Here is a 57,332-nt window from a genome sequence, read left to right as displayed (position 1 = left end):
AGCATTGCGTTGTTTGACGTGACCAAAGACAACACGACCCAATCGTTGAACCAATTCGCTGGCGACCCCCGTGTCGAACAAGTGGGTGAAATCAGATCGCAAGGCGTCGAAGTGTCCGCCAACTACGCCTTTAAAAACGGCGTCTCTGTATTGGCCAATTATACTTATAACGATGCCAAAATCACCCAAAATGCTACCAATCAGGGCAATCGCGTCGCGCGCATTCCAAAACACAGCGCCTCACTTTGGTTAAATTACGACGTGCAGGCCCCACGCTTTGATGGTCTTAGCTTGGGCGTTGGCGCACGGTTTACGGGAGATCGGTTCTCAGACTCCGCAAACACAGCGACTCGTAAAATCTCTGATCTCACTGTGTTCGATGCATCCGTGGCCTACGAATGGGATGATTGGAGCGCGACACTGTCCGCGCGAAATCTGACAGACCGTCAAGATGTCACGTTTTGCACTTCTGGCGCAGAGGCCGCGACCCAAGCCGGTCTGCCATTGGCCGAAGCGGGAGGCTGTACTTATGGCACGGGTCGTACAATCCAACTCAGCTTAACACGTCGTTTTTAAACATCATGCGTTGCGGGCAGTTGGAACACCTGCAACCCTCAAAAAGAGGTTCTCTCATGTCGCGCTTCGCTCTTACCGTAAGTCTTTTTGTGATGAGTGTGACCACAACATGGGCTGATGGTTTTCCTCAACACTTTACCCACCGTTACGGCACGACCATCGTTGTGGACGAACCCCAAAAGGTCGTCTCGATCAGTTACATCGGCCACGATTTCCTTCTGGCACTTGGGGTCAAACCTTATGCTTTACGCAAGTGGTATGGAACGGATGCCTTTGGGGTTTGGCCTTGGGGGCATGAAGCCTTGGGTGATGCGACGCCCATCGTGCTGCAAGGCCAGCTCGATTTTGAACAGATTGCGGCTCTGCGGCCCGACCTGATTGTTGGCCAGTGGTCCGGCATTTCCGAGCAAGATTACAAAATCTTGTCCCGGATTGCGCCAACTATCGCGCCACAGGTAGGATTTGGTGATTACGGAATGCGTTGGCAAGACATGCTCGCCACATTGGGACGCGCCACCGATACAACCGCCAAAGCGCAAGCGATTATCAACAGAATAGAGACGCGGTTTACCACGCTCAAAGCCCAACACCCCGAGTGGCAGAATGCCAGCGCGGTTATGGTCTTTCCCGGTCAAACAGGCGCATATACCGCGCGGGATATCCGCGGCAGGTTCCTTGAGGATCTCGGTTTCAAAGTACCCGCTGCGATAAACGAACACCCCATGGCCGATAATTTCTACGTGCCTATCCCGGATGAGGATCTGTCGGCGATTGATACTGATGCATTGATCTGGCTTGACGCAGGGGGCTCTATTCCGACCCTGCAGAAAATGCCTTTGCGCCCCCATACGAGAGCTTTCAAAGAGGGTCGCGAGGTCTACGCGTCACCCATGTTGAGTGCAGCGCTGTCGCATTCAAGCCCGCTCAGCCTAGACTATGCGTTGGACGCCTTGGTTCCCCTGCTTGAGGCGGCAACCGATGGCAATCCGCGCACCGTCGTTCCCAGCATGCAAAAGGCTGGCATTGCGCCTGCCTTCGGCGGCTAGGAAGGGGCTTAGCACATGACAGCCACACCGGATATCTTGCAAACCAAAACCGCGATACATGCATCTGCCAGTGATCATCGCAAACTGGGCTTGGCTCTGTCTCTTATGGCTTTGTGTCTGCTGGCACCGGTCGCGTTGAGCTTTGGGGTGCGATCTGTGGACTGGACACAAATCTGGTCCGCCCTTACGGATTATGACCCCACAAACCCCGATCATGTGGTGGTACAGGTTATCCGCCTGCCTCGGTTCCTTTCGGCTGTTTTGGCTGGGGCGGCTTTAGCGAGCGCGGGCGCGCTGATGCAAGGCATGACACGCAATCCCTTGGCTGATCCCGGATTGCTGGGTGTCAACGCGGGCGCGTCTATTGGGGTTGTCATCTGCATCTGGATACTTGGCCTGTCCGATCCTGCACAATTCATCTGGGTCGCCCTCGGTGGCGGTTTGGCTGCTTCGGTTCTGGTTTTTGCGTTGGGGAACGCCGGGCGCGGCACACCAGCGCAACTGATCTTAGCCGGAGCAGCCGTGAGCGCTTTGGGCCTTGCGCTGACACGGGGCGTGCTCTTGATCAGTCAGCAAACATTAGATGTTTATCGGTTCTGGGTCTTAGGTGGTTTCAACGGGATTAGGCTGGATACCCTCGCGGCATTGTTGCCCTTCTTTGCCGTCGGCGGCATCGCCACACTGTTCGCGGCAACCACCATAAATGCGCTAAGCCTTGGGAATGACACCGCGCGCAATCTTGGCGTGCGCGTTGGCTTGGCTCAAATCCTGATTGGACTCACTGTTGTAGTACTATGCGGGGCAACGGTGTCTTTGGCTGGGCCAATTACCTTCGTGGGATTGGTCGTTCCCCATCTGGCCCGCAAAGTCGCCGGTAGCGATATGCGCTGGCAAGTCTTGCTCAGCGCAACCTTCGGGGCGGTGCTGATGATTTGCGCAGACCTTACCGGCCGTCTCAGCCTGTTTGGCGGCAATATGCAGGCAGGGGTTATGGCGGCCTTTCTGGGCGGACCTGTCCTGATTTGGATTGTCCGAAAGCATGGGGGCGGCACGCTGTGAACCGCGTCATTCGGATAGGTCCAGTCTCTGTGCAGGTCAGTCGCCGTGCGGGTCTGATGACATTCTTGATTGGGCTGGGCATGATTTTCGCCTGCGTCATCGCCTTGCGCGCCGGCAGTTTCCCGATGAATACCCAAGACGTTCTTGCAGCGCTGACCGGCGACAGCGACCCGATGCACACGCTTGTGGTCTATGATTTGCGTCTGCCCCGTATCTTGGCGGCGCTGGGTGCCGGGGCTGCCTTTGGGATTGCGGGTGCCATGTTCCAAACCATGCTCCGCAATCCGCTGGCCTCCCCCGATATCATCGGCTTCAATGCAGGCGCCAGTTGTGGTGCCCTTTTCGCCATGGTGACGTGTGGTGGTTTTGTCTTACTGGGTGCCATGATTGGCGGTGCCTTGGCTGCGATGCTGGTTCTTGTCCTGTCATGGCAAAATGGTTTGCATCCCTATCGTTTGATCCTGATCGGGATTGGGGTCAGCCTCACACTTTCGGCTTTTGCCGACCTGTTGATCACACGTATGGACGCGTTGACCGCGGCAGATATGGCAAAATGGTTGATTGGGACCCTGAATGCGCGCAGCTGGGCTGATGTCATCCGCGTCACTGTTGGGCTTGGCCTTTTGTTGCCTTTGATCATTTGGTTGAACTTTGTTCTTACACGATTGTCCCTTTCGGATGAGACCGCTACCGGCCTTGGCTTGGCGGTTTCCCTCTTACGATTGACGATCACGGCAGCGGGTGTCGCACTTGTTGCGCTTGCCATTAGCGTCGCAGGCCCACTGCCCTTTGTTGCCTTTGTCAGCGGACCGATTGCGCGTCGTTTGGTGGGTCGTGGCAAACCCGCCCTTCTGGCCGCTGGCGGAATTGGGGCGTTGGTCACGTTGCTTGCTGACACGGCCTCACGACTTATCCCGTTTGTTTCGCTGCCCACGGGCGTGTTTACGGCCATCATTGGTGCACCTGTTCTGATGTGGTTGCTGCTGGTGCAAGCCCGCAAAGGAAATATCATATGACACACCGACTGAGCGCCGAACATCTTGGCGTAACTTACGACAAAGCACCTGTTCTAAGCGGGCTGTCCTTAGAGGTGCCAAATCATAAGGTTACGGTGATCGTTGGACCCAACGCGTGCGGGAAGTCGACCCTTTTGCGCAGCCTTGCGCGGCTTCAATCGCCCACCTCAGGTCACGTCAACTTGGATGGCAAAGCCATTCATCGCCAAAACAGCAGGTCTGTGGCCAAACGGCTGGCGATCCTGCCCCAAGCCCCTGTTGTTCCTGAAGGGTTGCAGGTGCAAGATCTTGTCACACGCGGGCGCACGCCGCATCAAAGCGCCATCCGCCAATGGTCACAAGGTGATGCCGAGGCCGTCGAAAACGCCTTAAGTGTGACCAACCTTAGTCGTCATGCACAGCGCCCACTATCGGCATTGTCAGGTGGCCAACGACAAAGGGCATGGATCGCCATGACCTTGGCCCAAGACACTGACATCTTGCTGCTGGACGAACCCACCACGTATCTTGACCTGCCCCATCAGATCGAACTGTTGAAGATGGTCAAATCCTTGAACCAGGATACGGGGCGCACCATCGTCATGGTCCTACATGATATCAACTTGGCCGCACGGTTTGCCGACCACATCGTCGCCCTCAAAGCTGGTGTGATCGTGGCACAAGGCAGCGCCGCGGATGTGATCACCCCTTCTGGCATGCGTCAAATTTTCGATCTTGAATGCACGGTCATCGACGATCCACTTCACCACACACCTCATGTTATCCCCTCTTGAAAGGGTCTGCTTATGTCTGTCCATCCTAGCTTTCCGCTAAGCGCTGAAACCACGTTACCTAATCTCAATTTCACCGCCACACGTATGGTGATGCTGCATGAAGCCGAAGAACATGGGCTGAAAGTTCTGGCAGACACCGACACATGCGTCACTGTTGAAACCGATTTCGGGGTTTTCCATTTCGAGGCAACAGATCAAGGCATCCGTGCCCAAGTCGCGGCCGCCAAACCAGATTGGCTTTATATGCTGAAAGAAAGTCTGGTCGAGCACATAGAGCACAGCGTCCCAGAGGTCGCCAAGAACATTCGCTGGTCAGATACCGAAACGGTCGGTGCGCGACCACCAAATTTCCATTTTGTGGCGGTTTACTCAGTTGAGAAAATCGGCACGTCGTTCTTGCGGCTACGCCTGAAAGCCAAGGACTTCACGAGCTTTGCAGATGATGCCATCCACTTCCGCTTTGTGCTTCCCCCGGAAGGCCTACTAAATATCGAATGGCCCCATGTCGCACCCAACGGGGCCACCATTTGGCCCAAGGGTGACAAAGCGGTGCACAAGCCGGTCTACACCAGCCGTTGGGTTGATCGCGAAGCCGGGTTTATGGATGTTGATATCTTCATCCACCAAGGCGGGCGTGTCTCGGATTGGGCCGCAACGGTTGCACCCGGCACACAGATTGGCGTGATCGGTCCAGGTGGCGGCGGCGTGGTGGACACTTCTGATATCCACTTCTTTGGTGACGAAACGGCCTTTCCCGCCATCGCACGATTGCTGGAAAGCATGCCGAGCGGTACCAAAGGCACCGCAACCCTTCTGGCCGCAAACGGTGCCGCTTGCGGATACGACATCGTAGCACCTGATGGCATCGCCCTGAACTGGTTAACCTCAGAGCAAAGTGACCTGTTCCAATCTCAGGCTTTGAACGCCTTGAAAGGCAAGCCTAACGCCTATTTCTGGTACGCGGCTGACACAGCAAAAGTGCAAACCATCCGCGCGGCTGCAAAGACAGCACAACGACCAACCAACAGTTCATACATCGCCGCTTATTGGAGCGAATAGCGATGTTGTCGTCGTTAAAAAAGACGCGGGTCATTGCTCAGGTAAATGTCTTTTATGCAAAAAGGTGAGCGAGCCATAATACTGGTTTTGGATTATTCATGAAGCTCACGACGTACCACATCGCAAATGAAACGCACTGATTGCCGAGGCATTCGATAAAGTTAACGTTCAGAATTCCACTGCGAATGGCAAATTTCGTCCACAAGCTGTGAGTTCGACCATCTCACCGTTTTGGGGGTACGGCGGATGACGACAATACACGCTGCGACACGGCATCACGATCAGTGATCTAACGGCAAGTATGGGCCGTCCCTTACGAACGGCCCAAAGGTTTAGATTTCAATAGCTTCCGAAATTGCCAAGGCGTCTTCAAGCTCAACGCCAAGATATCGCACTGTGCTGTCCATCTTGGTGTGACCGAGCAACAAATGAACAGCACGCAGATTGCCGGTCTTCTTGTAAATCTGTGCGACCTTCGTCCGTCGCATTGAATGCGTACCATACAATCCGCGACGCCGTCATTCAGCACTGGGCTGGAAAAGCCCTGTCGCCTTCGAACGAAAGGTGGCTTAAACGAGCACTTGGGGCGGCACGAAACCGCGACAGGTCCAGTTCATATCCGTCTCTCCTTGGTTCTAAAATTACCAAGCAAAGCATCTACAAATCTAGGGCACCTCAGACATCGGCGAGCGAGATAACATAATCAGACGTTAGATCTCCCGCTATTACGACTTCTAAGAACTCTACCTGATCATTCGTTATTTGCATTCGTTGACCATACCATGATTTGGAATTAAATTTTGAATAGCCTCTTCCACGTCAGCTATAGCAAGCTGCCAACCGGAGTATGTGTCTCCGCCTGTGGGCCACTGCCCTTCAAGATCTAACCCAACGTTAAATGAAACCAATACCGGGGATTTGTCAGGAAGAGACCCACTAAAGTCGCAAGAAAATCTATTAGGGTCTTCGCTGTAGGCCGGAAGTCCCGCTGAACACCTAACGGATATTGGATTGCCAAACATGCCGAAGTTTAGTGACTTGTATTAGTCACCTTTTCCAGTATCGCTAAGGTGTGTAATTTTAAGTACCGACCCTTCCTTGAGGTCAGAAGGAGTCCCCAAGGAGTGGAAGTGCCGGTACGGCCATTCACGTCTTTTAGGATAAATAGAAATTTCAAAAACTTCAAATTGACTTTCTCGGCCCAACAAAAAGTCCAAAACGGATATAGGTGGGCCAGATCCCACCCCTAAAGAATACCTGATTTTCGAAACAGTCAAGGGTGGCTGTCCCGGCTGCCAAAAGCGTGGGGGTGATGTTGAAGATGGTTTGTCTTCACCCTCGCCAATTTTTAGTTGCCGGCCACTGCTAGATAACCCTGCTTGGTAAGGTAACTCATACAATACATCATCTAAACATACTGGTATTATATTGGTCGCGCTTGAAGCGGCTGCATTAGGCAGCGCATAAACAGTACAAACAATTGCGGACCGCAGACCTCGACCTAATGCTTCTTTCAATGTAGCTGCCGCCATCAGGTAATTTCGTGCTACAAATATCGGTAAGAAAAAATCCCATCAAGGTGGAACCATTCGAAAGCCTCCGCAAAACAAGGGTTTTACGGAAAGCCCCCCGCCTCGGCTCGACGCTCCCTTAGATCAGGCCCTGAGTATCCTAAAACAGTTTCTTGAAACCAAACATCCGAAAACGTCCATCACCGTGAGTTTTCGGAATACGGGAACCGTTTGTGATTTGGATAAAAACAGAAGTTGGATGTCCTGATTACGCGTTGCAAAGCGCCGTGGCCCCTTTAAGGTATAGCTCTAACTAACAAGTTAACTTAATCTATCACTCCGCAGCCAATCCTTTGGTTCACAAGATCGACAAAGAAAATGAAACGCCATCACCGACAATAAGATTTACGCCGAATTCGTCTGCTAGCGGAGGTCTCGAATTTTTTGTAGCGCCTTCGTGAGTATCTTGGGCAATCACGCGCATATCCCTCACTCACGGCAATCTGGGCAATATACACGCCGTTAAAGTAGCAAGTGCCAACTCACCTGTCGTACGTTTTTGCTCCGGTCAACTCGCATTGAACTGGCTTGTGCAACACCAAGCCTTGCATAAAACGCTTTCCAGCTTTGCCGCCACGTTCATCAAGCTCTGGGCCGTCTAAACCAATCAGTCGAACGGGCAAACCGGACACTTCAATCGTGTCAACATCACGGACATGCGTCACCTTACCTTTGATGATCTCTCCTGCCGTTGCACTTGAACCAACCACACCCACTAGGGCCAATATTCGGAACGCAACGAGGCCACCTTGGCCGTGGACGCAGGCAGGACCGGCGCACCGTCGAGATGATCCAATTCCCAAGCCGCATCCTCAAGAGCCTTTCTGATCGGCTGACCGTTGCTCTCTATATCCAAAACTGGCCGAAGAACCGCGGTTCGCTTGCCGGCCAGAGCGCTTCCAGCACTGCATCAGCACCATTCATTTCTTCATCAGAGCCTGTCACTTATCCATAATCCAAAAACCTTCTCATAATTCACACTACAACGACATTTGCATTGCACGACGCTTGATCGAAAGCCAGATATACAATGCAGGTCCCCTGTATAACGGCTCTCAAGCGTTATGACCCAGGCAAGAACAGCGAAATGATGGGGAACCCAATCAGCAACATCAGGACAATTAAATCACTGATCAAAAAGCGCCACAGGCCACTGAATATCTGCCCAATTGGCACTTTGCCGTCGATTGCCGCAGCAAGGACAAACACGTTCAAACCCACAGGCGGGGTGATTAACCCAATCTCCAGCAACTTTACGATGACAACCCCAAACCAGATTAAATCAAAGCCATAGCTTTCAACCATCGGGATCATCAACGGCAGAGTCAGAACAACAATGCCCACAGGATCAAGGAACATACCCAGCATCAGATAAATCACGCAGACCATGAACATAAATCCCCACGGCCCAATATTGGCCTCGCCCAAGGCGCTGACCATAGAATTGGACAGGCCGGTCAATGCGACGACAGTGATGAACACCTTCGCACAGGCTGCGATGAAAAAGATAACACAGCTGGTGCTGGCTATATCTCGGATCATTGGGATGATGTCGCTCAGTTTGATCAACTTACGCGCCATGCCAATCAGTGTTGCGGTGAACAGAGAAATTGCAGCGGCTTCAGTGGCTGTAAAAATTCCGCCATAAATACCGCCGACGACCACTGTGAACAAAAGCATGGCTGGCCATGCCCTAAACAACGCTGCAGTTTTTTGGGTGTTTGTGAACCTTTCATCCGAAGCCGGTGCAATAGAAGGGTTCCGTTTGACCCAAATATAGACGACGGTCGTGTAACCCAGCATCGACAAAAGGCCGGGGAAAATACCGGCAAGGAACAAATCACCAACAGACGTTTCGGTAAAGATCGCATAAACGATGAACAAAATCGATGGTGGGATCAATGCACCCAGTGTACCGCCTGCAGCGACACAGGCTGTGGCCAACCGCGGATCGTAATTCAGCTTGAGCATTTCAGGCGTGCAAATCCGCCCCATGGTAGACGCACAGGCGATGGAAGATCCAGAGATGGCAGAAAACCCACCACAGCCCGCAATGGACGCAATCGCTACCCCCCCGGGTAGGCGCGATAGGCAAACGCGCGCTGCCTCGTAGATCTCGGTCGTGATGTTGGCACGAAAGGCAACCTGCCCAAGTGCGATGAACAGTGGGATCATCGACAAATTATACGAGTGGATCAGATCAAATCCGTTTGAAAACACAATCGACAGAGTACGGCCAATGGCACGTTCCGGCATAAAGGTACCTGTGCGCATCGCAAAGACCATAAAGAGCGCAATAACCGCGACGCTCCCGATGGCAAAGCCAATCGGCACTCGGATCGCAAGCAAGAGAATGACCGCGACGCACGCGATAAGTCCAATTGTAGCCATGTCCATAGGGGCGCTCCGTTCAGATCAGAGTGTTGCGGGCGCAGGTTGCCCGGTAATTGCAGCTTTGAGGTCGATCCATAGGATTTGCAGCAATCGAAGAGATGTCAGGAAAAACGCAAAGGCACAGGCGCTGCGGCTGATCCATTTTGGGATTAACAAATCGCCGCCATGATGTGCCCCGCTTTGCCAAGTCGACGTGACTTGCAGCCATGACGCGTAAAAGAACGTCATCATGATTACCAAGCCGCAAAGTGCTGCAAGCACCGCAATCCAACGATTCAGCGCATCAGAGAAAAAGTTTGCAACCACCTCGATCGCAACATGCGACCGGCGGGAGGTCGCCGCACTCAGCGGAAACAGAATTGCTGGGACCATAAGCTCGCGCACAAGGATAAGATTGTCTGGAATACCGACGCCCAAGACTTCGCGGCTAAAGATCGACCCAACGATCAGCAGACACAGCGCAACAACGGCGATGGCCCCCAATGTATCAAGGATAAATTCAAGACGTTTAAACATGTCGGAACTCCGAAATATGGTCTGATGGCCAAGGGGTTGGCCATCAGAATTCCACCTGCAGACAGGCGAAGCTCGCCGTCTTAGGCCGGCTCAAGTTCTTTGTATTTTTCGATCAGTGCGAGCAACTCGTCCAGAACGGCTTGGCCATCCAGCCCCGTCGCTTTTGCATCGGCAAGCCACTTTTCGGTAACAGTTGCGCCTGTTTTACGGATAACTTCTGTATCTTCTGCAGAGAATTCAGAAAAAGATATGGCATCATCGCCCGTGGACATAACCTCCATCGCGCGCTTGTCAGCTGCGCCCAATGTACGACCGTAATAATCAGGCATTTCAGCGCCAATGTCGCGGATCGCTTGCTGGTGTTCTGGCGCGAGGCTTTCAAAGCTGTCTTTGTTCATAAAGGTGATCACAACCGTCACAGCCGCAAAGTTCACGGGTGTCATCGTATCAACCAGCTCGTTCAGCTTGGTTGCCACGGCAAAGTAGGAATAGGTGACCGAACAATCGACCAAACCTGTCTCAGTTGCTTGGTACGTCTCATAGATCGGCATACTGACCATGTTCGCGCCAAGTTCGTTGAACAGCGCACTAAAACCGCCGGTGTTCGCCATTTTTTTGCCTGGGACGTCCTCGATTGAGGAAATGCCTTCGCCTTTACAGGCAACCAGACCCGGTGGCAGTGCATAGTGGTTTACATAGACAACATTCTTCTCATCCATACGCGCTTTGATGGTTTCGTTTGTGGTGAACAGTTCGTTCATCGCCTTCATCATGACCCACGGACTTGCGTCGGGCAAAACCAAGGACCCCAACGCCAGCTCGGGCATGACTGATTGCGCGTAAGGGCCGACCACAACGCCCATGTCCGCGACGCCGATCCCAATGGATTCCAACGCGGCCGTCGTCTTGAAAAGCGCGGCCCCCCAGTTGTTTTCCACAGTAACAGCCCCGCCGGTCCGTTCGGCAATCTGCTCTGTCAGGTAGTTAACGGCTGCAGCACGTACACCACGGTTCGGTCCTGAATCGTTGTTGATCAAAACCATGTCCGCATGCGCCGTTGTGGCCATCAGAACTGCACACAAAGCCATGCTTGTGCTTTTAAAAAAACTTTTCATTTTCGTTCCTCCCTAGGTTATGCGCCGCTTGTGCGGCGTTATGCGCCGCTTGTGCGGCATCGTATATCAACAAAGGTAGCGAGATAACTATTATCAAGCAATCTTTTTTGTGACAGTTCGGCCGATCCTTTCTCATCCGTAGCAGCGCTTTCTTTCAGTAACTTTTCAACTGACCACTAAGGCGTTCGCGAGCCGCGATAAATTCACGCTCCAAACGGTCTACCACTTCGGCTGTCGGGACAACCTTTTCAATCGCGCCAAGCCCCTGCCCCGCGCCCCAGACTTCCTTCCAACTTTTTGGTTTCTCACGATCTTCTGCAAAGTTCATTTTAGAGGGATCTGAAATTTCCAGTTCAGCAGGGTTCATGCCTGCCTTTGCAATCGACGGTTTGAGATAGTTACCATGCACCCCTGTAAACAGATTGGTATAGATGATGTCTTCGGCACCATGATCCGCAACCATCTGTTTATAATCCGGCACTGCGGCACATTCCTCAGTGGCGATAAAGAGCGTACCGGCATATCCACCGTCCGCCCCCATCGCCATCGCAGCAAGGATAGAATCCCCGCGCGCAATCGCCCCTGACAGGAAAAGTGGACCGTCAAACCACGCACGGATTTCTTGGATCAACGCCAAAGGCGATTGCGCACCAGCATGCCCTCCCGCACCCGCCGCCACCGCGACGAGCCCGTCGGCGCCTTTTTCAATCGCCTTTTTCGCAAAGCGATTGTTGATCACATCATGCAACACCACACCCCCACATGAATGTGCCGCCTCATTCACCTCGACCCGCGCACCAAGGGATGTGACCCAGATCGGAACTTTGTGTTTAACGCAAATCTCAATGTCGCGGTCCAACCGTGCGTTGGATTTGTGAACGATCTGGTTGATCGCATACGGGGCCGCCGGGCGGTCAGGGTTTTCCTGATTATGCCTGTCCAGTTCCTCGTTAATGTAGGTCAGCCACGCATCCAAACTTTCACCGTCCTTTTCACGCGCATTTAACGCAGGAAAGCACCCGACGATTCCGGCCTTACACTGGGCCAGCACCAATTCTGGACGCGAAATGATGAACAACGGGCTTCCGATCAACGGCAATCGCCATCCTTGAAGGGCTTTGGGGAGGGTCATTTTGCGTTTTCCTTTGTTTGTGTTTCGGAGATCGCGCCTTGGACAATCAGATGTTGAATATCGTCTGCACTGAACCCAAGCTCTTCGAGCAGTGTTACAGTTTCAGCACCGGGATCGGATGGCGGTTGCATCGGGCCGTTGCCTGCCAGGGCAAAACGTGGGGCCGGGCTTGGCTGTTCTGGACCTTGTGGCTGAAAAGCATTACGCGCCGCCATATGGGGGTGCGTGCGGGCCTCATTTGGCCGTAAAACAGGCGCGTAACAGGCATCCGTGCCGCTCAAAAGATCGTTCCAATACGCCTGTGGGTGCGCCGCAAACGTCTGTTCCAATAGGGTGCGCGTCGCGGCGTGGGTACTGGGGTCATCTCGCCTGCCCACCTGATCGGCAGGGATGTCGAGTATTTCAAGCAGCTTGGCCCAGAATTGGGGTTCTAACGCGCCGATACTGATCCATTCACCGTCAGCACATTGATAAACATCGTACCACGGCACACCACCATCCAGCTTGTTGGCCTGACGGCGATCCTCCCAAAGGCCCATGGCGCGGCGTGAATGAATGAAGGTCATCAAACTGTTGGTGCCGTCACAAATCGCGGCATCAACGGTATCGCCCTTACCAGTCGTCTGCGCATTCAGGATGCCCGCGACAATTCCAAAGGCCAAGTACATGCCGCCCCCGCCATAGTCCCCCAACAGGTTCATGGGAAACGTCGGTTTGCTGTCCGCTTCGCCCGTAGCCCATAAGGCGCCAGACAGGGCGATATAGTTCAAATCATGGCCCGCCGCCTGCGCCCATGGCCCGTCTTGCCCCCACCCCGTCATCCGCCCATACACCAATTTGGGGTTACGCCCGTTGCACACATCTGGCCCCAGGCCCAACCGCTCCATCACGCCGGGGCGGAACCCTTCGATCAACGCGTCGGCGGATGCTATCAAAGACAACGCGATGTCGATTGCCTTGGGGTCTTTTAGATTCAGCGCAAGAGACCGCCGATTGCGCAGTGTAAAGTCATTGGGGTGTGCAGGCACATCCGAAATGCGATCCACACGGATCACCTCCGCGCCCATATCAGCCAACATCATTGCCGCAAATGGACCCGGTCCAATGCCTGCAAATTCGATGATGCGTAGGCCGCTTAAGGGCCCGTGTCTTTGGGGTGGTGCCTGAGTGTTCTGTGTCAAAATTCCAACTGGAAACTGACGCGTCTAGCCTGATACGATCTGCTTTTTCAGATTATTCCGCATTTTCGCCAGTACTTTGAGCGTCGTTGCCAGATCCTCTTCTGTTACGCCTGTGTTCGCAATTTCATCAACGTCAGCAATGATCCCGGTCATCACCTTAACAAGGTCACGGCCACGGCTGGTGGCAAAAACACAATTGGACCGTCGGTCTTCCACATTGGCGCGCCGCTCTACGAAACTGTGCGCCTCCAATCTGTCGATCAGCTTTGAAACCGTGACGGTCGCCACTTCCATACGGTTGGCCAGTTGCGATTGCGTCAGCCCGTCCTCGTACCAAAGATGCACAAGTATCCATCCTTGGCTCATGGTGACATCATGCGGTTTCAGCAAAGCATCAAAGATGATGCCCCGAAAGCGCGCAATCTCTTGAAAGATTGGTTGTTGGATTTGTGCCAGTTTCGGATGTTTATTCACAACAGACCCTTTCGCGTGTGGTCACAGGCGCACCCCCAAAGGGGCACACCCGCTGACATAGCGGCTTGGGATATCGTTGGGAAAGGGTCAAATTGGATCCCAGGTGAAAACATCACCGGAACGGTCCAGATCGTAAAAGTCCGCCTTGAGTGCGGGAAGCGCGTGTTCCGTGACTGATTCAGGTGTCCAACCATCGTCCCGATGTACGGACCGGATCGGGCGCGGCTGGCTCATCAAAAAGATCTCATTCTTGCGGATGCAGAAGATTTGGCCCGTGACATCGCAATCTGGTGCGGCCAGCGATACGCAAAGCGGTGCAATTTTTGCGGGGGTCATTGCTTTGATCCGCTCAACACGCGCGGCCTCGGCTTCGGTGTTGGCCGGGATCGTTCCGATCAGGCGGGACCACGCAAAGGGCGCAATGCAATTGGACCGCACATTGAACCGCGACATATCTAAGGCCAGGGATTTGGACAAACCAACAATCCCCATCTTCGCGGCAGAATAGTTGGCCTGCCCAAAATTGCCAATCAACCCGGATGTCGAGGTGAAATTAACAAAGCATCCTGACCCCTGCTCACGGAACTGGCCTGCGACAGCTTTGGCCATGTTAAAGCTACCGTTCAGATGCACATCCAAAACTGATTGCCAAGCATGATGGCTCATCTTGTGGAAAATCGTATCGCGCAGAATGCCCGCGTTGTTCACGACAACATCGACCGCACCAAAGCTGTCCATAGCTTGCGCATACATCGCCTCGGCGTCTTGTGCTTTCGCCACATTGCCAAAGTTTGCAACGGCTTCACCCCCGCCTGCGACAATCTCGGCCACCACGTCTTCTGCAGGCGCAGCATCTGTGCCATCACCATCCGCCGCCCCACCAAGGTCATTCACAACAACCCGACCGCCATAGGCCGCCATCATCAATGCGATGTCACGGCCAATACCCCGGCCTGCACCCGTCACGATTACAACTTTACCGTCCAACATGAGATTATCCTCTGAGATCTTTGAGTTGACATTTAATTACCTTGATTATTATTTGCAAGCTAATATTAATGCTAAAAGACAATCACGCGATATCACCCCGGAGGACGACCCATGTTTCAGCGTACGGTTTTCAACGAAGACCATGAAATGTTTCGCGATCAGGTGCGCCGGTTTGTTGCGACTGAAATCGTACCCAACCACGCACAATGGGAAAAAGAAGGGCGCGTCAGCCGAGACGCTTGGCTGAAAGCGGGCGAAAGCGGTCTTTTGTGTGCAGCGATACCCGAAGAATACGGCGGTGTGGGTGCGGATTTTCTATTTTCGATGGTCGTAATGGAAGAATTGGCCCGCGTCGGGGCGATGGGGCCTGGTTTCAGCCTCCACTCTGATATTGTGGCGCCTTATCTGCTGCACTACGGGGCCGAGAGCGTGAAATCAGAATGGTTGCCTCGCATGGCGCGCGGAGAGGTGATCGGAGCCATTGCCATGACGGAACCCGGCGCAGGGTCTGATGTGCAAGGGATCAAAACCACCGCCGTGCGCGACGGTGATGATTATGTGATCAACGGGCAAAAGGTGTTCATCACCAACGGCGGCAACTGTGATCTACTGGTGCTTGCGTGCAAAACCGATCCGACCCTTGGCGCCAAGGGCATCTCCTTGATTGTTGTGCCTGCCGACACACCCGGCTTTCGCAAAGGCAATCAGCTGCTCGAAAAGATCGGCTGGAAAGCGCAAGACACCGCAGAGCTGTTTTTTGATGACTGCCGTGTCCCCGCGGCGAACCTTCTGGGTGAAGAAGGGCGCGGATTTTACTATCTGATGGAGCAACTCCCCCAAGAACGGCTTTTGCAATGTGTACGCTCCGTCGCCAATCTGGAAGGCGCGCTCGAATGGACGATTGAACATGTCACAGGGCGCAAAGCCTTTGGCAAAACCATCGCAGATTTTCAAAATACCCGCTTCAAACTGGCTGAGATCAAAGCAGAAGCTACGATGCTGCGTGTCTTTGTCGATAAATGCCTAGAAATGCACATGGCTGGAGATTTGGACGCAGTTGATGCCGCGATGGGCAAAATGCTGACGTCGGAAATGCTCTGCAATCGACTGGATGACCTTCTGCAACTTCATGGTGGCTATGGATATATGTGGGAATACGCGATTGCGCGCGCATGGGCCGATGCACGTGTGGGACGCATTGCAGGGGGCACTGGTGAAATCATGCGTGAAATTATCGGGCGTTCCGTATTAGGGGGGCAAAAATGATCCGTTTACCTGATCTTGCACGCAAATATGCGTTCCAAACGCCAGAAAAAACAGCCACGTATTTTGAAACACGGGGCCACGATTGGCAGACCTATACACAGCGCATGCACGGTCTTGCCAAAGGGTTGAAAGATCTGGGTGTCAAACCGGGCGACCGAGTTGGATATCTCGGCATGAATTCCCATTGGATCGTCGAATCTTACTTAGCGCCCTGCATGATCGGGGCGATTTGCGTGCCCCTGAACTACCGCCTGTCAGAGGACGAGCTTGTAGAAACAATTGAGGACTGCACACCAGAAATTCTGATTGTAGATCGGCACTTTCAAACGGTCGCTGCAGCCTTGATCGACCGATGTGCGTCGCTCAAAACACTGATCTTTGCGGACTGGGATAGCCCCAGTGCAGATATGCCAAACGATACATTGCCTTACGAAGATCTAATCGCAAACGCAGGCACCGTGGCCTTTGATGCGTTCGACGACATCTCTTCTGCCTCTGATGATACCATGATTTTGTTCTATACGTCGGGAACGACGGGTGTTCCCAAGGGCGTCATGTTGAGCCATTCCAACATTTTGGCCAACACGATGGGCACAGGCCCGTTGTACAAATACGCAGCAGATGATGTGCTGTTGCTGTCAGGACCGATGTTCCATCTTGGTACTGGCAGCCGGGTGTTCACCTCAGTGGGATATGGCACCACCAAAATCATCCAACCCAAATTTGATGTCGAAGACACGATGCGTCTGATCCAAGAACAGCGGGTCACCACGATGACGATGGTGCCAACCATGTTGCGGATGATTTTGGACCACCCTGATTTCAGCAAGTTTGATTTTTCATCCTTGCGTTGTCTCACCTATGGTGCGGCCCCCATGCCCATCGGTGTGATCCAGCAATGTCTGGACCAAATCCCCGGTGTCAGCTTTTGCCAAGGGTATGGCATGACGGAAGCGGCTCCCAACCTGTGTGTGCTGCGCCCCGAAGATCATGTGCCGATTGATGGCGTCATCCCCAAACTCGGGTCCGTTGGACGCCCCATTTCCACCACGGATTTACGTGTCGTCGATGAAAACGGTGTGCCCGTCGCACAGGGCGAAACCGGCGAGGTAATCGTGCGCGGTCCGCAGATTATGAACGGGTATTGGAACAAACCAAAGGAAACCGCCGACGTCTTGCGCGGCGGGTTCTACCACACAGGCGATGCAGGATATGAGGATGCGGATGGGTTTCTTTATCTCGCGGGCCGCACGAAAGAGATGATCATCACAGGTGGTGAAAACGTCTATCCGATAGAGACCGAAAATTGTTTGTCCAAACATCCTGCGGTCGCGTCATCGGCGGTTTTAGGGCTTCCCCATGAAAAATGGGGCGAAATGGTATTTGCTGCGGTTTCGCTCAAAGCGGGCGCAACAGCCACAGAACAAGACTTGATCGATCACTGCCGGAGCAAAATCGCGGGATACAAAACTCCCAAAAAGATCACGATTTGGGACGGCCCTTTGCCACTGAACCCTGCCAACAAGATCGACAAACGCGGGATCAAAGCACAGATGCAGGAGACCGATGATGAGTGACGCTGTAAAAGTGACGCGCGACGGCGATGTAGCTTTGATCGAATTGAACGAACCGGCAAGCCGTAACGCATTTTCCCAAGACATCCGCGATGGGCTACGCGACGCCGCCGCAGCGCTAACAGGTGATGCAACCTTGCGCGCTGTTGTGCTGACCGGAACGGGCGGCGTGTTTAGTGCCGGCGGTGATCTAAAGGCCATGTTGCGCCGCCACAAATCCGGCGAGGAATATAGCCATGACACCGCCAAAGCGCGGATGGAAGCCCTGCACGATTGGTTCAAGCAGTTCTGCGCGCTGCCCGTTCCTGTGATCGCAGCGGTGGATGGTCCTGCTTATGGTGCTGGCTTTGGGCTGGCCATGTGCGCCGATATTGTGATCGCCTCCGAGCGGGCCGAATTTGGAGCGTCCTTTGCCAAGGTGGGGGCTGTGCCAGATTGCAATCTGATGTGGTCCCTACCCCGTATCATTGGTCTGCAAAAAGCACGCGAGCTGTTTTATACTGCGCGCGTTGTCGGGGCCACCGAAGCGCAAGCGCTTGGCATTTGCATGGAAGTGCTACCCCCAGAGGCCGTTTTACCCCGCGCCTTAGAGATCGCGGGCATGATGCAAGAAACGTCTCAGTTGGCGTTTTCACTGACAAAAGAACTAACAGGGCGCGCATTGCAAAGTGATGCAGAAACAATGCTGAAGCTGGAAGCCGAAGCACAGGCACAATGCCTGACCAGTGAATATCACATAAATGCTATCGGGCGCTTTACCGAGAAAAAGCCGCCAAAATTCAACTTTTCATAGGGCCGTTATGTCAAAACAAATCATCTTCGATAGCCCGCATCCAGCCTTACCCGTGCCAGACATGTCCGTCACTGAATGGGTGATCCAAGGGTTGCGAAAAAGCCATGATGCTCCGGTTTTCACCGAGACCTTTTCGGGCATTTCCATCACCGGCCAACACGCGATTGACCAAATTCAAGCCCTCGCCGGGGCGCTTGTGGCGCAGGGGCTTCAAAAGGGGGATGTTGTCGCTGTCATGGCCCCGAACAGCATCCATTATTTTGTGCTGTTCCAAGCGACTGCGCTGGCAGGTGGCACCTTGACCATGATCAACCCCCGATACACCGCAGCGGAGCTTGATTTCCAGCTGCGCGCGACGAACGCAGCGATGTTGTTTTATGATCCCGGCCTTACGGAGATGGCGCAAACCGCCTTGTCCGACACAGATTTGCGCAATGTCGTAGCAATGGACCCCACAGCGCTTGATGCCTTCATTGACACAAGCGGCGCTGCCCCGCTCACCACACAAGTGCCAATTGATCCGGATCAAGATGTTGCTGTTATTCCTTATTCCTCTGGCACGACAGGTCTGCCCAAAGGTGTGATGCTGACCCATCGCAATCTGTTGGCCAACGCGACCCAATGGCAAGACAACCGCAACATCGGACAACAGGACGTGGCCCCTGTCTTCCTGCCTTTTTTCCATATCTTCGGCTTGATGCTTTGCCAAATCGTGTTTCCTGGATCAGGGGGGCATTTGCATCTCATGCAGCGCTTTAACCTTGAAGAATATCTACAGATTGCACAGGACACCAAAGCCAAGCGCCTGAATGTCGTTCCACCTATTGCTGTAATGCTGGCCAAAGACCCACGCGTTGACCGCTATGATCTGTCTGCGGTCACCGATATCGGATCAGGTGCCGCGCCTTTGTCCTCTGAAATCGGGCAACTGATTAGCGAACGATTGGACTGCCAGTTTTACCAAGGCTACGGCATGACGGAATTGAGCGGCTCCAGCCATTCACACCCCATCAATAGTACAAAATGGGAAACCCTTGGCGTGACCGTTGCGAACGGACAAAGCCGGATTGTCGATCCTGATACAAAAGAGGACTGCGATGTTGGCGTCGCAGGCGAACTTTGGGTCAGAGGTCCTTTTGTGATGAAAGGGTATCTCAACAATCCCGAAGCGACGGCCGAAGTGCTGACCGAAGACGGTTGGCTGCGCACCGGCGATATTTGCTCATTTGATGCAGAAGGGCATCTTTCGATCCATGACCGTCTGAAAGAGATGATCAAAAGCAACGGTTTCCCTGTTGCTCCCGCTGAGGTCGAAGCCGCCTTGATCACGCACACCAGCATCAAGGATGCCGCGGTTTTTGGGGCGCCGGACCCCGAAAAGGGCGAAGTTCCCATGGCCGTGCTTGTCTTTGAAGCGGGCGAGGTTCTCGGTTTGGAGGAGATTCAAACCTACCTCAGCACCAAATTGGCGACCTACAAAATCGTGCAACGGATCGAGGTGGTTCAAGACATTCCCAAAGCCCCCTCTGGCAAAATATTGCGCCGGGTGTTGCGGCAACAATTTCTGAACACAAACTGACACAAGGACACGCCAATGATTGATAGAGATTCTTTGCTGTCACGACCCTTTGATGTGGTCGAACATGCCTATACCGCCAAAGATTGCAGCCTGTTTGCCTTGGGTGTTGGGCTCGGCGGTGATCCAATGGCCACAGCTGAGCTGCAGGCAATTTTCGAACGCGCCGACGGCTTTGCTCCACTGCCCGCTATGGTAAATGTGCTGTCCTATCCCGGTTTTTGGGCGATGGAGCCCGATACTGGTCTGACGTGGCAAAAAATCCTGCATGGCGAACAATCCCTGACCATTCACAACCCGATCCCACAAGAAGGGGTCATTCTGGGTGAAACCAAAATCGTCGATATCATCGACAAAGGGGCAGACAAAGGCGCGCTGATCTATACAGATCGCAAACTGACGGACAAAGCGACCGGCTTGCCGATTGCCACGGTCTCTTCGACCACTTTTGCGCGCGCAGATGGCGGGTTTGGGGGGCCGACGGGACCTGTGAAACCCATTCATGCCCTACCTGACCGCGCGCCTGACACGCACCATGATTTCAAAACATCACCGCGCAGTGCACTAATCTATCGCTTAAGCGGCGATTTCAATCCACTGCACGCCGATCCTGCTGTCGCGCAAGCGGTCGGGTTTGAACGACCGATCTTGCATGGTCTGTGCACAATGGCGGTGGCGTCGTGGTCCTTGCCAATGGCGCTCAGACAGGGTGATTTTTCAGCGCTGACGCATATGCAGCAACGCTTTTCCGCGCCAGTCTACCCCGGTGAAACCATTCGCACCGAGATTTGGGAAGATGGCGACACCGTCAGCTTTCGCGCGCGCGTGCTGGAACGCGATGTCGTTGTCCTGAACAACGGCCTTGCCCATCTTTCTTAAGTTTCCCCTTTCTCAAGGACATCTCCGATGACAGAAAAACCACACCCCGAAATCTATCCCGAAACGCAGTTTTACTGGGATGGTGCCAAGGCAGGGCAACTTTTATTGAACCACTGCACCTCTTGTGATCAAAGCTATTTCCCACCCCGCCCCTTTTGCCCAAACTGCGGGAACCGCGACGTTATTGTACGCGAAGCATCGGGCAAAGGTCGGCTGTATTCCTATGTCATCAGCCATCTACCCGCACCCGGATACGAACCACCCTATATCGTCGCAGTTGTAGAATTAGAGGAAGGCACGCGTATGCTCACCAACCTTTTGGACTGCCCTGTCGACCCCAGCGCGATTGAAGTGGACATGCCCGTGGAAGTCACATTTGAAAACCGCGGCGATGTCACCGTTCCACAGTTTCGCCCCCAAGGAGGTGCAGCATGAGCTTGACTGAAATCGCAATTGTTGGCGCAGCAGAAACCACACGAATGGGTAAAGTGCCCGAGTTAAGCCAGATTGGACTACACGCAGATGCGGCCTTAAATGCGCTCGCCGATTGTGGGCTATCGATCCGCGATGTCGACGGGATTGCAACAGCCGGCCATGACGTGGCGGAAATTGCCGAATACCTCGGGATCACACCCACATGGGCCGATGGCACATCTGTCGGGGGATGTTCGTTTATCACCCATGTTCGCCATGCTGCCGCCGCGCTTAAGGCAGGGTTGTGCACAACAGTTTTGATCACGCACGGCGAAAGCGGCAGATCCGACAACCGCGGACACCGCCCGCTTTTCCCCGCACAAATGCAGCAGGAATTTGAAAACGTTTATGGCGCACGATTTCCACCTATAAAATTCCCGCTCCCCGTGATGCGCAAAATGAAGGATCACGGTCTTACCGAAGAACAGCTGGCCATGGTCGCAGTGGTCCAACGCGAATGGGCCGGTTTTCATCCTCGCGCTACAGCGCGCGATCCAATGACTGTGGATGACGTGTTGAATTCGCGTATGATCGCCTACCCGTTTCGCAAACTTATGTGCTGCTTGGTCAGTGACGGTGGCGGTGCATTGGTTTTGACAACATCAGAACGCGCCCAAGATTTTCCGACCAAACCTGTCTATCTGCGTGGCATGGGGGGCGAATGTACCCAAGGCCCAATGGTCAGCCAAATGGAGGATTTCACATCCTCCAAAGCCTTCCGTATCTCTGGAAAACTGGCCTTTGAAAACGCGGGTATATCCACTGCCGATGTGGATCACCTTATGATCTATGACGCCTTTGCCCACCTGCCGATCTACGGATTGGAAGACTTGGGTTTCGTCGCCCCGGGCGAAGCAGGTAGTTTTATTGCCGAAGGTCATACCCGACCGGGGGGCAGCCTGCCGCTCAATACAAACGGGGGCGGTTTGAGCTATATGCACTCTGGCATGTATGGGATGTACGCGCTGCAAGAAGGCGTGCGGCAAATGCGCGGTGTATCCCCTGCACAGATCGAGAACGCCAAAATTTCCATGGTGCATGGCGTCGGCGGCATGTTCTCGGCCGCGTCAACGGTCGTGCTGACAAACGAGAAAGATTAGATTTTGTCACACCTAAACGTTACCCACCGAAGTGTCTGACGTCAGCGCCTATGGGTCCAAATAGGGTTTTTTTGCTAGGCTCAGGACCCATTAATCCACCTGAGGCTGAGATGGCTGCGTGCTTCATATCCCTCAATCTGGGGGACTTTATGAGCAATCTTTACTGGCTGAACGAAGATCAAATGGCGCGGCTTCGACCCTATTTTCCAAACAGCCATGGCGTACCGCGCGTTGACGATTGACATGTCTTAACTGGCATTATCTTCCTCAATCGCTATGGCTTACGTTGGCGTTATTCCTTCGAAACCAACGCTTTGACTGATGGTATCGCACCAAAGATGTTAGACATTTTCCTTGGACATACCCCAGTAGGCGAAGGGCAGAAGTCATACGCAAAGACGCTGCGCGAAAACCCCACCATTATGAAGCGAAACGTTCTGGATCACATGACATTTCCAGATGTGTCGTGGACGAAGAAGATGGCCGCAGAGATACTCGAAACAACAAAATCTCGATCTGATTAAACACACGCACCGATGCGGCCAAATCTTGCAGCTTGTTCAGTAGTAATCCTTACTGCGACTTGTGGCATTGACGCGACCTTTTTTGTGGCACGCATCTGCCACGGCATTGCATTTCTTCGCTGTCGGGGTCGCATGGCCAAGAAAACGGCGCCCGCATTTTTGTAATGTGCCGTCTGGCGGGGGCCCTTGATACTGGTCTAAGTGGCATCGGTTTGGGGCTTTATCTGCTGTTCAAGCTTGCAACCCAGACTTGATCTGTTTTGCATCGTCCAACGCCTGGCCTGATCGGTCAGGTTTCGGGCCATGCAAAGTCACCGCATGGTCCAGTGGACACAGCGCAACACAACACCTAGCAGAATCATTCCCCGCCCTGCACTCTGCGCCGACAAAAGGGCGTACAACATGGACAAAACCCAATTTGAAGGCCTGTTGGCGGCGGCGTGTGTTCAATTGACCGCCGAAGCCCGCGCCAGCACCCGACATCATAAGCCCAGCGCCTTTGAATTGCGCGTGCGTACGGTGATGGGGAACTTGCTGCACGGCACCGGACTGGACGCACAGCCCGACATTGATCAGGGATTTCCCGATATCGTTGTCGGTGGCTTCGGCGTTGAGGTCAAAGCCACGGAAAGCAACAGCTGGCGGTGCATCGCCAACTCCGTTTCCGAAGGCCAACGCGCCAAGAATGTCGACCAAATCTATGTCATCTACGGAAAATTCGGCGGCACCCCCGAAGTGCGTTGGGCGGATTATGGCAAGTCCATCATGCATGTCCGCACCAGCCATGTTCCACGTTTTGAAATCGAAATCGGCACACAGACCCCGTTGTTCGATCATCTCGGCACCACCTACGAAGATTTTCGGTCACTGCCGATGCACGACAAGATGCCATTGATCCGCCAATACGCCCGCGGGCGCTTGAAAGACGGGGAAAGGCTTTGGTGGCTTGAAGACAGTGACGTCGACAATCAGTCACATTCGCTGCCCTTACAAGTGCAGGTTTACATGGATTTGCCACAGCATCAAAAGCGGCAGTTTCGGGCGGAAGCTGCGTTGATGTGTCCCCAGATTGTGGGCGGGTCCCGGCAACGTCGCAAATATGTGGATGCGGTTTTGTATCTGATGACCTATCGCGGCGTTTTATGCCCGCAGGCCCGTGATCTTTATTCGGCAGGCAGCGTTGGCGAAAAGGGACCGACAGGCAATTTTCTGATCAATGCCCTGATCGACATCCAAACAGAGTTTCGCGCCGCCGCAACCAATCTTGAAGACGCATTGTTTCTGGAGTATTGGGGAACATGTCCTGCGGCCAAGGACAGGCTGTTGGAATGGCTGGACCGCGCGGATGCGTTTGCGCAAGACTGGACGCCTTCGGACTACCTCTTTTTGGAAGAGCAGGGTAAAGTAGCGCAATAGGCACATCGCAAAAGCCAGCCGGGCATGATCACTTCGGGCTTTGCGCAAAAGGGGGATACGACATGAAAAATAACTACAAAGTGGTGTCCCTGTTCAGCGGTTGCGGTGGCATGGATCTTGGGCTGATGGGCGGGTTTTCGTTCTTGGGCAAACACTATGCGGAACGCCCTTTTGACGTGATCTGGGCCAATGATTTGAACCCGTTTGCGTGCAAAACATATGAACACAACCTGAAACACCCAATTTTACAGGGCGATGTTTGGGGCCACCTTGATAGCTTGCCCGAAGCCTGTGATGTCGTTGTGGGCGGTTTTCCGTGTCAGGACATTTCCATCAATGGCAAACGCGCAGGCGTTGCGGGCGAACGCAGCGGATTGTACCGCGCAATGGTCGAAACCGTGCGGCGCATGCAGCCCAAAGTGTTTGTTGCCGAAAACGTCCGCGGCCTGCTGTACAAGTACAACGCCGACAGCCTCAAGCAGGTGCTCGAGGATTTCACGGCCCTTGGTTATGACGTCACCTACCAATTGTACCACGCGGCCGACTTTGAGGTGCCCCAGCGCCGAGAACGCGTGTTCATTGTAGGTGTCAAAGGCGGCACCGTGCCCTTTACCCCGCCAAAACCGACCTTGGACAAGCATACGTGGATCACCTCCAAAGCAGCCATTGCCGACCTTGCCGGGTTAGAGCAGGACGCCGACTACAGCCATGTGTGGTCACTGGCCAAGAAAAGCAGCGATCAAGGCGGCCGTAAGCTGGACCCCAACAAAACCTCCCATACCATTCGCGCAGAATGTCATGGCAACAACCAGTTCCACTACGAATTGCCCCGACGTATTTCCATGCGCGAAGCGGCCCGCTTCCAGACCTTTCCCGACGATTTCATCTTCAAAGCCAAGCTGCGTGAAACAGAGCGCATGATCGGCAATGCCGTTCCGCCTGTTCTGGCGTGGCATCTGGCAAACAGCCTGCTTGAGACTTTGGAAGCTCACACAAATCACCAGAACGACCTGGTCGCCGCAGAATAACGGCAAGGACCCTGCCCCATGAAACCCTGGTTGCTTAGTCTTATCGTGTTTGGCGCAGGCATCGGCGTCCCCACAATGGCCGCCATCAACGCAAATCTTGGCGCACGATTGGCCAGTCCGGTTTTTGCCACTGTTGTTTTGATGTTTTTCGGGTTTGCCCTGTCCGCGACATATCTGGTTTTTGCGCAAGGCATGCCCCGCCTGCCATCGCAATTCCCCCCGTTGTGGACTCTGACAGGCGGCTTTTTCGTTGTCTTTTATGTACTGTCCGTCACAGCCATCGCCCCGATCATCGGGCTTGGAAATGCGATTTTTCTGGTCCTTTTGGGGCAAATCGTAGCCACAACCGCCATCGATCACTTTGGCTTGTTTGGCGCCATCAAAACGGAAGTATCTTTGCGCAAGGTGGCCGGCATTGCCTTTATGATCGTTGGAATAGTTCTGGTGCGCAAAGCAACGTGAAGACCGCATCGCCTTTCGGCGCATAAGACTTTGGGCCAGTGGACAGGTCGGCCACACCATGCCACGCTGTGCCCATGCAACGAAATGCACCCCTGTTTGCCCTTTGTCTTGCCGCCACGCCTGCGGCAGCCACTGACGATTGCAGCGCGGACGCCATGATTGTCTTCGACGGGTCAGGCTCAATGGCTGAAATGGGGTTCAACGACATAGATGAGCCACGCATTTTTGAAGCGCGGCGCGCCATGGCGGATGCCATTCCCGACATTGCCAGAAACAGACACTTGGGATTGGTTATTTACGGCCCCAACGGCGTGGACGAATGCACAGGGCTTGATGTGCGTTTTGCGCCGATGGCAAATGCGGCGTCAGCCGTGTTGGACGCTGTGAATACCTTGGAACCCACCGGCAGCACGCCTTTGACGGCGGCCGTCGGGCTTGCGGCCCAAACACTGGATTACACGCGCAAGCCTGCCACAATTGTTCTGGTCACAGACGGCAAGGAAACCTGCAATGGCCAACCCTGCGCCCTTGCGGCGGAACTGGCTGCAACCGGCGTAGACACCACGGTGCATGTCATCGGCTTCAAAGTCCGCGGTTCGTTCTTTTCGTGGGACCGTCAAACCGACAACGACTATAACGTGTCAGACGCCGTATCGCGCTGTCTGGCGGACAGCACGGGCGGCACCTATGCCAGCGCTGAAACCCTGGACGATTTGGTTGAAGCGCTGCGGGCGTCGCTGGGATGTGCTTTGTTGTTTTAAGCAGGCTTCACTGGGTCTTCGCTATCGGGCTTGCAGGGTTTTCCAACGCACAGCGCGGGCCTCGATCTGGCCGATCACGGCATATTCGATCACCAGCATCAACGCCACAAAGCTAAGCGCATAGGCCAGCACATACCCCGTTTCAAACAGTTGGAAATACAGATGGATCTGGAACCCGACCCCATCGCTGCGCCCCAAAAATTCGACCACAAGCACAATTTTCCAAATAATCGCCAAACCGTTGCGCGTGCTGGACGCAATAAACGGCCAAAGCTGTGGCAGGGTCACATGTCTGAAACGCTTGAACCGCCCCATCCGAAAGACCCGCGCCATATCCGCAAGCTTTGGATCAAACGCATGCACCCCCTCGCGGATCGTCACCGCAACCATCGCCGTTTTGTTCACTGCCACCGCGGTGATCGCCGCCGTTTCGTTTAACCCGATCCACAGATAACATAGCACAATCACCACCAGGGCCGGCACATTCAGCAAAACCACAACCCAAGGCCCAAGCCATCGGTTCAGCTGCGTATAAGCCCCCAGCGCAAGGCCCAAAAGGACCCCAAAGATCATCGCAAGCCCAAACGCAAACCCAACCCTTCGCAGCGTGGCGGCCATGTGGCGAGGCAGCTCGCCCGCCTGTGTCTCGGCGATGATCAAAGCCCACACGTCACGCGGATTCGGCAAAACGGCTGGATCGCCTTCCAAAACCGCAGCCCCCCACCACAGCGCGATCAAGCCCGTCAAAGAAACGAACACAACATGTATCTGCATCTGGGGGCGCGGTTGGTGCATCTTTGCAAACTGTCACGAATTGGCAGCCCGCCAAAGCCCCAAAGCGCCTAAGTCATACCTTGGTCCAATATTGCGCGATTGCGTCCCCGACTAGGCTTTTCATCATGTCGAACCGTTTTGCCCTGCGCCCTGTATTCTATGCTGCTTTGATGTGGCTTTGCGCCTGCGTTACAGCCTATGCCGAACCACTGACCCGCGATGTATTGGCCCCCTACATTGTGCCGCCCATGTCGCTTGGGGATCAGGTCAACGATCAAGGTGTGTGGCAACTGTTGAATTCTGGCGGGGCCGAAGCGGGATATGTCTTTGAGACAGAACCGATGGCCCCCCTGCCCGGCTTTTCCGGCGCCGCGATCAACGTCCTTGTTGTGCTTGATCTTGAAGGGCGTTTTCTGGATGTGCAGCTGATTTCACACAATGAACCTATCTTTGTGTCGGGCCTGCCCGAAAACCTGTTCTACGATTTTTTCAAACAGTATCGCGGCCATTCGATTTCCGACAGCCTTGTGGTGGGGTCGCCTTATGGCGGAGGGTCGGAAGGGTCGGCTCTTGTCTATTTGGACGGCGTCACAAAGGGCACGGCATCCGTGCGTATCGCCCATGAAAGCATCCTTGCAGCCGCTTTGAAAGTGGCACGTGAGAAGATGAACGGCATTTCAACTGGCCCGCCGTCCTTTCCAAATCTCGACTACCGTGAAGACTTGACGTGGGACGATCTTGTGACCCAAGGCATCGTGACGCGCAAAATTGTCACCAACCGCGAAATTGACGCCAAATTTGCCGACACGTTATGGGAAGACGACGACCCCGAAGCCACAGCTGCACCGGACGAGACCTTTCTGGACCTTTGGGTTGTTGATTTGGGGGCACCGTCCGTGGCCTCGGCGGTCTTAAGCAAAGACAGTTTCAAAGAACTCCAAGACTTCATGTCGATCTCCACAAAGGACGAACCTGTTTTGGTGCTTGAGACCGCCCGCCACGGCCTTGTTACCGAAGACTTTGTGCGCAACACCGCCCCAAATTTGATCAGCGCGGAACAGGGTGGATTTCCCATCGCTTTTCGCGATTCCGATATCTACGTTGAACTGAACGACGCCGTGCCAGATGCGTTGCATGACGGGGCGGCTTTGATCTTGCGGACGGACCGGCGGTTGGGGTTTGATCCGACAAGTGAGTGGACACTTAGCATCAAAGCCTTGCGCAAACACGGGTCCTTTCAGCCGGAAATCGGTTCAGCCAGTTTCGACGTGACCCATGTGACGCCTGCCCGTTTCTATTCCCGCGTTGAGCAGGTCAAACCATCACCGCCGTGGGTGGATGCCTTGCGCAACCGCCAGACGGATTTGATCATTTTGGGCGTTTTTCTGGTGGGGTTGATTGCTGTTTTGGGGCTGCGCCTGAACCGTTTGGCCGGACATCCATACTTTACCCCGATACGGCTTGGTATTTTGGCATTTGTCACCGGGTTCATCGGGTGGTGGGGGCAAGGCCAGTTGTCGATTGCGACACCGTTGGCTGTGGGGCGGACTGCGCTGGATGGCGGGTCCTATTCCTTTTTGCTCTATGATCCGTTTTCGCTGGCCATCTGGGGCGTGACAATCGTTGGGTTCGTGCTTTGGGGGCGCGGGTTGTTTTGCGGGTGGCTATGTCCTTTCGGCGCGTTACAGGAATTTGCCCACCACATTGGCCGCCTTTTGCGCCTGCCACAAATTGAACCGTCAGCGGAATGGGACAACCGGCTGAAATGGTTGAAATACATCGTGTTGGCCGCTTTGGTTTTGATGCTTTTGACAGCCCCCGCACGCTTGGACAAAGCCATCGAGGTCGAGCCCTTCAAAACCGCCATAACCACCTTCTTCATCCGCGAATGGTACTATGTCGCCTACGCCGTGGGGTTGTTGTTGCTGTCCATGGTCTTGTTTAAGGGGTTTTGCCGCTACGTCTGCCCGTTGGGGGCCGTCATGGCCATTGGTGGGGTGCTGCGTGGGCGCAAATGGATAGAACGTCGCGCTGAATGCGGGTCGCCGTGCCAATTATGCAAAGTAAAATGCAACTACGGCGCCATCAAGAAAACCGGTGAAATCCAGTATTCCGAATGCTTTCAATGCCTCGATTGCGTGACGATCCACGATGATCAAGCGCAATGTGTGCCGCTGATTTTGGCGGCCAAAGGGCGCAAATTGGGAATGGCTGCAAAATGAAGATGAACCGACGCCGCTTTTTGACCATCTCGGCCGCGTTCGCGGCGTCCCCTGCCACCGCACATACCCACAGTTGGCAGGGTTGGGCCTTTGGAGCAGAGGTATCTTTGCAGTTTCGCGGCCCCCGCGCCCAAGCGAAAGCCGCTTTGGACAAGGCCCGACAACTCATCATACAAACAGAGGCCTTGTTCAGTCTGTATGATCCCGGTTCAGCGCTGGTCGTGTTGAACACAACAGGGCAGTTGCACGCCCCTGACCCTGCGTTTCACGATCTGATGCAGGCCGCAGACCTTGCGCATACGGTGACGAACGGATTGTTTGATCCAACTGTGCAACCGCTATGGGCCGCGCAGGCTTCGGGCGCGGCAATGGACGATGCGAATGGCCATGTCGGGTGGTCCCGGGTGCGTTTTGATGCAAACCACATTCAGCTTGGTCACAGACAGGCGCTGACCTTCAACGGGATCGCACAGGGCTATGCCACTGACCGTGTCACAGACATGTTGGTGGCCTTGGGATTGTCCGAAACGCTTGTGAACATTGGGGAATACCGAAGCGTCGGTGGCCCATGGACGATTGGATTGCAAGACCCACACCACGGACATTTGGGCCACCGAACCTTAACGTCCGGCGCGATCGCGACCTCAAGCCCTGCCGCCACCCGCGTTGGGGAACGCAGCCATATTATGCACCCGAACGCCGCCCCAAGATGGTCAACGGTGACGGTAGAAGCCCCCACTGCGACGCTGGCTGACAGCCTGTCCACGGCGATGGTGTTGGCGACGCGAGATCAGATCGAAGACATACACAAACGTGCGCAAACAACCCGTATCACCGTGGTGGATCATGACGGCAATCTGACAACCCTTTGAACGGTCACGCGACACAAAACCAGGGTTGGACCCTAGCCAATAAGCCCCTTCAACCAGCCTTTTTTCTTAGGCGCATCGCCGCCGTCAGATAGGTCTTCAGACGCGATAGTGTCGCCTGCGTCATCCGCTGAAGGTCCGCCCACAACGTCGGAAAAATTGGTAAAGAACTGATCGGCCATTTTCTTGGCAAAACCGTCAATAATGCGGCTGCCCAATTGGGCGAGTTTGCCGCCCACTTTGGCCTCTACGTCATAGTGCAGCGTTGTGGTCGGGCCGTGCGCCTCAAGACGCACATCGGCGCCACCTTTGGCAAAGCCCGCGGCCCCGCCTTTGCCTTCGCCAGAAATCGTCATTTTTGACGGCGCGTCCTGATCGCTGATTGTCACCACACCTTTGAATGTCGCCTTCACAGGACCAACTTTTTGCACAACGGTGGCTTCAAACCCGTCTTCGGCGGACCCCCTCATTTCGGTACAGCCCGGAACGCAGGCCTTCAAAACATCAGCATCCAACAAAGCGGCCCAAACCGTTTCGGCATCTGCGTGAATGGTACGGCTGTCGCTGAGTTTCATATCGGTGTCCCTTTGCTGTTCCACACACCCAATACCATGCCATATTAAAGCACGGCCATTGGACCAAATGTGTAATACAAAGGTCTGGTTCTAGCGTTCCGGTTGCTGAAACGTCAGCCCGTAACTTTGGTAAATCTCACCAATGCGCCCGTCTTGCAGCGCATAGTTGATGGCATCATCCACGGCATAGGACAGTGGCCTGTAGCTGAAATTCACAGCCACACCCAACGTCCATTTGCTGACGGCAAAACCGGCCAAGGGGGGCTGGTGCACGGCGGCTGTATCGCCCAAACCGTGTTCCAGCTGTGCCAATGGCCCCATAGCCGCCTTGGTTTGCCCGTCGCGCAAGGCGGCCATTGCAGCAGTCATGTCAGGAAATCGCTGCATCTTTCCCGCCAACTGGCCACCGGCAAAGGACGACAGATAAAAGTCCGAAATGGAATCGTTTTCGACAGCCACAGCATCAAACCGGAAATAGGCAGGCACCGGCTTTTCATCCGGATAGCTTGCCTTGTCATAGGCTATGGCAATGCTTTCCGCGCCGTATTGGCCCGTAAACACAACTTGTTCGACCTTGCATTTAAACGCGCTGTCATATGGCACCCGCATCATCACATTGGATATGCGTCCCCCGATCAGCGCGCCTTTCCAGATGTTGTTGCGCAAGTCCGCTTCCAGATTTTCGCCTGACGCCACAAAATTGAAACGTGCCTCAACGCCAAGGTCCTGTGCAATGATGCGTGCGATGTCGATATCCACGCCGCGCGGCTGCCCGCCCTCTTGCCACGAATAGGGCGGGAAATTTTCATAAACCGCAAACAACATGTGCCCTTGATCCTGAATGGCATCCATGTCCTGACCGACAACATCGCGCCCCGTATTTTGCGGTTTGGGTTGCGGGATATGATCGGCGCAGGGATCAGCCGCCCGGGCCTGCCCTGACAACAAAACCCCAACAGCAAAAGTGGTCGTTAAAAGCAGTGTACGCAGCGATTTGTTCCTACTGAGTGGCCGACAATCCAATTGTCAGGGTTTCTGATGCGGATTTATAGGATGCAGGTGTCCCATCAATCAAGTTCGCCGCCCGAAAGGCCACGGAATCCGCAACAGGCGCCCCCGACAAGGTTTCGATGCCGGACGCGATTTCGCCAAGCCGCGCTTTCAGTGCATCCGGATCTGCACCTGTGGCGTCTTCTGCATAGCCCGCAAGCTGGTCACGCATCGTTTTCAACTCTTCCGCGACATCTTCCATAGCGTCCCCGTCGGGGCGCGTTTCGATATAGGTGCGAATGGCCCAAGCCGCGTCCTGACCCAGCAATTCACCAAATGCAGGCATCTTGGTGGTGCCGTTTTGGGTGTATCCCACGCGGAAGCGTTCCACATACCATTCGTCACCGTATTCTTCAGCCTCAAGAAAACGCAGATCAGGCGCTAGCCCCCCCGAGACAACCTCAAGGCCATGGCACCGGGCGCAGTTCTGATTGTACCCTGACGCGCCGATCTCGATGGCTTTGAACCACACATCTTCGCCTGCAGCCTCCGCGCGGTACGGGTTTTCCGTGAGCCATTCGTCACCCGTCTCCGGCAATCCTGCCGTGTCCACAGGCTGCGGGTTCACATCGCCATGTGCCATCACCAGCACGCTTGAGGCAAACACAAAGCCCCCTGTCAAAATCCCTTTAAGTGTCACTGTACGCATAACGATCCTCCCTCGACGATGCCGCCTTTTGTTTTGTTTAGAGCAGCGCCGCGTTGATGCGTATTGGACTTTGGTTGTGGTCCAAACATGCCAAGACCAAAGTATCATTCGACTGGGTTCAATGGCATTGTTAGCCTGAAGCGTGGGAGGCATTGAAATGCTAAGAGTGTTCGGTTTCTTGATGGTGGTTGCGACAGCACAACCGGCTCTGTCAGATGTGACACTCGGCGTGGGACTATTGCGCGTGACAACACCGCAACCTGCGACGTTGTCCAATCTGGATCCTGTGCCCGACACCTCAGGACTGGCAGGGGCACAAACTGGCCTAAGCGACAATCTGACAACGGGTAAATTCCTGGGCCAAACCTATACATTGGATCACCAAACGGTTGATGTATCCGGTGATCCGCTAGCTGTCGCACAAGACATGCTAAAGGCGTCATCGTATCTGATTTTGGACGCCCCTGCCGACGTTCTGCTGGCCATTGCAGATCTGCCGCAAGCGCAAGATGCTTTGTTGTTCAACACATCTGCGTCTGATGTGGATTTGCGCGATGACAACTGCCGTGCAAACCTGCTGCACAGCATACCGTCACACGCGATGCGCACCGATGCTTTGGCGCAGGTTCTGGTTCAGAAACGCTGGACCGATCTTGTGATGATTGCAGGCACATACCCCGAAGACATCGCCTATGCCGACGCCATGCGGGCGTCGCTCACAAAGTTCGGCCTGAAACTTTCGGATGAAAAAACATGGGACGCTGATGCCGATATGCGACGCACGGCATCGCAGGAAATTCCGCTGTTTACCCAAGGTTTTGGGGACTATGACGCCCTTGTTCTGGCTGATGAGGTTCATGATTTTGGGCGCTACGTCCTTTACAACACATGGCAAGCCCGACCCGTGGTGGGGTCCGAAGGCTTGTCGGCACAAACCTGGTCGCCGGTGATCGAACAATGGGGCGCTGCACAATTGCAAAGCCGTTTCGCAGACGAACACGGTCGCAAAATGAACAGCCACGACTATGCCGCATGGGCCGCTATGCGCACCTTAGGAGAGGCCGTGACACGCACCAATGCCACGGACGTCGGAACCTTGCGGGCCTATGTGATGTCCGAAGCTTTTGAGCTGGCAGGATTTAAAGGCCGCCCCCTGACCTACCGCGCATGGAACGGGCAATTGCGCCAGCCCATTGCCATCGCCCACCCCCGCGCACTGGTGGCGCAAGCCCCGTTAGAGGGGTTTCTGCATCAGGTGAATGAACTTGATACCCTTGGCATCGACCGCCCCGAAAGCAACTGTGAGGCCTTCCAATGACATCCCTTTTGCGCAGCAGCGCCGCCCTTTGTGTCTTGACCCTGACCGCGACAACCGCATGGTCGGGCGAAATCTGGGTCACCAACGAAAAAGATGACACTGTGTCCGTGATCGACACGGAAACGCTTGAGGTTATCAACACTTACGCCACAGGCGAACGCCCGCGTGGCATCACCTTTTCCAAAGATTTCAGCCGCGTCTACATCTGTGCCTCTGACAGCGATGCGGTACAGGTAATGGACCCGGAAACGGGCGAAATCCTGTTCGATTTACCATCCGGTGAAGACCCCGAACAATTCGTTCTGCACCCCGACGACACCCATTTGTACATCGCCAACGAAGACGACGCGATCACAACCGTGGTCAACACACAAACCCGCAAAGTGGTGGCACAAATCGATGTGGGCGTGGAACCCGAAGGCATGGCGGTGTCGCCCGACGGCAAAATCGCCATCACCACATCCGAGACCACGAATATGGCCCATTGGATCGATACCGAAACCCAAGACCTGTTTGCCAACACGTTGGTCGACAGCCGCCCTCGCCACGCCGAGTTTGCAAAAGACGGCACTCAGATGTGGGTCAGTTCGGAAATCGGCGGCACATTGACGGTGTTTGACACGGCCACACAGACGGAAACGGCCAAGATCAGCTTTGAGGTTCAAGGCGTGCATCCAGACCGCGTGCAACCGGTGGGATTTGAATTTACAACAGGTGACACACACGCGTTTGTGGCGTTGGGGCCTTCCAACCACATCGCTGTTGTGAATGCAGAAACCTACGAGGTCGAAGATTACATCCTTGTGGGGCGCCGCGTCTGGCACATGGCGTTCAACGCCGACAAATCACAACTTTTCACCACCAACGGTGTTTCGAGTGACGTCACTGTGATCGACGTGGCCTCACGCAAAGCTCTAAAATCCATAAAAGTCGGGCGCTTCCCTTGGGGCGCTGCATTTCGTCCGTAACGCTGCAAATGAGGTAAACACATGTCCCTTCGCTTTTCGAAATACCTGACAACTTGCGCCGCCATGCTCGCTTTGGGCGCATCGCCCCTATTGGCTGACGGCTTCGGCGCTGCGGGCGTCTTGTCGGGCAAAAACAAAGAAGACCTGCCGCCGATTACCCTGTCTGCAGGCGAGCCGATCGCGCAAGGCCCCTGGACGTTGAAATCCGGCACCTACTACGAATTCGAGATTGTCGGTGACGGGTCACAAGAACTGGCTTTGGTCGGACCAGAGTTTTTCCGCGCCATCTGGATCGACGAGATCGTCATCGAAGGTCTCGAAATTCGACCTCTTGGTCTGGACAGCGTCGAATTTGACGAAGCGGGCGAGATGGAGATCGGGTTTCTGGCCATTAAACCGGGGCGGTATTACATGAAAATTCCCGGCACCACAGGCGAAACCCAACGCATCGAGATTACCATAGAATGAACGGGCTTCGGGTCCGCGACCTTAGCTTTTCCTATGGCCCGAAACAGGCCCTGAACACAGTATCGTTTGATGTGGATCAGGGCCGGTTCTGTGCGTTGCTTGGCCCCAATGGTGCTGGTAAATCCACGTTGTTTTCGTGCCTTACACGGCTGTTGACCACGCCGGACGGCACCATATCTGTGGCCGGACATGATCTGGCAGCCGACCCGCGCAAAGCTTTGGCGCAGTTGGGAATTGTGTTTCAACAAACCACGCTGGACCTTGATCTGACGGTGCGCCAAAATTTGTCCTATTTTGCGGCATTACACGGCCTTTCAGGACGCAACGCGGCCCGTCGCATTGACGCTGCACTGGACAAACTGCACATGCTGGAGCGCAGCCACGAAAAGGCCCGCGCCCTGAACGGCGGCCACAGGCGGCGGGCGGAAATCGCGCGCGCTTTGATCCATGATCCTGCCGTTTTGCTATTGGACGAGCCAACCGTGGGCCTGGATGCAGCCGCGCGTGCCGCGATAACCGATCACGTACACGCCCTTGCCGATGCGGGCACCACAGTGCTTTGGGCGACCCATCTGACCGATGAGGTTGCCCCGACAGACCATTTGGTGATCTTGCACCAAGCACAGGTATTGGCTGAAGGCACCGCTGCCGACATCTGCGATGGCGCACCGCTGCAAGACGTGTTTTTGCAACGCACGGCGATCCCCGCATGAGCCCTTATGCCACATCCCTTATTGCTATCGTCAAACGCGAAGCGCTGCGTTTCATCCACCAACGCGAACGCTTTGTCGCAGCCCTTGTGCGCCCGCTGGTCTGGCTTTTGGTCTTTGCCGCGGGCTTTCGCGCAGCACTGGGTTTAAGCATCATTCCCCCCTACCAGACCTACATCACCTACGAGACCTACATCGTGCCCGGCCTTTGCGGAATGATCATGCTGTTCAACGGGATGCAATCATCCCTAAGCCTTGTGTATGACCGCGAAATGGGGTCGATGAAGCTGCTGTTGACCAGCCCCTTGCCGCGTTGGTGGGTGTTGTTTTGCAAGCTGATCGGATCGACTGCGATTTCCGTTTTGCAAGTCTATACCTTTTTGGCAATTGCCGCCGCGTTCGGGATCACGATGCCCGCTTTAGGTTATCTTGCGGCGTTGCCCGCGCTGATCGTAGCGGGTGTTATGTTGGGGGCATTGGGGTTGTTGTTGTCCAGCTTTATCAAACAGTTGGAAAACTTTGCAGGGGTGATGAACTTTGTGATCTTCCCGATGTTTTTTCTATCCTCAGCGCTTTATCCGTTGTGGAAAATGGCCGAAAGTTCAGAATTTTTGCACAGTATTTGCGCCTTGAACCCCTTCACACATGCCGTTGAGCTGATCCGGTTCGCGTTGTACCTGGACTTCAATGGCGCCGCGTTGATATGGGCGCTTTTGGCCACAGCTGTGTTCACGATTGCAGCCCTTTGGGGCTACAATCCGGCACGCACCGGCTTGGGAAAGCGCCGCTAGTCCGCTTCGATCATGTCCACGCGGGTGGCGTGACGTCCGCCCTCGAAGTTGGCGTTTAAAAACGCGTCCACAATGTCCAGCGCCAAGCCTTCGCCGACGACACGCGCGCCCATGGACAGCATGTTTGCGTTGTTGTGTTCGCGGATCATCCGCGCGGAAAATGTATCGGAACACACACCACACCGGATGCCTTTGACTTTGTTGGCCGCCATCATGATGCCTTGGCCTGTGCCACACAAAAGGATGCCCAACTGGCAATCACCAGACGCCACGCGCGTCGCAGCCGCTTGGCCGTGAATAGGGTAATGTGTGCTTTCCGAGGTCATCGGGCCGATATCCACAACGTCCCACCCCAGATCGGCCACATGTGAGGCGATCGTTTTACGCAGTTCGATATCTGCGTGGTCGCTGGACAAAACAATGCGGGGCTTGGCAGTCATAGGATCGGCTTTCTATGTCAAAGATGAAGACGGAATACCGCCTGATACCATAGCGCAAAGGGGCGTCCAGCCCTCAAATTGTACCCGCAACTGGTGTTTTGGTGTCTTCTATGATGCAGGCAGGCGACCCGCCCAGACGCACACAGCGATCCGCAAGCCGCTGCACCTCGGTGTCCACATGGGTCACAAGGATCGTGGCGACGCGGCGGGCGGCCTTCATTTTCGCAAAAAGCGTCATCATATCGTCCGCCAAACCGGCATCCAGAGATACAAAAGGTTCATCCAGAAGCAGCAGATCAGGTTGCAACGCAAAAGCCCGCGCCAACGCCAAGCGCCGCTGTTGCCCAAGCGACAGTTGGTTGGGAAAGGCCGCGGCGCGGGTGTCCAGACCGACCTCCTCCAATGCGTGCATGGCCTGCGCATCGGGTATGCCCGTGGGAATGGCAATGTTGTCGCGCAAACTGCGCCACGGCAACAATGTGGGTTCTTGAAACACCATTCCAACGCGGCCACGCACGTCACATTGCCCATCAAACCCCGTCTCTAGCCCCGCAATGATGCGCAAAAGCGTCGTTTTACCCACCCCTGACGGGCCAACCAACGCCAAAGTGTCCGTGTCGTCAAGCCTCAGATCAATGCCCGCCAGAATGGCGCTGTTTTCGACATCAAAACGCTTTAGGCGCAGGTTCAGAACCGCATCAGACACCTTACGGATACATCTGCAAAAAAGTGCCAGCAGGCAAACGGGTGGCATCCCCCAATAGTTTTGCCCCGCCCGCCGCAACAAGCACTTGCACCATGCGATCCGCAGCGGCTTCATCCACCGGCGCTTCGCTTGGAATACCTGCCCGAAACCCCTGTTTCAGCGCCAAAAACGCGGCTTCCGATTTCGCGTTCATCATCGGGCGCAATCGTTCCCAAGCCGCATCGTCTTGCGCCAGAACAGACTTTGCGGCCCGTGACGCGGCCACCAATCCTTGCACCACTTCGGGATCTTCGCGCAACAAATCCCCTTTGATAACATAGCCCAATAGCGGCGTGTCCGGATCCAATCCCAATGCCCGCGCCGCGTCTGAAACGTCTAGCAGTTTGCGCAGGCCGGATGCCTCCATTTTTGCACTGAAGTGCCAATAGTTGATGACCGCATCCACGTCCCCATCAAGCGCCGCTTTGAAAATCAAAGGCGGTGCGCCGTAGACTTGCTGCGTTGCGGATTTCAGGTCGACGCCTGCAACCTTCGCCGCATAGGCTTGAAAGATCAGCCAGCTTTTGTCCAATGGGCCACCTGCGATGCCGATCTTTGCGCCGTCCAGATCCGCCAGCGTCTGCGCCGTGTCATCGGCCCCGACAAGCAAGCCCCCGACCGCTTTGGAATAAGGGAAAAAGACATAATCCTTGCCCGCAGCGCGTTGCCGCGCAACCCAAAGCCAATCCGATACGATCACATCAGCCTGTCCGCCCTGAAATGCCACTTTGGCCGCTGCACCACCGGCCATGCCCTGCACTTGCAAACGAAGCCCATGGCGTGTGTCAAAACCGTTGTGGATGATGGTATCCAGTTCCCAGTTCACCGTGCCAAATTTCAGCACCGCAATCTTTAGCGTCTTTTCACCGGCCCAAACGGTCGTTGACAAAAAAAACGCAGCCAAAGCCATCAAAACCGGTCTCAAGCCCATAGCACATGTCCCCCGACACAGTGGCGCCCGCCGGTCATTCGATCACCAGGCGTGGCAGCCAATGGCTTTCAGGATCGCTTTCGTGCAGGTGTTTTTCTGCCACCGGACGCAAATCGCCCGTCGCTGGCGGGGCAGACAAAATGTCCATGTCCATTTCGTGCAACGTGCCTGACACGCGCCCTTCGACCTGTTGCATCTTGTAGTAGACCCCGTTCCACATGTTGATCCCGTAGTCGGTCGCCCCCTTCCAGACAAAAAGGAAATCATATTCCAGATCGGTCAGATCGTCTGAAATATTGCGTTCTATCTCATACGGATACGGCACAAAGCACCAGTGTTTGGCGGGCCCCTGCAAACATCTGAACGGACGCATCGACAAGAAATGATCCGTAAACGGGGCATCTGACATTGTGATCTTGTAGTCGCCGGTCGCAGCGACATCGACAGACGCAATCTGAATACGCGCACCTGCGATGTCCTCTAGGTAGACAGATTTTGTTTCGGCCTGCGCCATAGGCGCCAAACAGCAAAGACCAAGAAAAATGCCGGATTTCATGACGCACCCCCGATCGCAGATGCTACCGCACAATCGACGACGGCGCAGTGCGACTAAGGTGGCACTGCTATATCTACAGGCCTTTAGGCTCAGGACCCATTAATCTTAATGGGTCTTGGGCCTAGGACCTTACGACCATTGTTCAATACCCGCAGACATGCTTTGAGCGAATACTGCTCCCAAGGCTAAATGCGCCAGATCCGTTCGTGCGCGGCCTTTTTGAGATACGCCCGTCACAAGGGCATAGGGAGGAACTAGACACAATGAACAGGTTTATCATTGCAGCGACGGTCGGGATAATGACGGTCGCAGGCTTTACAAGCGCACATGCCGCTGGCGTCACAGAAGAGATGCTTGCCAACGACACAGCCACCACAGACAGCGTTCTGACAAATGGCATGGGGCGGCACCTGCAACGCCATTCCCCATTGGACATCCTGAACAAGGACAACGTCAAAAACCTGCAACCGGCCTGGGCCTTCAGCCTTGGCGGCGAAAAGCAACGCGGTCAGGAAACACAACCCATCGTCCATGATGGTGTGATGTATATCACAGGGTCATACAGCCGCATGTACGCCATCGACGTCATGACAGGCAAAGAGCTTTGGCAATATGATGCCCGCCTGCCTGAAGGCATTTTGCCATGCTGCGACGTGGTGAATCGTGGCGCTGCCATCTTCGGCGACAACATCTACTTTGGCACACTGGACGCACGTATCGTGGCCTTGAACCAGAAAACAGGCGATGTGGTTTGGAACAAAAAGATCGCCGACTACAAGGCGGGCTACAGCTATACGGCGGCCCCTTTGATCGTGGACGGCCTTATCATCACAGGCAACTCCGGCGGTGAATTTGGCATCGTTGGCGAAGTGCAAGCCCGCAGCGCCGAAACAGGCGATGTCGTTTGGACGCGCCCCGTGATCGAAGGCCACATGGGCACGCTGAACGGCGAAGAAAGCACCATGACAGGCACACTGAACGCCACATGGCCTGGCGATATGTGGAAAACCGGTGGCGGTGCCACATGGTTGGGCGGTTCTTATGATGCCGACACAGACACGCTGGTGTTTGGCACAGGCAACCCTGCCCCATGGAACAGCCACTTGCGTGATGCAGGGTCTCCAACGGATGGAAACACCGGTGACAACCTGTATGCCGCCAGCCGTATCGGCATTGATCCGGCAACGGGTGAAATCAAATGGCACTACCAAACCACGCCGCGCGAAGGCTGGGATTATGACGGTGTGAACGAAGTGGTCGCCTATACCGATCGCTCGGGCAACAAGCGTTTTGCCACAGCCGACCGCAACGGGTTCTTTTACGTTTTGAACCGTGAAGACGGGAAATTCGTGTCAGCGGTGCCTTTCGTGAAGGACATCACATGGGCCGAAGGGATCGATGACACGGGTCGTCCGATCTTTAACGAAGGCAACCGCCCCGGCAATCCTGCGGACTCTGCCGATGGCAAGAAAGGCGAAGTTGTCTTTTCCTCGCCGTCCTTCCTGGGTGGTAAAAACTGGATGCCGATGGCGCACAGCCCTAAAACAGGCCTGTTCTATGTGCCGTCCAACGAATGGGGCATGGACATCTGGAACGAGCCGATCTCCTACAAGAAAGGCGCCGCCTACCTTGGGTCGGGCTTCACCATCAAGCCGAACTACGATGACCACATCGGCAGCTTGAAAGCCATCGACCCTGACACGGGCGAGTTGAAGTGGGAATTCAAAAACAACGCACCACTTTGGGGCGGCGTGATGACCACGGCGGGTGGACTTGTGTTCACAGGCACACCCGAGGGCGAATTCATCGCCTTTGACGATGAAACCGGCGAACAGCTTTGGTCCTTCCAGACAGGGTCCGGCGTAATCGGCCAGCCCGTGACATGGGAACAGGACGGGGAACAGTATCTGACCGTGATTTCCGGTTGGGGTGGTGCTGTGCCGCTTTGGGGCGGTGAAGTGGCCAAAAAGGTCAATTACCTGAACCAGGGCGGTTTGCTTTGGACATTCCGCCTGCCCAAGCAGCTTGCATCCAACTAAGCCAGCCGCATCAAACACCACACGCATCCCGGACAACCGGGGTGCGTTTTTTTATGTCTAAGACCTTTTGGCAAGTGACCTGAGCGGGCCTGACAGGGTATCATTTTCATATGATCTCATTTGACACAGCCTCTGCTGACAATACCGCAACCGCGACGCCGCAAGGATGGGCGCTTGTGATCGACGACCACCCGCTGTTTTGTGATGCGCTGGAATTGACGTTGAAATCGGTGACTGGCTTTACCCAGATCAAAACCGCCGATTGCCTTGAAAACGCTTTGGCCACTTTGGAAGACGTTGCACCGCCGGCCTTGGTTATTTTGGACCTGAACCTGCCAGATGTGAACGGTTTGGATGGGTTGATCCGCCTCAAGCGCCATGCGGAAAAGACGCCTGTTATCATCGTATCCTCAATGACGGACAATTCCATCATCAGCGGCGCAATCGTTGCAGGCGCTGCGGGATTCGTGCCAAAGCACAGCCCGCGTGCGGTGTTCAAAGACGCCATAGAACAAATCGAGCGTGGCGAAATCTACAAGCCTGCGGGCTACGTCGAAAGCTCTGGTCCATCCGAACGCGACGAAACGGTCACACGCCTGTCGTCGCTGACCAATCAGCAAGCGCGTATTCTGGAACTGATCTGCGAAGGCAAGCTGAACAAACAGATCGCCTATGACCTGACCATCGCTGAAACCACCGTGAAGGCGCATGTCACAGCCATCATGCGCAAACTGGGCGTACAAAGCCGCACGCAGGCTGTTTTGGTGGCGCAGGATGCACGCTTTGCAAGTGCCTTGCCAAATCCAGAGTAACCGCAATATCCTCTCCCTTAGGGAGAACTTCAAAAATGCAAACAACTGTTGACGAGGATAGCCCCGTCACAGGCCACGGCGCTGATGCGTCACCAGTCCTGTTGACCACCCAAGTGTCATGGGCGGACACATCGCCCGTCGCCCAGATCCGCAAAGACTTTGGCGCAGAACCTTTAAGCTTTCTGTCCCTGTTCATTTCGCCGCGCGCGGATTTTCAAAGCGTCGTGGATCAAGCCCAAAGGCTGTTTGCAGGCACAGATGTCGTGGCCTGCACCACAGCGGGCGAAATCGGTGCGGCGGGCTATGATGACGGTCAAATCATCGCCATCGGTTTTCCCGCTTCTGGCTTTGCCAGCACATCTTTGGCCATTGAACATGTGGATGATCTAAATCCCCTGCCCCTGATTGACCGGATTGCGTTGGAACGCATTCAGCTTCAGGATCAAAACCCCAAGATGAAACACAGCTTTGCCTTTCTGGTGGTGGACGGATTGTCTTTGGCTGAAGACACGTTGACGGCCACGATTTCACCTGCCTTGCGTGACATGCCGATCTTTGGTGGCTCTGCCGGTGATGGCACCGATTTTGGGCACACATTGGTGGCGTTGAACGGCAAAGTCATGGCCACAGCCGCCGTTTTGACGCTGGTGCGCAGCCGTTTTCGCACGCGCGTGTTCAGTCTGGATCACCTTGTGCCATCAGAACAGCAAATGGTTGTGACCCAAGCGGACCCAGACCGGCGCATTGTCAAAACGATCAACGCAGAACCCGCCGGGCGCGAATATGCTAGGATCGTGGGGAAAGACCCCGAACAATTGGACCGCTTCACCTTTGCCTCACACCCCGTGGTCGTGCGCATCGGTGGTGCCCATCACGTCCGCGCCATTCAACACGTCAACGACGCCGGCGAACTGGTGTTCTTCTCTGCCATCGACGAAGGCATGGTGCTGACGATGGCGTCTCCTCAGAACATGGTCGAACATCTGCAAAACAAAATGACCGAATTGGCGCAAGACGGCCCCCCTGCCCATATCGTGGGCTGTGACTGCGTCTTGCGGCGCATAGAAGCCGAACAAACCCAAACGGCCCGCGATGTGTCCTCCGTTCTGTCTGCGCATAATGTGACGGGGTTCTCGACCTATGGTGAGCAAATCGGCCCGTTACATGTCAATCACACCATGACCGGTGTGGCCATCTACCCCAGCGAAGAATAGCGGTGTTTGTCGATGTCATTGATCAACCCTGCCGACAGTCTGGAACGTCAAAACGAGAAACTGCTTCAAATCACGCAGTCCCTGATGCGCAGGGTCGAGCAGAAAAATGAACAATCCGGATTTGCCTATCAGCAATTTGAACGGGCCGCATTGCTGGAAACCGAAGTACGCGAACGCACGCAGGATCTGGAACGCGCACTGGATCTATTGCAGGATTCCAACACCCGTTTGGAAGTCGCCAACAGCGAAACCGAAAAAGCCCGTTCAAACCTGACCGAAGCCATTGAAACCATCAACGAAGGCTTTGCGCTGTTTGAACAAAATGAAGGGCTGGTTCTGTCCAACAGCCGATTTTGTCGTGATTTGACCGACATTGCGGGACTTTTGGTGGGCGGTTTGTCCTTCGAAAATTACGTGAAACTGATCTCTGAAAGCCGCGTTTTGGCGCTGCCAGACGATCAAACCCCTGCCGATTGGGTTGCCAAACGCATGGCACGACACCGCGACGATCACGTGGTGTTCAACGTGCGCCTGAAATGGGATCGCTGGTTGCAAGTCAGCGAACATCGCACATCGCAAGGCGGCACCGTCATTTTGCAAACCGACGTCACATCGATCATTCGCCGCGAACGTCAGGAACGCGACAAACAGGCCGAAATATTGCAAGCCACCCTCGATCACCTCAATCAGGGTGTGTGCATCTTCAACAACGACCAGATGTTGATGGGTTGGAATTCGCGCATGGACAGCTTGCTTGCATCCTCACCCAACACAGCCGCCCTCAGGATGAGTTTCGGGATCTTGCTGGATTGGCTTAAAGACGAATTGGTTTTTGACGCATCGTTGGACGCAGAACATCTGCGCCAATGGGCCAATCGCACCAGCCGTCGCGATCCCATCATCTTTGAAGTTCACCGCGGATCGGCACAAACATACAGTGTTTTTGCACAAGAAATGCCCGACAAAGGGTTTGTGATCAGCTTTACAGATGTCACCGCAGAACGTGCCGCGGCACGCACCTTATATGAATTGAACGAAATCCTCGAACAACGTGTCGAAGACCGCACGCGGGAATTGGGACTTGCCTTGGCTGAAGCCGAACGCGCAAACGCGTCAAAATCGCGTTTTGTCGCCGCAGCCAGCCATGATTTGCTACAACCCCTATCCGCGGCAAAGCTGTTCGTCTCATCGCTGTCTGAGCAAAACAACCCCGAAGACGCCCGTGCAATCTTGGACAAAGCCGAAATGGCCCTCAGCAGCGTTGAACAATTCATCGCAGCCCTTTTGGACATTTCCAAACTGGATGCAGGTAAAGCCGTTTTCGAAGTGCAACCGCTGCGCTTGTCAGACGTTTTTGTCCCCTTGCGCAACGAATTGATGCCCATCGCACAGCAAAAGGGCATCGAGTTGAAGGTGGTGGATTGTGACCTGACCGTGGAAAGCGATCCGGGGTATCTGCGCCGCATCGTCCAGAACCTGCTGACCAACGCCATCCGCTACACCGACAAAGGCCGTGTGTTGGTGGGCGTGCGCCGCGTCGGTCAATTGGCGCGTATCGAGGTCTGGGACACGGGACGCGGCATCGCACATGCCGACCAGCAAGTGATTTTTCGCGAATTCGAACGCCTATCTCCCAACAACGCGGACACAGGGTTAGGCTTGGGGCTTTCGATTGTCGAACGCGCTTGTAAGGGCCTCGATCATACCCTTAGCCTTTGGTCAGAGCCCGGCGTCGGCAGTTGCTTTTCGCTGAACGTGCCCGTGCGCCATGACATTTTCTATGACACCGACCAGCAAAAGAAACAGGACATCGTCCCGCAATCCTTGTCAGACCGGTTGGTGATGTTGGTCGAAGACAACCCGCAATTGGCAACAGCCATCAGTGCAATGATCGAAAGCTTTGGCCCCACGGTCATTCATGCTCACAGCGCAGAAGAAGCCTTTGGTATCTTGACTGAAATCCAATTGGTCCCAGATGCATTTCTGGTTGATTTCCAACTGGGGACGGGCCTGAACGGCACTGATTTTTACACCGAAGCAACGCGCCGCTATGGTCCCGTACCGGCCGCGATCATTTCAGCCGAACGCACAAAAGCCTTGCGCGAAACCTGCAAGACTTTGGATTTGCCACTGATTGCAAAGCCCATCGACAAAAACCGGTTGCGCGGTTTGCTGGTGCAATTGTTTCGCCAGAACGGCGTCGATGTGTCGGTGATCTAGGGACTTTTACGGTACACCAGCGGGGCTGCATCATCTTCGGAAAACGCTTGCGCCATGGCTTGCATTTTGTCGTGCAGCGGGGATTTGACGCAAACCGGATCCGTGGCAGAGGCATCGCCCGCAATGGCCATGGCCTGACACCGGCACCCGCCAAAATCCAGCTTGCGCCTGTCGCAGCTTTTGCAGGGGTCCTGCATCCAGTCTTCGCCGCGATAGGCATTGAACGCAGCACCCGTGTACCAAATGTCGGACAATGTCTTGTCGCGCACATTGTCAAAGCGCAAAGACGGGATCGTTTGGGCCGCATGGCACGGTAAAACCAGCCCGTCGGGGGTCACATTCAGCCCCGTTGTCCCCCATCCGCCCATGCAGCGTTTTGGATAATCGCTGTGATAATCTGCCGGAACATAGTCGATCACCAGCACACCCTTCAGTCGTTCACGGGCCTCGGCCACGATGTGGCTGGCCTCGGCGGCTTGCTCGCGTGTTGGCATCATCGCGTCGCGGTTCAGCATGGCCCAGCCGTGAAACTGCACAATCGCCACTTCCATGCGTCGCGCTTTCATGGCCACCGCCATCTCGATGGCCTGCGGCAACTGGTGCAGATTCTGGCGGTGTACAACAGCGTTCAGGGTCAAGGGAAAGCCAGCCTCAACGATCCATGCCGCAGCTTGCATTTTGCGATCAAAGCCGCCCTTGTAGCCGCCAATATGGTCCGCCATTTCCGCGTCTGTGCCTTGCAAAGACAGTTGCACATGATCCAGCCCTGCGGCTTCCAACTGGTCTAAACGCCGCTGCGTCAAACCGATGGCCGAGGTGATCAGATTTGTGTAAAGGCCTGCGTCCCGTGCGCCCGCCACCAATTCGATCAAGTCACGCCGCGATGCAGGTTCCCCCCCCGACAAATGCAATTGCAAGACGCCCAACCGTGCAGCTTGCGCAAAAACATCCACCCAAGTGGCGGTGTCCAGCTCACTTTCCTTTTTGGCCATTTCCACGGGGTTCGAACAATAGGGGCACGACAAAGGACAGCGATATGTCAGTTCGGCCAGCATCGCGATCGGGGCGGGAATTGCGCTGGGGTGTGTCATTGGTTCAGGTCCAGGATGCGGCGATCTGCCAAGCCTGTGATAAACTCTGCCACATCTCCTTCAATCTGTTCGGCAGGGGCATCGTAGATATTGGCCAAGCGTTGCACCACATCGCCAAAGCTCCGGACGCCATCCAGTTGCTGCAAAATCGCCAGACCGATGGGGTCAAGGTTGATGGTGCGTTCGGGGGCCAAAAGCACCCAAAGCCCGCGCACAGTGTCTTCGTGCAGGCGCACACCGCGCGGAATTGCAGGCACAGTTGTGGATGTTATCCCTGTCATTTGGCGCCCGACCTCAAATGCGTTCCCGGCTGCCATCCCCCCGGCGGGATACGCGCAGGGGTAACATAAGCCGCATGAAGCGCATCCAGCTGCGCCCACAACACATTGGTTTTGAAAACCAAAGCAGCAGCGGCCGCATCCTGCTTTTCACCCGTATCCGCGTGATCCAAAACCCAAGCTAAGCCAAATGCCACATCCTTGGGCGCTTCGGTGAGACGATTGCGAAAATAGGACAGGCTGCTGTCGTCGGCAAACGCATAGTTGGCCAGCAGACCTTCGATACGGGCCGCGTGGATTTTGGGTGCAAAAAGTTCGGTCAAAGACGCAGCAACAGCTTCCAACAGGGTTTTGTCGCGCACAAAGCGCACGTAAGCGTCCACGGCAAATTTTGTTGCAGGCAGCACGCCTTCCTTGCTGGCAACATAATCACGGTCCAACCCCACGGCGTCCGCCAACCGCAGCCAGCGCATTATGCCGCCTTCATTGTCGGCTGTGCCATCATGATCTTCGATGCGCGACCGCCATGCGCGGCGCAGCGCAGGGTCTTCTACACGGCTCATGAAGGCCGCGTCTTTTACGGGGATGCTGGCCTGATAGTAGAACCGGTTAATGACCCACGCCCGCACCTGGTCCGGGGTGCATCCACCGCTGTGCAAAAGGTGGTGAAACGGATGTTTATCGTGATATTGATCCGCACCGATTTGACGCAGACGGGCTTCGAAGTCAGCGGGTGTTGCGGTCATACATCCAGCTCCAATCCATCATGTGCAACGGTCCAGCCGGCTTGCTCTGCTTGGGTCCGCTGATGCGATCCGGGCCGCAGTACAGGGTTTGTGTTGTTCATGTGCACAAAGACCTTTTGGGCAATGTTCAAATTCTCAAACGCCGCGATTGATCCATCCTGCCCCGACATTGACATATGGCCCATGCGCTGCCCCGTTTTCTGGCTCAGTCCGGCCACGACCATTTCATCGTCTTGCCACAGCGTGCCGTCGAACATCACCATATCGGCGCCCTCAATTCGAGCGCTCAGATCGGGCCGCATGGTTGAGCACCCCGGAATGTAGAACACATTCTTGCCCTGTGCCTGAAGATGAACCCCCACGGTTTGTTCGCCTTCCAGATCGGTTTGGACGCTTGCCCCTTCCAGATACAGTGGCACTTTGCCCGGCACCGCAAACAGGCAGGCCGTCAGACCCGGCGCCAGTTCAAACGGCTGGTTCAGGGCAATGTCCACACGGGTGACAAAGTTAGGATTCAACGCGTCAAAAATGGGATTATCAGACAGAACGCGGTGGATTTCGGACGTGGCAAACAGGGCAAACGCCTGCTGTTCGCGCAGCGTCAAAAGACCCGCAACATGGTCAATATCACCATTGGTCAAAAGCACCGATTTCAAAGGGGAAACCCGCAAGTCTGTCGGGTGCAGAACCTGCGCACGCGCCATTTGGTCGCGGATGTCGGGGGATGCGTTCAATACAGCCCAATCTGCACCGTTGGCACTGAAGGCCACCGATGATTGGGATTGCGCAGGAATTTTACCAGCCCGCGCGAGATTGCAGTTTTCACACCCGCAATTCCACTGAGGCAGACCGCCGCCCGCTGCGGCGCCAAGAATATGCGCGCGGAATGTCATTGCGAACCCCGCACGCCGTTTTACTTAGAACAGTACGCCGCCATCGTCTTCACGATCGCCATCTGGGCCGTACATGTTGATTTCCATACCGCATTCGATTTCACGAATGATTGGTTTTGACCATGCCATCATAGATCCTCCCGAAAAGTAGCACTCATATCGTCACTATTCTGAAACGTTGTGTCAATGTCTATGAGACCAAGGTGCAGGTGCGTGTAAATCCGGCGCGGCTTTTGGCCTTCAAATCCTATGAATGGTGGGGGGCACTTTGCAGACCTTCAGGGCGATATCCACCACATGCTGGTGATGCGTCAGGTAAATCGCCTGCCCCCGTCGCCCGATGTCTTCCATGACCAGGCAGGCCGCACTTGTGCGGCCCTCGTCGAAGGTCTCAAAGATGTCGTCGCAGAAAAACGGCAGGCAATTTCCTTCTTTAACCAGCTGTTCATGTGCGGCCGCCCGCAAGGCAAGATACAATTGAAACCGCGTGCCTTTCGACATTTCCGCCGCTTGTTTCGTCACACCATTCGCGTCCACAGCCAACAGGATTTCCCTGTCTTTTTCCGGCTGTGCAATCAATCGCGTGTAAGCGCCCCGCGTCAGCATTCCAAAGCACTTTTCTGTGGCGGCCATCATGCCGCTGCGGTGGGTGTCACGGTAGCGACGGATCGCTTCATCGGCCAGTCGATGGCCCAGCGACAGCTCCAGATATGTGACGGCTGCGTCTTCCAGTTCCAGTTCAAGCGTGGCTTTGCGTTCGTTCAAAACCGCTATGTCCGCGTTGCCTGTCACTTGGGCCAGACCGTGTTCCGCCCCAACCCGCATTTCAGTCGCTTTGGTGACACTGGCCTCTGCCGTGACAAGATCGGCTTCAAGTGTGGCGGCCTCAGCTTGGGTGGTTGCGGGGCTGCTGTTTGATAACAACCGGCGCACCGCATCCATATCCGCACATTCCAGTTCGGCCATCAAATCGCGTTCCAGCTTGGCGCAGGTGCCACGTTTCTCGATCACACTTTGCGCCGTTAATGCCGTTTGGCGCAGGTCGGACAGGGTGTGTGTCGGGGCATCTTCGGGAAAGGTCTCACTTAGAACCGATACGTGGTGGGCGATGTCTTCCAGACACCGCTGCGCAGCCTTATGATCCTGTTTGGCGGTTTCAATCCTGCTTTTCAGGGTTTCAGCCTGCGTTTGCGTGGTCTGCGATGACGCCACAAAAGCCCGCAACGCTGCGAACCGTGCTGCAGACGTGTCTGCCCCGGTCACATCATATTTTTCGGCAAGGTCTTTCACGGCAATCGAAAATTGCGTTTGATCCGCTTTCATGCGCGTCACACGCTCAGCCACATCATCGCGCTTGTCAGCGATCTGACGCAGCGCACGCAACGGATCAAGGGACGCCATCAAAGCAGGACCAATGCTGGCGTTCCCAAAATGTGTCACCAAAGCCCTATCCCACGCCTTCATGGCCGTTTCCTGAACCTTCAGGGCTGTTGCATACAGGGTTTCGCGATCCGCCAAATCCTGCGTTACGACCGCCAAACCTTCCTGCGCCTTGGACAGCGCCGACTGCGTTTGCATTTCTGACTTTGCCAGTGCGCGGGCCGCCGACACGGCGCTTTCAAATGTAGGGTCCTCAAAACTCAGGTGTTCGGACACATCACGTACCAACGCCGCCGCACGGTCCAAAACAGCGCTATGGCTGTCTTCCAGATGGTCCAGCTTTCGCGCATCTTGTGCGGCAACAGCGTGCCGTCCCACCCAATCAGACCACTCATCCGCCGACATCTGTGGCAGACCGATATCCGCGACAGCTTTGGCGATCCGGTCTTCGATGTCCTCTTGTTTGGCACGTGCGACGGTCATCCGTGCATCCGCCTGTTGGGCGCGGGTCTGGGCCTCGGCTTTGGAGTGTGCCAGCTGACGCAATTGGCCCAAATCTTGCGCCTGAAGAAGCCGGTGGTCTTGGGCCGCGTCAAAAGCCTTCATTTGCGCGACAAACGCCTGCGCCGTATCCGCATCCAGCGCCGAAGCATGTGCATCCCATGCAAGGTCACGCTGCTTTTTCATGGCGTGCGCGTCGCCATCTGTAACAACGCCACCCTTTTGCATGATCTGTTCGTTCTGGACCGCATAGGCGGCAACATCGTCCGTGTGCTTTTGGTACGCGGCATCTTCATCCCGCAGGGTTTGCGAAATCTCAGCGGCTTCGCGGGCCCATTCACGGGCTTTAATCACACTGATGGAACAGGGTGGCAGAAGTTTGAAATGCAGCGCCCCGATCGCCAATGCATCCAGTGAAGTTTGCGCCGTGCTTTTCGCGGCTGACAAAGCTTGCAGTGCAGACGCATAGGCTGGCGCCAAATGGTCAACATCGTAGCGGCTCAACACCTCACCAATCCCGGTCGGGCGCGGCGTTTGGGCGGTCTCATGGTCCAAAGCGGCCTGCGCCTGATCACGTCGCGTCTGCAAAGCCGTCACTTCGCGGGCCTGCCCCTGCGTATAATTGCCCGCTTGCGCCACGGCATCGCGCGCATCATTCAACTGTGCGATCTGGCTATGTGACAAGATCAAGGTGTCTGGTTTGTCACCATCTACAACGCCAAGGTCACGCGCCACTTTCTCAAGTTCGGCATCCAGCGTTTTCACCTCTTGGCTGCGGCGTGTCAGGTCCTGAGACGCGGTGCGGTCGCGTGCTGACAAGTCTTCCAAAGCGTTCAAACCAGCGATCAGGTCTTCCAACGCGATGACCACCTCAAGCCCGTCCAAACGGGCCGACATATCGGCGATTTCCTTTGTCAGACGGTCTAGGTCCGCGCGGGCCTGCGCGTCATTTGTCATATGCGCCAGCAGCGTTTCAGGGTTGAAATCAAGCCGTTCGGGATATGCCCCAAATGGCTGCAATTCGCGTGTCAAAGCATCGATTTCAGCCAAGATCGGAAACGCCCGGCCCATCGCTGACACTTGGGCGGATCGTTTGTGCAAAGTGTCACGCGCCTGCCGTGCTGTGCTTTCGTCTTCGACAGCACTGGCCACTTCGCGTTTCAACCCCTTCCACGCACTGGCCGAGACGTCTTTATCGCGGATGTCACGTTCGACCTCGGTCAATGCGCGTTTTAATTCAGCCACGCGCGTCTTGGATGTCCGTTTGCGCCAGATCGCATCCGCATCTTCACGCACGCCCTGCAACACCGTGCTTAGGTCCGACACCCCTGCGGCCGCGGAAAACAACAACCGCCCAATGTCACCGCTGGCCTTGGTGATTTCCTCACCGCCGCTTTCCAATGTTGCATCGTCCAGACACAGTAATTTCTGGTAGTCGTCTTTGGACAGCCCCGCCAAATGGGATGACAGCGCCGCTTCGGGCAAAACGCTGCCGTGTTCGTCCACAAGGGCGCCGCTTTTCTTTGGTAGACGTGTGAAATGACGGGTTTGACCGTCAATTTCCACTGTTCCCGACACTTGCAAGTTCTTGCGCGGGTGCTTGAATTGATAGCCCTCTTTGTTGGGAAACCCGTACAGCAAACGCAAAGCGCCTTCCATCGTTGTGGTTTTTCCCGCCTCGTTGGGGCCATAGATGATATGAAAATCCGGGTTTTCCGTCACCGCACCAAAATCGAAACTTTGATCGGTGAAATGCCCGAAACGGTCCAATGACAGCTTGCGAAACCGCATCAGCCCACCGACCCTTTCATGCGGGCCAAAACACGCGCAGCACCATTGGACGCCGCAGTCTTAACCAACGCATCGGCACTATCTTCATCCGGCAACAACCGCGCACGCACAGAAGCGGGCATATCACCCAAAATCGCGTCTATTTCGCCGCGTGCTGCGTGGATAAACCCTTGTTCCGCCTGCACTGTGCCCATGGTTTCGCCCAGCTCGACCGTGGCGTTGGCAGCGCTTTGAAGACCATCCGACAGGGGTGTCGCGGGTGCCGCAATGTCAAAGACCACCTTGTCGATCCAAAGCACATCAGTGTCGCGGGCCATATCATCAATCTGTGCGCGCCAAACGTCTTGGTCACGCAATATTTGCCAATGCAGCGCAGTCGCACCCGTAAGCGTCAATCGCACAACACAAGCGGGGCTGTCACAGTTCTGCGCAACGGTCTGTAGATGCATCCGCAAGGCGACGCGCAATTCGTCTTCTGTTTCGCAATCGCTGGCATCCACCACGCTTTGCGCAAATTCCACTTCGCTGGTGCGGACCGCTTCGACGCGGATAGCCCCATGTTGCAGGGTCAAAAGGCTGGCAGATTTTGGCCCGGCCTCTCCGATGTCACGCCCCTGCGGCATACCCGGCATCACAACCCAAGGGGCTTCGGCATGCACCTGTCGTTTGTGGACATGCCCCAAAGCCCAATAGTCAAAGTTCATCGCAAGCAAATCACCAAGAGCACAGGGCGCATACACATCATGGCCCGCAGCCCCCGCCAAAGACGTGTGCATCATCGCAATATTAACAGCCTGTGCCACGGGTTCGGGAAACTTCGGCAACAGGCTGTCGGGGGCGTGACGATCGGCAAAGCTGACCCCGTGCACCCAAATATCGTCGCCCAAAGGGACTTTGCCGCCCCGCGCATCGAAAACATGCACATTGTCCGGCAATTCCAACCCGCCAGTGATCGGGTTTTCGGCGTCATGATTGCCTTTGATGTAGAACACGGCGATGCCCGCTGTGCGCAACCGGTCCAATTGGCCGACCAAAAACGCAGCCGTGCGCGCACTACGCTGCTTTCCGTCGAACAAATCGCCTGCAATCAGCAGGGCCGCCACGCATTCCGTTACTGCAACATCTACGATCCGTGAAAAGGCCGTGCGCGTCGCCCCTTCGACCAATTGGCGCAATTCGGGGTTTCGCAAAGCCAATGACTTGAGCGGAGAGTCGAGATGGACATCAGCTGTGTGCAGTATTTTGATCAACGCGTTTCCCTTTGCCAAACCTTGTCACCGCAACGTCCAAAGCTCAAGCAAGGCGAAGTCCGAATTCAAGACTTAGCGGCTTTCCATGCCACGGGTGTCACGTAGACGATGTTTTCACCCACACTGACCATGACATCGCCGTCTTGCACATTCACTTGCACTTTCATTGTGCGATCCGCCAATTTGGCCAATTCGGTGGTCTCATCCTGTGTGAAACTGACCACGGAGAGGTTTTCGAACCGGGTGGTGCTGTTTTGGACTTTCGACCACCACATTTCGGCCGGGTTGCCGCCGTAGGCATAGATAATCACCTGTTTGGCTTTGCCACAGGATTGCCGCACGATCTTTTCGCTGGGAAGACCCAATGTGATCCACGTCTCCAGCTCTCCGCTCAGACTTTTTTGCCAAATGTCAGGCTCATCGTCCGAGGAAAGCCCCTTGGTCATTTCCAACTGTTCATGGGCGTTCAAAGCAAATGCCAAAACGCGCACCATCATGCGTTCATCCGTCTCAGACGGATGCTTGGCCACAGTCAGTTTATGGGTTTCATAATAGTGGCGATCCATATCACTGACAGACAGTTCGACTTTGTAGATGGTGGCTTTTTGCGCCATGCTTTACCCCAAGGTTGCCAAGTTCAGACTGCCTAATGGGTCTGCGCAACATCCGAAAGCAGATAAAGCGATGTGCAGGGGCCGGACCCGCGCCTGTAGGGGCGTTCACCCCAGTGCCGTCAACAAATCCATCGCTGTGATATGGCTAAAGTGCACGTGGCTTTGCATGGCTGTTTCCGCCTCTGCGCTTTGACGGTCAAGGATCAGCTGCGCGATGTGGCGGTGTTCTTTCGCAGAAGCTTCTATGACACCTTTGTATTTGTACCGCGCACGGTAATAGGCCATCAGCTTTCGCGCATTCGACTTAACCAACTCTGTCAAAAACGTATTGCCAGCGGCTTCGGCGATAGTGCCATGAAACATCAGATTCAATTGGTAGTACCCGTCAGGATCCCCGTCACCTTTTGTCGCCGAATGGGCATCACAGGCGGCGACAGAGGCCTCCAAGGCTTTGCCGCTTGCCGCAGACAGCCGCCGCGCAGCCAGACCTGCGGCCTGCCCTTCAAGACCCGCGTGAATTTCCAGAATACTCAGAAACTCTTCGATTGTGGGCCGGAAAACATAGGCCCCCTTGCGCGGTTGTCGCTGAATGAGCCCGTGCGCTTCCAGCTTTATCAGGGCCTCGCGCAACGGTGTGCGCGAGATTTCCAAAGTCGCAATCAGCGCGTCCTCATCGATCAAATCACCGGGGTTCAGCACCCCGGTGTCGATGTGGTGCAGGATCGTTTCCGTCACTGATTTTTGCGGGTGCTTCATTCCGTATCGGGCACTGTCAGTTTGATGCCGTCAAGCGCTGGCGACATCACGATCTGGCAAGACAAACGGCTGGAGGCCACCCGCTCTGTTTCGGTCACGTCAAGCATAGCATCCTCAAAATCGCCCATGTCGCCCGTTTTGTCCAACCACTGCGGGTCCACGATGATGTGACATGTCGCACATGACAGACAGCCACCGCATTCGCCTACAACGCCCGCGATATTGTTGGCAACTGCCGCTTCCATCAGGTTGGTGCCTTCCGCGACATCCGCGGTGGCAATATGGCCGTCAGGTAGGGTCCAGGTTACGTTCATAGGTTTGCCCCTTTAGATGTAATGAATGTAGAAATCGCGTAAAGCCGCATCATCAAGGGATGCCGTCTTTTCAACCTCGGCACGGCGCATAAAGACATGGTTGTCCATCAGACCCTGCCCCACTGCACCACCCAAGGCGCTGTCTGCTTCCAGATCATCCATTGCGCAGTTCAAGTCAGCTGCAACACCGTCGCTGGCGTCCGTGACTTCGAACCCGTCGCCGGTTTCCCGTGCCGGCAATGGATAGCTTTCCTTGACCCCCAAACGGGCGGCCTGCAACACAGCCGCCACAGCCGTATAGGGATTGGCAGAGGCATCGGCCATTCGGTGTTCAAGGCGTGTCTTGGCCCCGCCTTCTTCCGTCACGCGGGTTGTCACATTGCGGTGGTCACCCCCCCAGTTTTTCCAATATCCAGACAGGCTTGCCGGTTGCAGGCGCTTGTAGGACAAGGCCGTCGGGGCCAGCAGACCCGCAAGCCCTTTATGGTGGTGCACAAGGCCCGAAATGCAGCCCTGTGCCAGATCGCTTAGGTGATCAGGTCCGCTTTTTCCGTTTTGGGGCAAGGCGTTGTTGCCGTTCTGGTCTTCGAAAGAAAAATTGATGTGCATGCCGGACCCGCCAGCCTCTGCGATCGGCTTGGGCAGAAAGCTCAGGACAATCCCAAAGCCCAGCGCCACTTCGCGGGCCAGTTGGCGAAACAACACAATGTCGTCCACCGCTTGCAAGGCGGTGTCAAAGGTCAGCGTGTATTCAAATTGGGGGGCATCATATTCCGCCGTGATCATATCCAGCCGGAAGCCAAGTTTCGTAGCGGCCTCCCAGATGGCATCGTTGAACCCCAAAGGATCGGTTCCCGGGCCTGTGCCGTAAACCACAGCCCCCGGCGCCTGATACGGCACCAGTGCCCCGTCTGCATCCCTTTGAAAGGCAAAGGCTTCCAATTCGATCCCGACCATTGGCGTCAAACCATCTTCCGCCCACGCCGCAACCGCGCGTTTTAAGGCGCCACGCCCGCACATCTCTAACGGTGTGCCGTCAGTGCCATACAAATCCCCGATCACGATTTTTGTACCGCTTTGCCAGCTGTCGCGGATGTCGTCCGCCTGCCAGCGCAATTCCATGTCGGGCAGCCCTTCCATCATCATAGAACCGGGTGACGGCAAAAGGTCTTTGTCGAAATGGACGCCAAACGTAGACCGGCAGAAATTGGTGCTGCTGGTCGCGATTTTGGAGGCGGGTAAATACTTGCCACGCAGCAAGCTCAGGTGGTCGCAGAACACTGCGCGCAAACGGTCGGTCATATGGGGTTCCCTATTCAAGTTGGACAGTCACTGGCAGGGTTTTGATCCCGCTCACAAAATTGGACCGCAGAAACTGGATATCTCCGGCCGGTTCGATAGATTTGATGCGTTTGGCGAGCTCTTGAAATAAAATGCGCACCTCAAGTCGCGCAAGCCACATGCCCAAACAGACGTGCGGCCCGCCTTGCCCAAACGCCACGTGTTTGTTGGGGGTTCTTGCAAGGTTGACACGAAACGGATCATCAAAGGCCGCGTCATCGCGGTTGCCCGAGATAAACCAATACACAACTTTGTCGCCCGCTTTGACCGT

Annotated in this window: 56 protein-coding genes and 2 pseudogenes (2 of these 58 running past the window's edge); 29 read left to right on the top strand and 29 right to left on the bottom strand. The window is 55.2% G+C overall.

Going from position 1 to position 57,332, the window contains the following annotated elements; translation table 11 throughout:
* The 6 genes in view from ABJL60_RS18730 to ABJL60_RS18705 are tightly spaced (at most 56 nt apart) and all read left to right on the top strand, a layout consistent with a single transcriptional unit that may run on beyond the window.
* Positions 1-576, top strand: partial view of a TonB-dependent siderophore receptor gene (locus ABJL60_RS18730; protein WP_348374308.1) — the end only. It extends 1,623 nt beyond the left edge of the window; only the last 576 of its 2,199 coding nucleotides appear in the window; its start codon lies beyond the left edge, outside the window; its stop codon occupies positions 574-576.
* A 56-nt stretch (positions 577-632) separates the two neighbouring features.
* Positions 633-1,622: an iron-siderophore ABC transporter substrate-binding protein gene (locus ABJL60_RS18725; protein ID WP_348374307.1), complete on the top strand. Its 990-nt coding sequence runs from the start codon at positions 633-635 to the stop codon at positions 1,620-1,622.
* Between the two features lie 15 nt (positions 1,623-1,637).
* Positions 1,638-2,681 carry an iron ABC transporter permease gene (locus ABJL60_RS18720; protein WP_348374306.1) on the top strand — a complete coding sequence of 348 codons (1,044 nt, stop codon included), beginning with the start codon at positions 1,638-1,640 and terminating at the stop codon, positions 2,679-2,681.
* A complete protein-coding gene (locus tag ABJL60_RS18715; protein WP_348374305.1) occupies positions 2,678-3,697 on the top strand; it encodes an iron chelate uptake ABC transporter family permease subunit in 1,020 nt (339 codons plus the stop codon). The genes ABJL60_RS18720 and ABJL60_RS18715 overlap by 4 nt, the downstream gene beginning before the upstream one ends.
* Positions 3,694-4,470: an ABC transporter ATP-binding protein gene (locus ABJL60_RS18710; RefSeq protein ID WP_348374304.1), complete on the top strand. Its 777-nt coding sequence runs from the start codon at positions 3,694-3,696 to the stop codon at positions 4,468-4,470. The genes ABJL60_RS18715 and ABJL60_RS18710 overlap by 4 nt, the downstream gene beginning before the upstream one ends.
* Before the next feature lie 12 nt (positions 4,471-4,482).
* Positions 4,483-5,529, top strand: a complete 1,047-nt coding sequence (locus ABJL60_RS18705; protein ID WP_348374303.1) for a siderophore-interacting protein — start codon at positions 4,483-4,485, stop codon at positions 5,527-5,529.
* Between the two features lie 332 nt (positions 5,530-5,861).
* On the opposite strand, the pseudogene ABJL60_RS18700 reads toward ABJL60_RS18705, so the two are convergent.
* The 9 genes and pseudogenes from ABJL60_RS18700 to ABJL60_RS18660 all read right to left on the bottom strand — a co-directional run.
* Positions 5,862-6,032 (bottom strand): annotated as a pseudogene (locus tag ABJL60_RS18700) (integrase); the annotation flags it as partial.
* 540 nt (positions 6,033-6,572) lie between these two features.
* The gene (locus tag ABJL60_RS18695) at positions 6,573-7,061 is read right to left on the bottom strand and encodes a hypothetical protein (protein WP_348290304.1); all 489 of its coding nucleotides are present in this window, start codon (positions 7,059-7,061) and stop codon (positions 6,573-6,575) included.
* Positions 7,062-8,162: 1,101 nt separating this feature from the next.
* The gene (locus ABJL60_RS18690; protein WP_348374302.1) at positions 8,163-9,497 is read right to left on the bottom strand and encodes a TRAP transporter large permease; all 1,335 of its coding nucleotides are present in this window, start codon (positions 9,495-9,497) and stop codon (positions 8,163-8,165) included.
* Between the two features lie 18 nt (positions 9,498-9,515).
* The gene (locus ABJL60_RS18685; RefSeq protein ID WP_348290310.1) at positions 9,516-10,010 is read right to left on the bottom strand and encodes a TRAP transporter small permease subunit; all 495 of its coding nucleotides are present in this window, start codon (positions 10,008-10,010) and stop codon (positions 9,516-9,518) included.
* An 80-nt stretch (positions 10,011-10,090) separates the two neighbouring features.
* The gene (locus tag ABJL60_RS18680) at positions 10,091-11,125 is read right to left on the bottom strand and encodes a C4-dicarboxylate TRAP transporter substrate-binding protein (RefSeq protein WP_348374301.1); all 1,035 of its coding nucleotides are present in this window, start codon (positions 11,123-11,125) and stop codon (positions 10,091-10,093) included.
* A gap of 154 nt (positions 11,126-11,279) precedes the next feature.
* Positions 11,280-12,257, bottom strand: coding sequence for a nitronate monooxygenase family protein (locus ABJL60_RS18675; protein ID WP_348290314.1), 978 nt, complete (start codon positions 12,255-12,257; stop codon positions 11,280-11,282).
* On the bottom strand, positions 12,254-13,438 hold the full coding sequence (locus ABJL60_RS18670) for a CaiB/BaiF CoA-transferase family protein (RefSeq protein WP_348374300.1): 1,185 nt from the start codon (positions 13,436-13,438) through the stop codon (positions 12,254-12,256). Before ABJL60_RS18670 ends, ABJL60_RS18675 begins: the two co-directional genes overlap by 4 nt.
* Positions 13,439-13,462: 24 nt before the next feature.
* Positions 13,463-13,912 (bottom strand): MarR family transcriptional regulator, encoded by a 450-nt coding sequence (locus ABJL60_RS18665; protein WP_348290318.1) that lies wholly within the window; start codon positions 13,910-13,912, stop codon positions 13,463-13,465.
* A gap of 87 nt (positions 13,913-13,999) precedes the next feature.
* Positions 14,000-14,902 carry an SDR family NAD(P)-dependent oxidoreductase gene (locus tag ABJL60_RS18660; protein WP_348374299.1) on the bottom strand — a complete coding sequence of 301 codons (903 nt, stop codon included), beginning with the start codon at positions 14,900-14,902 and terminating at the stop codon, positions 14,000-14,002.
* Between the two features lie 111 nt (positions 14,903-15,013).
* Here ABJL60_RS18660 and ABJL60_RS18655 point away from each other — a divergent pair, with 111 nt between their 5' ends.
* The 12 genes and pseudogenes from ABJL60_RS18655 to ABJL60_RS18600 all read left to right on the top strand — a co-directional run bounded on the left by ABJL60_RS18655 (position 15,014) and on the right by ABJL60_RS18600 (position 26,755).
* On the top strand, positions 15,014-16,168 hold the full coding sequence (locus ABJL60_RS18655; protein WP_348290322.1) for an acyl-CoA dehydrogenase family protein: 1,155 nt from the start codon (positions 15,014-15,016) through the stop codon (positions 16,166-16,168).
* Complete coding sequence (locus tag ABJL60_RS18650; protein WP_348374298.1) at positions 16,165-17,745, top strand: long-chain-fatty-acid--CoA ligase; 1,581 nt, start codon at positions 16,165-16,167, stop codon at positions 17,743-17,745. The genes ABJL60_RS18655 and ABJL60_RS18650 overlap by 4 nt, the downstream gene beginning before the upstream one ends.
* Positions 17,738-18,535 (top strand): enoyl-CoA hydratase/isomerase family protein, encoded by a 798-nt coding sequence (locus ABJL60_RS18645; protein WP_348374296.1) that lies wholly within the window; start codon positions 17,738-17,740, stop codon positions 18,533-18,535. The genes ABJL60_RS18650 and ABJL60_RS18645 overlap by 8 nt, the downstream gene beginning before the upstream one ends.
* Before the next feature lie 7 nt (positions 18,536-18,542).
* Complete coding sequence (locus tag ABJL60_RS18640; protein WP_348374295.1) at positions 18,543-20,114, top strand: AMP-binding protein; 1,572 nt, start codon at positions 18,543-18,545, stop codon at positions 20,112-20,114.
* A gap of 15 nt (positions 20,115-20,129) precedes the next feature.
* Positions 20,130-20,990, top strand: a complete 861-nt coding sequence (locus ABJL60_RS18635; protein WP_348374294.1) for a MaoC/PaaZ C-terminal domain-containing protein — start codon at positions 20,130-20,132, stop codon at positions 20,988-20,990.
* A 27-nt stretch (positions 20,991-21,017) separates the two neighbouring features.
* Positions 21,018-21,425, top strand: a complete 408-nt coding sequence (locus ABJL60_RS18630) for a Zn-ribbon domain-containing OB-fold protein (RefSeq protein WP_348374293.1) — start codon at positions 21,018-21,020, stop codon at positions 21,423-21,425.
* On the top strand, positions 21,422-22,564 hold the full coding sequence (locus tag ABJL60_RS18625; protein ID WP_348374292.1) for a thiolase: 1,143 nt from the start codon (positions 21,422-21,424) through the stop codon (positions 22,562-22,564). The genes ABJL60_RS18630 and ABJL60_RS18625 overlap by 4 nt, the downstream gene beginning before the upstream one ends.
* A gap of 149 nt (positions 22,565-22,713) precedes the next feature.
* A pseudogene (locus ABJL60_RS18620) lies at positions 22,714-22,803 on the top strand (IS5/IS1182 family transposase); the annotation flags it as partial.
* 687 nt (positions 22,804-23,490) lie between these two features.
* The gene (locus ABJL60_RS18615) at positions 23,491-24,504 is read left to right on the top strand and encodes a hypothetical protein (protein WP_348374291.1); all 1,014 of its coding nucleotides are present in this window, start codon (positions 23,491-23,493) and stop codon (positions 24,502-24,504) included.
* Positions 24,505-24,566: 62 nt separating this feature from the next.
* Positions 24,567-25,532: a DNA (cytosine-5-)-methyltransferase gene (gene dcm, locus ABJL60_RS18610; RefSeq protein ID WP_108827633.1), complete on the top strand. Its 966-nt coding sequence runs from the start codon at positions 24,567-24,569 to the stop codon at positions 25,530-25,532.
* 18 nt (positions 25,533-25,550) lie between these two features.
* Positions 25,551-25,994 carry a DMT family transporter gene (locus ABJL60_RS18605; RefSeq protein ID WP_348285181.1) on the top strand — a complete coding sequence of 148 codons (444 nt, stop codon included), beginning with the start codon at positions 25,551-25,553 and terminating at the stop codon, positions 25,992-25,994.
* Between the two features lie 74 nt (positions 25,995-26,068).
* Complete coding sequence (locus ABJL60_RS18600) at positions 26,069-26,755, top strand: VWA domain-containing protein (RefSeq protein WP_348318578.1); 687 nt, start codon at positions 26,069-26,071, stop codon at positions 26,753-26,755.
* Positions 26,756-26,776: 21 nt separating this feature from the next.
* Here ABJL60_RS18600 and ABJL60_RS18595 read toward each other — a convergent pair whose 3' ends face one another.
* Positions 26,777-27,529: an ABC transporter permease gene (locus ABJL60_RS18595; protein ID WP_348285179.1), complete on the bottom strand. Its 753-nt coding sequence runs from the start codon at positions 27,527-27,529 to the stop codon at positions 26,777-26,779.
* A gap of 125 nt (positions 27,530-27,654) precedes the next feature.
* On the opposite strand from ABJL60_RS18595, the gene ABJL60_RS18590 reads away from it, so the two are divergent.
* Together ABJL60_RS18590 and ABJL60_RS18585 are read left to right on the top strand one after the other, a co-directional pair.
* Complete coding sequence (locus ABJL60_RS18590) at positions 27,655-29,751, top strand: 4Fe-4S binding protein (RefSeq protein ID WP_348285178.1); 2,097 nt, start codon at positions 27,655-27,657, stop codon at positions 29,749-29,751.
* A complete protein-coding gene (locus ABJL60_RS18585; RefSeq protein WP_348374290.1) occupies positions 29,748-30,623 on the top strand; it encodes an FAD:protein FMN transferase in 876 nt (291 codons plus the stop codon). The genes ABJL60_RS18590 and ABJL60_RS18585 overlap by 4 nt, the downstream gene beginning before the upstream one ends.
* Before the next feature lie 32 nt (positions 30,624-30,655).
* On the opposite strand, the gene ABJL60_RS18580 is transcribed toward ABJL60_RS18585, so the two are convergent.
* The 3 genes from ABJL60_RS18580 to pedF form a co-directional block, all read right to left on the bottom strand.
* Positions 30,656-31,195, bottom strand: coding sequence for a carbon monoxide dehydrogenase subunit G (locus ABJL60_RS18580; RefSeq protein ID WP_348374289.1), 540 nt, complete (start codon positions 31,193-31,195; stop codon positions 30,656-30,658).
* A 90-nt stretch (positions 31,196-31,285) separates the two neighbouring features.
* A complete protein-coding gene (locus tag ABJL60_RS18575) occupies positions 31,286-32,140 on the bottom strand; it encodes a transporter substrate-binding domain-containing protein (RefSeq protein WP_348374288.1) in 855 nt (284 codons plus the stop codon).
* A gap of 55 nt (positions 32,141-32,195) precedes the next feature.
* Positions 32,196-32,894: a cytochrome c-550 PedF gene (gene pedF, locus ABJL60_RS18570; protein ID WP_348285174.1), complete on the bottom strand. Its 699-nt coding sequence runs from the start codon at positions 32,892-32,894 to the stop codon at positions 32,196-32,198.
* 157 nt (positions 32,895-33,051) lie between these two features.
* Here pedF and ABJL60_RS18565 point away from each other — a divergent pair, with 157 nt between their 5' ends.
* The 5 genes from ABJL60_RS18565 (at position 33,052) to ABJL60_RS18545 (ending at position 37,149) form a co-directional block, all read left to right on the top strand.
* Positions 33,052-34,212 carry an ABC transporter substrate-binding protein gene (locus ABJL60_RS18565; RefSeq protein WP_348374286.1) on the top strand — a complete coding sequence of 387 codons (1,161 nt, stop codon included), beginning with the start codon at positions 33,052-33,054 and terminating at the stop codon, positions 34,210-34,212.
* Positions 34,209-35,180, top strand: a complete 972-nt coding sequence (locus ABJL60_RS18560) for a YVTN family beta-propeller repeat protein (RefSeq protein ID WP_348374285.1) — start codon at positions 34,209-34,211, stop codon at positions 35,178-35,180. Before ABJL60_RS18565 ends, ABJL60_RS18560 begins: the two co-directional genes overlap by 4 nt.
* Before the next feature lie 63 nt (positions 35,181-35,243).
* Positions 35,244-35,648: a hypothetical protein gene (locus ABJL60_RS18555; protein ID WP_348285184.1), complete on the top strand. Its 405-nt coding sequence runs from the start codon at positions 35,244-35,246 to the stop codon at positions 35,646-35,648.
* A complete protein-coding gene (locus ABJL60_RS18550) occupies positions 35,645-36,361 on the top strand; it encodes an ABC transporter ATP-binding protein (protein ID WP_348374284.1) in 717 nt (238 codons plus the stop codon). The genes ABJL60_RS18555 and ABJL60_RS18550 overlap by 4 nt, the downstream gene beginning before the upstream one ends.
* The gene (locus ABJL60_RS18545) at positions 36,358-37,149 is read left to right on the top strand and encodes an ABC transporter permease (protein ID WP_348285170.1); all 792 of its coding nucleotides are present in this window, start codon (positions 36,358-36,360) and stop codon (positions 37,147-37,149) included. Before ABJL60_RS18550 ends, ABJL60_RS18545 begins: the two co-directional genes overlap by 4 nt.
* On the opposite strand, the gene rpiB is transcribed toward ABJL60_RS18545, so the two are convergent.
* The 4 genes from rpiB to ABJL60_RS18525 form a co-directional block, all read right to left on the bottom strand.
* Positions 37,146-37,589, bottom strand: a complete 444-nt coding sequence (gene rpiB, locus ABJL60_RS18540; protein ID WP_348374283.1) for a ribose 5-phosphate isomerase B — start codon at positions 37,587-37,589, stop codon at positions 37,146-37,148. The genes ABJL60_RS18545 and rpiB overlap by 4 nt on opposite strands.
* Positions 37,590-37,662: 73 nt before the next feature.
* Complete coding sequence (locus ABJL60_RS18535) at positions 37,663-38,295, bottom strand: ATP-binding cassette domain-containing protein (protein WP_348374282.1); 633 nt, start codon at positions 38,293-38,295, stop codon at positions 37,663-37,665.
* Position 38,296: 1 nt separating this feature from the next.
* Positions 38,297-39,265, bottom strand: coding sequence for an ABC transporter substrate-binding protein (locus ABJL60_RS18530; RefSeq protein WP_348374281.1), 969 nt, complete (start codon positions 39,263-39,265; stop codon positions 38,297-38,299).
* Between the two features lie 34 nt (positions 39,266-39,299).
* Positions 39,300-39,821 (bottom strand): hypothetical protein, encoded by a 522-nt coding sequence (locus ABJL60_RS18525; RefSeq protein WP_348285166.1) that lies wholly within the window; start codon positions 39,819-39,821, stop codon positions 39,300-39,302.
* A gap of 263 nt (positions 39,822-40,084) precedes the next feature.
* On the opposite strand from ABJL60_RS18525, the gene ABJL60_RS18520 reads away from it, so the two are divergent.
* From ABJL60_RS18520 to ABJL60_RS18505, 4 genes are all read left to right on the top strand, one after another.
* Complete coding sequence (locus ABJL60_RS18520) at positions 40,085-41,860, top strand: PQQ-dependent methanol/ethanol family dehydrogenase (RefSeq protein WP_348285165.1); 1,776 nt, start codon at positions 40,085-40,087, stop codon at positions 41,858-41,860.
* Between the two features lie 110 nt (positions 41,861-41,970).
* Complete coding sequence (locus ABJL60_RS18515; RefSeq protein WP_348374280.1) at positions 41,971-42,672, top strand: response regulator transcription factor; 702 nt, start codon at positions 41,971-41,973, stop codon at positions 42,670-42,672.
* A 35-nt stretch (positions 42,673-42,707) separates the two neighbouring features.
* On the top strand, positions 42,708-43,886 hold the full coding sequence (locus ABJL60_RS18510) for an FIST N-terminal domain-containing protein (RefSeq protein WP_348374279.1): 1,179 nt from the start codon (positions 42,708-42,710) through the stop codon (positions 43,884-43,886).
* Between the two features lie 12 nt (positions 43,887-43,898).
* Positions 43,899-46,106 (top strand): PAS-domain containing protein, encoded by a 2,208-nt coding sequence (locus ABJL60_RS18505; RefSeq protein ID WP_348374278.1) that lies wholly within the window; start codon positions 43,899-43,901, stop codon positions 46,104-46,106.
* Here ABJL60_RS18505 and pqqE read toward each other — a convergent pair.
* The 12 genes from pqqE to ABJL60_RS18445 all read right to left on the bottom strand — a co-directional run.
* Entirely contained in the window at positions 46,103-47,197 is a 1,095-nt protein-coding gene (pqqE, locus tag ABJL60_RS18500; protein WP_348374277.1) for a pyrroloquinoline quinone biosynthesis protein PqqE, read from the bottom strand. The two genes, ABJL60_RS18505 and pqqE, sit on opposite strands and share 4 nt — an antisense overlap.
* Positions 47,194-47,478 (bottom strand): pyrroloquinoline quinone biosynthesis peptide chaperone PqqD, encoded by a 285-nt coding sequence (gene pqqD / locus ABJL60_RS18495; RefSeq protein ID WP_348374276.1) that lies wholly within the window; start codon positions 47,476-47,478, stop codon positions 47,194-47,196. The genes pqqE and pqqD overlap by 4 nt, the downstream gene beginning before the upstream one ends.
* Positions 47,475-48,221, bottom strand: coding sequence for a pyrroloquinoline-quinone synthase PqqC (pqqC, locus tag ABJL60_RS18490; protein WP_348374275.1), 747 nt, complete (start codon positions 48,219-48,221; stop codon positions 47,475-47,477). The genes pqqD and pqqC overlap by 4 nt, the downstream gene beginning before the upstream one ends.
* Positions 48,218-49,114 (bottom strand): pyrroloquinoline quinone biosynthesis protein PqqB, encoded by an 897-nt coding sequence (pqqB, locus tag ABJL60_RS18485; protein ID WP_348374274.1) that lies wholly within the window; start codon positions 49,112-49,114, stop codon positions 48,218-48,220. The genes pqqC and pqqB overlap by 4 nt, the downstream gene beginning before the upstream one ends.
* Positions 49,115-49,138: 24 nt before the next feature.
* Positions 49,139-49,243 carry a pyrroloquinoline quinone precursor peptide PqqA gene (gene pqqA / locus ABJL60_RS18480; protein WP_108830020.1) on the bottom strand — a complete coding sequence of 35 codons (105 nt, stop codon included), beginning with the start codon at positions 49,241-49,243 and terminating at the stop codon, positions 49,139-49,141.
* Positions 49,244-49,354: 111 nt separating this feature from the next.
* The gene (locus ABJL60_RS18475) at positions 49,355-52,786 is read right to left on the bottom strand and encodes an AAA family ATPase (RefSeq protein WP_348374273.1); all 3,432 of its coding nucleotides are present in this window, start codon (positions 52,784-52,786) and stop codon (positions 49,355-49,357) included.
* Positions 52,786-54,036 (bottom strand): DNA repair exonuclease, encoded by a 1,251-nt coding sequence (locus tag ABJL60_RS18470; protein WP_348374272.1) that lies wholly within the window; start codon positions 54,034-54,036, stop codon positions 52,786-52,788. The genes ABJL60_RS18475 and ABJL60_RS18470 overlap by 1 nt, the downstream gene beginning before the upstream one ends.
* A gap of 65 nt (positions 54,037-54,101) precedes the next feature.
* The gene (locus ABJL60_RS18465) at positions 54,102-54,650 is read right to left on the bottom strand and encodes a YaeQ family protein (protein WP_348287074.1); all 549 of its coding nucleotides are present in this window, start codon (positions 54,648-54,650) and stop codon (positions 54,102-54,104) included.
* A gap of 105 nt (positions 54,651-54,755) precedes the next feature.
* Complete coding sequence (locus ABJL60_RS18460; RefSeq protein WP_348287072.1) at positions 54,756-55,406, bottom strand: GntR family transcriptional regulator; 651 nt, start codon at positions 55,404-55,406, stop codon at positions 54,756-54,758.
* Positions 55,403-55,720, bottom strand: a complete 318-nt coding sequence (locus ABJL60_RS18455; protein WP_348287071.1) for a 2Fe-2S iron-sulfur cluster-binding protein — start codon at positions 55,718-55,720, stop codon at positions 55,403-55,405. The genes ABJL60_RS18460 and ABJL60_RS18455 overlap by 4 nt, the downstream gene beginning before the upstream one ends.
* Before the next feature lie 12 nt (positions 55,721-55,732).
* A complete protein-coding gene (locus ABJL60_RS18450) occupies positions 55,733-57,022 on the bottom strand; it encodes a glutamine synthetase family protein (protein ID WP_348374271.1) in 1,290 nt (429 codons plus the stop codon).
* 10 nt (positions 57,023-57,032) lie between these two features.
* A protein-coding gene (locus ABJL60_RS18445; RefSeq protein ID WP_348374270.1) for a cytochrome P450 crosses the window boundary here: on the bottom strand, positions 57,033-57,332 show its end. The gene runs 957 nt beyond the window's last position; only the last 300 of its 1,257 coding nucleotides appear in the window; the start codon falls outside the window, past its right edge; it ends in the stop codon at positions 57,033-57,035.

It is taken from the genome of Ascidiaceihabitans sp., from assembly GCF_039986515.1.
In the GTDB taxonomy this organism is placed as follows: domain Bacteria; phylum Pseudomonadota; class Alphaproteobacteria; order Rhodobacterales; family Rhodobacteraceae; genus Ascidiaceihabitans.
This window is presented reverse-complemented; position numbering and strand designations above follow the sequence as displayed.

Bases quoted from the DNA above. Each gene is read 5' to 3' on its own strand.
- ABJL60_RS18725 (WP_348374307.1), top strand. From the start codon at position 633: ATGTCGCGCTTCGCTCTTACCGTAAGTCTTTTTGTGATGAGTGTGACC.
- ABJL60_RS18720 (WP_348374306.1), top strand. From the start codon at position 1,638: ATGACAGCCACACCGGATATCTTGCAAACCAAAACCGCGATACATGCA.
- ABJL60_RS18710 (WP_348374304.1), top strand. From the start codon at position 3,694: ATGACACACCGACTGAGCGCCGAACATCTTGGCGTAACTTACGACAAA.
- ABJL60_RS18705 (WP_348374303.1), top strand. From the start codon at position 4,483: ATGTCTGTCCATCCTAGCTTTCCGCTAAGCGCTGAAACCACGTTACCT.
- ABJL60_RS18695 (WP_348290304.1), bottom strand. From the start codon at position 7,061: ATGGCGGCAGCTACATTGAAAGAAGCATTAGGTCGAGGTCTGCGGTCC.
- ABJL60_RS18690 (WP_348374302.1), bottom strand. From the start codon at position 9,497: ATGGACATGGCTACAATTGGACTTATCGCGTGCGTCGCGGTCATTCTC.
- ABJL60_RS18685 (WP_348290310.1), bottom strand. From the start codon at position 10,010: ATGTTTAAACGTCTTGAATTTATCCTTGATACATTGGGGGCCATCGCC.
- ABJL60_RS18680 (WP_348374301.1), bottom strand. From the start codon at position 11,125: ATGAAAAGTTTTTTTAAAAGCACAAGCATGGCTTTGTGTGCAGTTCTG.
- ABJL60_RS18675 (WP_348290314.1), bottom strand. From the start codon at position 12,257: ATGACCCTCCCCAAAGCCCTTCAAGGATGGCGATTGCCGTTGATCGGA.
- ABJL60_RS18660 (WP_348374299.1), bottom strand. From the start codon at position 14,902: ATGTTGGACGGTAAAGTTGTAATCGTGACGGGTGCAGGCCGGGGTATT.
- ABJL60_RS18655 (WP_348290322.1), top strand. From the start codon at position 15,014: ATGTTTCAGCGTACGGTTTTCAACGAAGACCATGAAATGTTTCGCGAT.
- ABJL60_RS18650 (WP_348374298.1), top strand. From the start codon at position 16,165: ATGATCCGTTTACCTGATCTTGCACGCAAATATGCGTTCCAAACGCCA.
- ABJL60_RS18645 (WP_348374296.1), top strand. From the start codon at position 17,738: ATGAGTGACGCTGTAAAAGTGACGCGCGACGGCGATGTAGCTTTGATC.
- ABJL60_RS18640 (WP_348374295.1), top strand. From the start codon at position 18,543: ATGTCAAAACAAATCATCTTCGATAGCCCGCATCCAGCCTTACCCGTG.
- ABJL60_RS18635 (WP_348374294.1), top strand. From the start codon at position 20,130: ATGATTGATAGAGATTCTTTGCTGTCACGACCCTTTGATGTGGTCGAA.
- ABJL60_RS18630 (WP_348374293.1), top strand. From the start codon at position 21,018: ATGACAGAAAAACCACACCCCGAAATCTATCCCGAAACGCAGTTTTAC.
- ABJL60_RS18625 (WP_348374292.1), top strand. From the start codon at position 21,422: ATGAGCTTGACTGAAATCGCAATTGTTGGCGCAGCAGAAACCACACGA.
- ABJL60_RS18615 (WP_348374291.1), top strand. From the start codon at position 23,491: ATGGACAAAACCCAATTTGAAGGCCTGTTGGCGGCGGCGTGTGTTCAA.
- dcm (WP_108827633.1), top strand. From the start codon at position 24,567: ATGAAAAATAACTACAAAGTGGTGTCCCTGTTCAGCGGTTGCGGTGGC.
- ABJL60_RS18605 (WP_348285181.1), top strand. From the start codon at position 25,551: ATGAAACCCTGGTTGCTTAGTCTTATCGTGTTTGGCGCAGGCATCGGC.
- ABJL60_RS18600 (WP_348318578.1), top strand. From the start codon at position 26,069: ATGCAACGAAATGCACCCCTGTTTGCCCTTTGTCTTGCCGCCACGCCT.
- ABJL60_RS18595 (WP_348285179.1), bottom strand. From the start codon at position 27,529: ATGCAGATACATGTTGTGTTCGTTTCTTTGACGGGCTTGATCGCGCTG.
- ABJL60_RS18590 (WP_348285178.1), top strand. From the start codon at position 27,655: ATGTCGAACCGTTTTGCCCTGCGCCCTGTATTCTATGCTGCTTTGATG.
- ABJL60_RS18585 (WP_348374290.1), top strand. From the start codon at position 29,748: ATGAAGATGAACCGACGCCGCTTTTTGACCATCTCGGCCGCGTTCGCG.
- ABJL60_RS18580 (WP_348374289.1), bottom strand. From the start codon at position 31,195: ATGAAACTCAGCGACAGCCGTACCATTCACGCAGATGCCGAAACGGTT.
- pedF (WP_348285174.1), bottom strand. From the start codon at position 32,894: ATGCGTACAGTGACACTTAAAGGGATTTTGACAGGGGGCTTTGTGTTT.
- ABJL60_RS18565 (WP_348374286.1), top strand. From the start codon at position 33,052: ATGCTAAGAGTGTTCGGTTTCTTGATGGTGGTTGCGACAGCACAACCG.
- ABJL60_RS18560 (WP_348374285.1), top strand. From the start codon at position 34,209: ATGACATCCCTTTTGCGCAGCAGCGCCGCCCTTTGTGTCTTGACCCTG.
- ABJL60_RS18555 (WP_348285184.1), top strand. From the start codon at position 35,244: ATGCTCGCTTTGGGCGCATCGCCCCTATTGGCTGACGGCTTCGGCGCT.
- ABJL60_RS18550 (WP_348374284.1), top strand. From the start codon at position 35,645: ATGAACGGGCTTCGGGTCCGCGACCTTAGCTTTTCCTATGGCCCGAAA.
- ABJL60_RS18545 (WP_348285170.1), top strand. From the start codon at position 36,358: ATGAGCCCTTATGCCACATCCCTTATTGCTATCGTCAAACGCGAAGCG.
- rpiB (WP_348374283.1), bottom strand. From the start codon at position 37,589: ATGACTGCCAAGCCCCGCATTGTTTTGTCCAGCGACCACGCAGATATC.
- ABJL60_RS18530 (WP_348374281.1), bottom strand. From the start codon at position 39,265: ATGGGCTTGAGACCGGTTTTGATGGCTTTGGCTGCGTTTTTTTTGTCA.
- ABJL60_RS18525 (WP_348285166.1), bottom strand. From the start codon at position 39,821: ATGAAATCCGGCATTTTTCTTGGTCTTTGCTGTTTGGCGCCTATGGCG.
- ABJL60_RS18520 (WP_348285165.1), top strand. From the start codon at position 40,085: ATGAACAGGTTTATCATTGCAGCGACGGTCGGGATAATGACGGTCGCA.
- ABJL60_RS18515 (WP_348374280.1), top strand. From the start codon at position 41,971: ATGATCTCATTTGACACAGCCTCTGCTGACAATACCGCAACCGCGACG.
- ABJL60_RS18510 (WP_348374279.1), top strand. From the start codon at position 42,708: ATGCAAACAACTGTTGACGAGGATAGCCCCGTCACAGGCCACGGCGCT.
- ABJL60_RS18505 (WP_348374278.1), top strand. From the start codon at position 43,899: ATGTCATTGATCAACCCTGCCGACAGTCTGGAACGTCAAAACGAGAAA.
- pqqE (WP_348374277.1), bottom strand. From the start codon at position 47,197: ATGACACACCCCAGCGCAATTCCCGCCCCGATCGCGATGCTGGCCGAA.
- pqqD (WP_348374276.1), bottom strand. From the start codon at position 47,478: ATGACAGGGATAACATCCACAACTGTGCCTGCAATTCCGCGCGGTGTG.
- pqqC (WP_348374275.1), bottom strand. From the start codon at position 48,221: ATGACCGCAACACCCGCTGACTTCGAAGCCCGTCTGCGTCAAATCGGT.
- pqqB (WP_348374274.1), bottom strand. From the start codon at position 49,114: ATGACATTCCGCGCGCATATTCTTGGCGCCGCAGCGGGCGGCGGTCTG.
- pqqA (WP_108830020.1), bottom strand. From the start codon at position 49,243: ATGGCATGGTCAAAACCAATCATTCGTGAAATCGAATGCGGTATGGAA.
- ABJL60_RS18475 (WP_348374273.1), bottom strand. From the start codon at position 52,786: ATGCGGTTTCGCAAGCTGTCATTGGACCGTTTCGGGCATTTCACCGAT.
- ABJL60_RS18465 (WP_348287074.1), bottom strand. From the start codon at position 54,650: ATGGCGCAAAAAGCCACCATCTACAAAGTCGAACTGTCTGTCAGTGAT.
- ABJL60_RS18460 (WP_348287072.1), bottom strand. From the start codon at position 55,406: ATGAAGCACCCGCAAAAATCAGTGACGGAAACGATCCTGCACCACATC.
- ABJL60_RS18455 (WP_348287071.1), bottom strand. From the start codon at position 55,720: ATGAACGTAACCTGGACCCTACCTGACGGCCATATTGCCACCGCGGAT.
- ABJL60_RS18450 (WP_348374271.1), bottom strand. From the start codon at position 57,022: ATGACCGACCGTTTGCGCGCAGTGTTCTGCGACCACCTGAGCTTGCTG.